Below are 52,377 nucleotides of genomic sequence, written 5' to 3' on the forward strand. Positions count from 1 at the left end.
GTGGTGGTGTCGTCGGCGGGATCGGGCATCGGCAGGCCGGCGATCCTGGCGTAGGAAACCGCCGGCAGCGTCAGATACGCCGCCGCAAGCGCGCCGCAGATCGGCGAGGCCACCATTTCGCGCAGCTTGTAGCGATGCCGCGACAGCGCGCGCAGAACGCCGCCGGCGAGCCCCGCCGCCACGACCGGTCCCTTGATGCCGAGCAGGTCGAAAAGATCGTTCATCATGGCCTCCAGCCGCAAAGTTTCTGGCCCTTTTCGTTGTGAGCCAGGATCGCCGCCACCGACGCGTCGGAAAGGGCCGCCGCCTCTGCCCTTGTCGGCCGGATGGGATGCCCGGCCGCGCAGAACGATCCGCCTGATGTGGTGCAGCCGGCCAGCAGCAGCGAGAGCGCTATGATTTTGACCATCTGGCCAGCCTCCCTCTGTTGTCGTCCGGCGCCCGGCCGGCGACGGCATCGTCGATCTTCTGGGCTTCGGTGCGCGCCGCGGCGTCGGCGGCATACTGCCTGGCCTTCTGGCTGGCCTTGCCCTTGGCATAAGCTGTCCAGACACCGGCAAGCGCGGCGCCCATTGCCAGAAGATACGGCCAGGCCTGGCCAAGCAGCGCGAGGGTGATTGTTCCCACCTCATGTCTCCTTGGCCGGCGGCGCGACCATGCCGCGCGGCCCGTCACGCACCGCGTTGATGATGATCTTCAGCAGTGCCAGGCTCCCGCTGATCTGAAGCGCGGTGCGGTCGCTCACGCCGAGCAGCGTCCAGTCGAAGCCGGCGAGCGCGCCGCCGCAGATGATGGCGATCAGCGTGTTGAGGAGATTGTGCAGCGCATTGGTGTTGAACCATCTCATCGAAACAGGCTCCCCAAAAGAGCGGCGACCTGATGCCGGAAAGCCGCGAGTGCTCCGGCCAGGAGAACGAGGATGCCGGCCGCGGCAGCCGCCTTACCGCCAGGCGCCGGCGGCACGGGCTGGATCGACGACGCCCCATTGGGCAATGTTTCGACCCTGGGTGGCGGCGCCGCGGTCACCGGTGCCGCGGGGCGCTGCGCCGACATCAGCAGGGCCTGAACCCGCACCGACCTGACCCGATCCGACCAGCCGCGCCCGAATGTCGCCCATGTCGGCAGCCGCTTGAGGAACGCCAGCCGCGCATCGCAAAGCGCATCGATGGTCACACCGGCCGGCTTTGCCTTGGCCGCCGCGACGGTGACCGGTCCGATCCGCCCGTCCTGCGCAACGCCGACGGCCGCCTGCAAATATTTGGCTGCCCGGCCAGGCCCGCTGTTGACGGCGAAATCGAACACCGCGTGGTCGACGCCATCGGGCAATTCGGCGCCGAGCACAGCGTCCCAGTAGAAGCGGCGATAGACGGTGGCGACCTGCGCGTCGCTGATCGCACGCAGATCCGCCTTCGTCGCGTCGGCCTTCACATAGCGGCGGAAGCTGGCAAGCGTCACGCCCTTCATGGTGGCGCCGCCGGGATCAGCCGGATTGTCCGACCACCCGCCTTCCGATTTGAGAACAAGCGCAAGCGCCCGCGCGAAGTTGCGGTCCATGGTGTTTCCTTTCTGCCCTTCCGGGCAGTTGTTCAGTTTCGGGTTTGGATTTGGTTGGCGTTGTCCGGCTTGATCGCCTTGCCGCGAATCGGTTTGCGGCTGTAGAACGGTCATGCTTCGGGGGTGCTGGGATGAGAAACTACGTCGGCGCGGTCCAACGTTTTGCCTTCGAGCGTCTAGCGGCAGCGATAGACCGACGATGGAACAACGACCCGCTTGGCTCCCGCATTCGAGCTTCCAAGGAAGAATACTTGCGGCTTTTCGAGATAGCGCGGCGAGTGGAGTATCCGGAGATTGACCGGCTGGAGGCCGACACCGGCTTCGCTATCGACCGCGAATGGCTCGACAATCTGGCCCTGCATACGCAGATCACCATCAAGAAGAGCACCTTGGCTTACCCGCACGGCCGAGTGCTCTACAGCCTTTTACGACGCGAGCTTGCGAGTAACCCGCGACCGTTCACCACCATTGTCGAGACCGGCACAGCGCGCGGCTTCTCGTCACTCTGCATGGCAAAGGCTTTGCAGGACGCTAGCGCTGCCGGCCACATCATCACTCTGGACGTGCTGTCGCATAACCATCGGTTCTACTGGAACTGCATCGACGATCACGGCGGGCGCAAGACGCGCGCGGAACTCCTCAAGCCGTGGCAATCTTTGTCAGATCGGATCGTGTTCCTTCAGGGCGATTCCCTTGTCCAATTGCCGAAAGTCGGAGTGAACAGAATCCACTTCGCCTTCATCGACGCGCAGCACACAACGAAAAATGTCTTACTCGAATATCGGGCTGTTTCTGAGCTGCAACTAGCGGGAGACGTAATCGTTTTCGACGACGTCACACCAGGGCAGTTTGACGGCGTCGTGGAAGCGATAGAGCAGATCGAGAGGCAGGGACAATATGGTATGCGTCGGCTCGTGGCATCAGACACGCGGGCTTATGCTTGGGGCACAAGGCGCCGATGAGCCATCGCATGCATCAATTGCGCGACGATGCCATCGGTCTAAGCTGAACAGCCTTGTGGAAGCGCCCAAAGAGCAGAATCCAGACCAAGATTTGAATTGCCATAAACCCGACTAACGGCTGACGTGCTTGGGCCAGCATATTTTCCAAGGCATTCCGGTGTGCATAGACACCAATGACACTGCCGAGAATGATCCAGAAGAAGAACCACATTCCCCTACTCTGGAGCGAAGCGCGGTGCAGCATTACAAGCGTAAGCCCGTAGAGAAGTCCGAAGATGATCACGATGGGGACGCCCCCCATCGCCCACGCTTGCCCCCACAAGCTGCCGGCGAGGCCATAACTGGCCTGCGAGAATATCTGGGTCTGCAACACAGTATTGAACCCGGTACTGTCGAAGCCGAACGCTGACGGCTGAATCAGGAGTTGCGCCAAGGTGTCGCGAACCGTGTTCCACCATGGGTAGGTTGTGTTCGTTCTGATTAGCCCCTCGATGTTTTCATGGGTGCCGAACGCTTCCCAGGAGGCGACCATAGCCATCGGATCGGAGCCGCTGGTCAGCATCACGCCGAATGGCAGGTCTCGCTTGTAGGCCAGATAGAAAGGCTTCATGAAGAAGACGACAGCGAGGGTCGCTGCCCCTATGCACCACATTCGCCAATTGAAGGCGGCCCTCGTTACCGGCCACTCCCACATGAGAACGACAGAGAACGCCATAGCCAGAATGACAGGAACGGTTCGATCGCCAGCAATGGCATTAAGGGCCACCATCACGATCAAAATGGTCTGCGTGATGCGCCCACCTCGCCCCCAGAATCTATCGAAATAGATGGATGTCAGAAGCCCGATGCCGCTCACCCACCGCCACACGACAGAGATAAGCCCTCCGACAGCGCCATAGATGTCAGCGCGCTCCATCGCAAACCACTGGAGGCCCGCACGGTTTGTCATCCATGCGTAGCACGCCAGAGAGATGATCAGCGCGCATCGGATGAACCACGTCACCCGTATTAGATGCAGTTGGTGCCTGGGGGGAGCCGTGTCGGCATCTGAGGACAAGAGAAGAAGCGCCAAACCGAATCCTAGCCAAGCAGCGGCCATCACGCCGATTGCTCCCGACGAAGCCGGCTCAAGATAGGGCACCAACCCTCTGGCATTTATTGGCCGGGTGTAGCCGATCAGCGCTGGCACAGAATAGGCAAGCAGGCCTATATATCCAATCGCGATGACGGACACCCGATTGTGCCGGGCTACAAGTATAAGGGTGGTCATTGCCACCATTGCCCACAGAACGAAGACCATATCTCTCGTTCGACTATTTGGATCGAAAATGCAACTTAGCCGATTCGGTATCACATAACGACAAGGCCTACAGCTCAAAATCGCCAGCCCAGCCGATTGCCGCGCTGACCACCCACATGCCTACTGTATAGGCCTCCAGCACCACGCGCTCGCCGGGATCGAGAATGAGATATTTTCCTGCACCGCCGCCCTTGATCGTGTCCGTCCCGCTGGGCTCGATGTTCATGACATGGGTTGCGTGTACTCCGGCAAAGCCGATCCGAAGGCCAGGCACGGCAGGCGGCAGCGTATGTGTCCACGTCGCGCCGGCGCCGTTGTTGTGGCAGAGTGCCCGGTTGTGAAGCCCAGACAGCGTTGTGTTGACGGTCAGATTGATCGGCACACCCAACGTCCCCTGTAGACCGGGATTGTTGCCGCCAATAAACCTGGTCACGATGCCGGCCGTGATGGAACTGCCGGTGCCATCACCAACCCATTCCGACATGTCGAAACCATCGACCAGCATTTCGTCTATCGCGCCGCCGGTGGTTACCCGAAAGGCAACGCCAATGGAGGTCGGGTTCTTCAGGGCGATGTCCCTGAGACTGGCTTTGCGCAGCCGTTGGCCCACGGATAGGTTGAACCGGATGCCATGCGACTGGATGTTTCCCCTGATGCCGGAAAGGCTAACGCTCGCCGGTGTCACTACGTTCGCAACGACAATGGCGTCGGTCGAGCAGTTCATCAACGTGCCCGGGCCGATCGCAAGTGGCGTCTGGTAGGGCGCGGCGATTACGGCTGTGGCACCTGACGTTCCGCCCGTGATCGTCTCGCCAGCCCGAAAGATGCCGGCCGAACCGCGCACATAGATGCGCCGGGCCGCGCTGTTTGCCGTTTTGGCAATCGCAGAGGTGCCTCCAGTGATTGTTTCAGCGGCCTGAAACGTTCCGCTCATCGGCAAGACCCTCAGCACGTTGGCAAAGAAGTCGACCAAGATGCCCGTCGCGCCGGATGAACCGCCTGTCACCGTCTCACCGAGTTCATACTCGACGGTTGAGCCGGCGATGACGATTTCAAAATGTTGGAACCGCAGGGTTCCGGTGGAGCCAGAGGTGCCGCCGCTGACCGTTTCGCCAATCGCAAACGATCCAACTTGCGAGCTGAGGGCGAACTGATATTCGCCGTTTGGCTCCAATTGCAGGGCTGTGTTGTAGCGATCGATGTACCAGTTATCGAGCCGGCCCGACTGAATCTGAACGCCGAAGACGTTACCGGCAGAACTACCGGAGAGCCGGTTGCCGATTGCCTTGACATTCGAAATGACGATCTCGCTGTTGGCGTCAGTCGCAGCTACGCCAATCAGACAGTCATTCGCCACCACGTTAGTTATGATCCCTCGCGGATCTCGCGCACCGGTCATCTCCACCCAGACACCGGCGGAGGGGCTGTCGAGATGTGCATCGGCGAAAACCCCGTCGACCAACACGTCGGTGGTGTTTAGATTCCCCGTATAGGTCAACACGACACCGTCGCGTTTGCACTTCGCCGACCGGATGTTGCGCACGATCGGCTTGCGGACGCCGGCCACGTAAACCGTGTCGCCAAACTCGCCGCCGGTTGGCGTGACGATGTTATAGCCGTCAATGTCCTCAATCGTCGGGCTGTCGACACAGAGCGCCATCACACCGGCAAGGCCGAGATTACGGACTTTCACGCCGCGGATTGTCGGCCGCTTCCGGCGTGCACCAGTGGAGAGGCCGACGCGAATACCGATAGAAGCCTGGTAGCCGGCATGTGATCCACCATCAATCGTGAGGTCCCCGTCTATCAGGACGTCATCGGCAGCGATATCGATGACGGGATGGTGGCCGGTAACGGCACCGACTGGCGCGCGCAGGATCAGGGCAGAGCCGCCCAGGCATTCGACGCGCTTCTTCGCTGTCGAGATCGTATGGTTGCCGTCGGTCTGGTAGGAGCCGTCAATCAGCACATGCGGATAGCTGCCCGCGAGCAGTGCACTGATAGCAGCCGTGGCATTTGTACCGTTACCACGCGCCCCGAGCATTGATGCCGTCACCGGGGTCGAGGCGAGCGTATAGCCTGTCTTCGTCATGCCATCGCTCAGCATGATCACCAAATCCCCGACATTCGTTCCATTCTTGCGGTACACAGCGCCACTGCCTGCCACCTGAGAGCTGTCGTAGAAGGCGGTGCGGATGTATGTGGGTGCTATCGGTGGGGAAAATGCCTCCGCCGTCGCCTTGGTCGCGAATTGCGGATCGAGCACGGTTGTCATGGCGCCCGTCGCTACGTCCGCAGCGGCCTGGGCCTGGTCGATGATGCCTTGCGCGGCTGCCTGGATATCCCCGACTGTGTCGTCGGACTGGTAGAACGACAGCACAATGTCGTCGGTGCCGATCACAGGGTTCAGCGTCGGCGGCTGGTCATAAGCCGGCAGGTGTGAAATCATTCGTTGAAGCTCATGGAATGATTCCCGTCGCACGGCCTTGTGGGAGAGGACGATGGACAGACCAGCCATGGCATCCGTGTTCAGGATGCGACATGCACCGGCCACGGTTTCCGGGGTGCGCAGCACCGGCCAGGGTCAGGCCGATCCGGTCATCCGCGTGCGTTCGCTGGGCGAAGCCATCCGTTTCGTCGCCAACGCCTACCCCCAATACGACATCGGCGCCGTCGCCATCAGCTGTGGGGATGTTTCGATCGGCAGCCTAGGCTCCCTGGAAGTCAAGGCGCTGTGGCGCGAATATGGCGAACGGCTGACGCAGGAATAGACGTTCGCCCGCAGCCTTTCTGGAGCGGAAATGCCGCTCGCGCGTTTCAACCCCAGCCACGGGAGCAATCGCCATGAATGTCGCCAACCTGCAACTCGAAGGCCTGTTGATGGCCGTCGCCTCGATCAACCGCCTCCTGGTTCAAAAGGGGGTGCTGACGGCAGAGGAAATCGACCTGGCCCTGCGCAAGACCGAGGCCGGCGAAACCAACCAGGAGCGGTCCGAAGGCATGTCCGCGTCCAGCCGCGACGCCGTCAACTTCCCGATCCGGCTGCTGGAACTCGCCAACCAGTGCCAGCCGGAGGCGGAGATGCCGTCCTTTTCGAAGCTGGCCCGCATGGTCGGCAAGATCAAGGAACCCTACAACGACCAGCTGTGAGCGGTGCCGGCGGGCCGGCGTGCGTCCGCAGTGGCCCGCTGCCCTCGCCTCAAGCCCTGCCCGGCCATCCCGAATTGAGCGAAAGCACCTTGCCCGGTCCATGCACGGCCGCAAACAGCAGTCCGGCCATGAACGAGAAATGGTCGATGAAGAAGCCGAACTCGGCCTGGTTGCCGGCCCAGTGGCTGGGTCCGTGGAAGGCAAAAGCGAGGAACAGCACGTAGGCGGCGGCGACAAGGGCCGCCTGCGAGAAGAAGGCGCCGGTCAGGAAGCACAGCACCAACGCGACTTCCAGGATCGCCGCGCACCAGGCCAGGAACAGCGGAAACGGAAAGCCGGCGGCGGCGATATAGCCGGCGGTGGCCGCCATGCCCATGAATTTGAAGGTCACGGCCATCAGGAAGACGCCGGCGAAGATCAGCCGGGCGATGAGAAGGGCCGCGGTCTGCCACGGCGATTGAATGATTTGCGACGACATGCTCGTTCTCCAGCTTTGCGGGTTGCTCGCTCCTAGGACGCACGGCGGGCGCCAAGTCCGACACGCCAGGCCAACTTTTCTCGACAGGGCGCTTGCCGCGGGTCGAAGCAGGCCTCGAAGCCTCGCACCCACCGAACGATTTTCGGTTTGCCGGCTGACGGTATAGTGTTGCTCGCTCAAAGGGGGAAACGGACATGGCCAAGGCATTGACCATCGACGCACCGCAGCATCCGGCGATGAGCACCGCCTACGAACAGCAATGCAGGGATATGCTGGCTCCGCATCTCGACGCCCTGCTCCGCAAGGTCGAGGCCGCCGGCTGGGACCGCGGACAGGCCTCCTCGGCGCTCATGTATCTCGCCGCGATGCGGCTGAAGCCGGCCTGACGACGCGCCGGCCCGAACGGCTCTCCCGCGCCTCGCGCGATTGAAACTTGTTGGTAATCACGGACGTGATATTGTTAGCCGGGGCTAATGCAGCGGTGTGCCGGTGCAGCGATTTTGGGTGGGCTGAAATTTGCGAACAAGCGTCAGGTTTGGGGCGATATCTCGTGGCGTGCGGTCGGCGACGCTGGAATGCAGCGGCTGCGGCGGCGCTGGCCAGGTCTTCCAATGCCCGCGCTGGACGAGTTCCAACGGCCATTGCTGCCCTGCCGGCACCCACCGGCGCGGCTGCCCCGGCCTCAGCGCGGCATGCTCCGAATGTGACGGCGACCACGCTGCCGACGCCGACCCCATGCGGCCATCGGCCTGATACAGGCCGGTTCCGGACTGGCCGTGTCGCCGGGTGGAACCGGCGGCGCCGATCTGTGTTATGTCGTGTTGATCGCGGGCGCCGAAGGTTGCGCGTTTCCCCGACAACAGAAAGCGAGGCCTGAGATGGCTGACGACAAGTCGAAGACGAAACAGGACCGCAAGCTGGTCTCGAGCGAAGAGCCCTACGAGGTTGCCGCCTTTGCCCGCAAGTACGGCATTCCGCCAAGCGAGGCACAGACCATCATCAAGCGCTACGGACCCTCGCGCAAGAAGCTCGACGCCCATATGGCGGCCCGCGGCTAGCCGAAACCATTTCGCCTGGGCGGCGTTGAAGATGCTGCGGGCCGTGTCAACCGGGCCTGGTGGTACGGTGAACAGGATGTCTTTTTCCCGGTTTCTCATCCTGGCCAACGAAACGGCAGACGAGCATCTGTCCCACCCGGCCCGCAGCGCCACGTATTGAGGGAGGGCGTCATGTCCGACACCATACGCAGGACCGGCAGTTGCCTGTGCGGTGGCGTGCAGTTCGAGGTTCACGGCGCGCCGTTGCGCGTCGGCTTGTGCCATTGCAAGGATTGCCGCAAGGCCGGCGGTTCGGTCTATTCGGCCTTTGCCATCTGGCCGCGCGAGGCTTTCGAGACCACCGGCCTCGTCAGCTCCTATGGCACGCGCAGCTTTTGCCCGACATGCGGCGGCCGCGTCGCCTGGGTCGACGACAACGAAGCCGAGGTGGCGATCGGCAGCCTCGACATTGCGCCGACCGATCTGGTGCCCGAATATGAATTGTGGACCTCCAGGCGCGAGACCTGGCTGCACGCTTGGCCCGGCGCCGAACAGTTCGAGCATGACCGCCCAACGGCGCACAACGCCGAAGCGCCAACACCGAGATCGCTGTCTGACATCGACGCCGAGATTTGATCTCTGGGCAAGGGAACCCTGCCCTGCCGCCGACGTTACCGGATGCCTCTCACGCATGTCGCCCGGCGACTTGCGGCAATCATGGAGACGACCGTTGAACGACAAGATGTTTCCCCGCCCCGTCAGGCTGAAATTCGCGCCTGAGCGCGAGCGCATCATCCGCAGCGCCTGGGAAGGCCTGGAATGCCTCGGCGACTGGCCGGCTGGCCAGGGACGGCGCTACCGGGCAGCGTTGCGCAGCTGCCGCGATGCGCTGGACGGCTGGACGCCGCCGGAAAAAGCGATGCGGGCGGTGATCGACGCCGCGCGCGAAGCAAAACTCCTGCAGTAATTGGAAAACAGGCTATGTCCGAGCTCATTTTGCCCACGCCGATGCGGATCAAGCCGCACGGGTCGGACACGATCCGCGACGTCACCACGCTCAGGGATGCCAGCGAAATCCTGATCGATTGGCCGCAGGCCAAGCGCGGCCCGTTCTACCAGGCGGCGCGCGAGAAGGTCGAAGCCGCATTGGAAACCCAGACAGGCGCCGCCGAGGCGCAGGAAGCCTTCGCGGCGCTCTGCAGCCACGCCGGCGTCTTGGTGCGATAGCGGTTTCCATAAACGGAAACAGGCGGGGCATCATGCCTCGCCTGCTTTGTCATTTCGTTGGAAGCTCGCCCTGGACAATCGGTTGAGAGGTTTCGAAGCCAAAACTCTTCGGCGCCAGAAGAATCAAGGCAATCACGATGGCTATCGAGGCAAGCAACGTGGCCGTGGTCGCAATATCTCTCACGATAATCTCTTCGAATTTCAAGTCGTGAGAGAAACGCTTCTGAGATAACGAGGTTCCATTAGCTTGCGCGATAATACCAGCCAGCGGCGTTTATTGCTTCGGTGGCTGGGGCGGCACTTCACCCGGCTTGATCACCGGCGTCTTGCCTTCGTCGGGGGCCGGCGCCGCCATGCCCTGGTCGCCCGTCGGGGGCGGTTTCAGCACGCCGCCGCAATCGTTAAGCTTCGCGGTCAAATTGCCGTCCTGCTGTCCAGGCTGCTGTTTTGCCCCTTGTCCGGTCTGAGCCCTGCATTTGTCGGCCTGCGGCGCCTGGCTGTCGTTCTGCTGCTGTGCCGCGGCCGGCACTGCCAGCGCCAGCATAAGGCCGAATGGCATGATGGCGAGAGTTCTCATCACTGCCTCCTTCTTTCTTTCACGGCCGCCCGCGGCGACCTTCCCTTCACAGGGACAACGCCTGTCGACGAAAAAGGTTGGCCGCCTCGCCGGGCGGCATTGCAACCAAATCCGTTTGCCGGCCGTTGCGCGTGCCGGAGGCGGTGATGTTCGACGGTTTTCAAAGCGCGGAAATCGACACCGGCGATGCCAACATATTCTGCCTGCGTGCCGGCGGCGGGCCGCCATTGCTGTTGCTGCACGGCTTTCCTCAGACGCATCTGATGTGGCGCGACATCGCGCCCGCCCTGGCCAGCCGGTTCAGCGTTGTCTGTGCTGACCTGCGCGGCTATGGCCGCAGTTCCTGTCCGGCATCCATTCCGGACCACGCACCTTATGCCAAGCGTGCCATGGCCGCCGATATGACGAGGCTGATGGAAAAGCTGGGATTCAGCAGCTTCATGGTCGCCGGCCATGATCGCGGCGGGCGTGTCGCCTACCGCATGGCGCTCGACCATCCGGGCAGCATCGACAGGCTCGCCGTCCTCGACATCGTGCCGACCGCCGATGCATGGGACCGGGCCGACGCCAGGCTGGCGCTGGGCTATTGGCCATGGTCGCTGCTGGCGCAGCCCGAGCCATTGCCGGAAAAGATCCTGTCCGGCACTGCCGAGGCGATCGTCGACAATGCGCTCGACGGCTGGGGCTCGTCGTCATCGGCGTTTCCAGCCGAAGTACGTCAGGCCTATGTCGATGCCTTGCGCGCGCCTGCCCACATCCATGCCATCTGCGAGGAATACCGGGCGGCAGCCACGCTCGACCGCGAGCATGACCATGCCGACAAGGCAGCCGGCCGGCGCATCCGCTGCCCGCTGCTGGCGCTATGGAGCGGTCAGGGCGCGTTGGCGGATTGGTACGCCGGCGAAGGCGGGCCGCTGGCGCTGTGGCGCGGCTGGGCCGACGACGTGCGCGGCCAGCCGATGCCGGGCGGACACTTCTTTCCCGAGGAGAACCCGCCGCGGACGGCCGATCTGCTGGCCGGCTTCTTCAGTGAGACCGGTCACGGCATCTCCCCGCGATCGGAATTACCTTCGCCTTCCCTTTGATGGGGTCGAGGCCGCCTCCTTCTGCACCTTGGCCTGACTGCCTTCATCACCGGCGGCAAGGCCGGGTCCGCGTTCGAACCGGTGCAGGAAGCCGGCAACGACCAGTACGATCAGCGTGCCGAACCCGGCCACCTGCCAAAGACCAAGGCCGCAGGCTACGCCGATCGCGCCCGCCAGCCACATGCCGGCGCCGGTCGTCAGCCCATGCACCTCGCCGCGCGAAAACATGATCGAGCCGGCGGCGAGGAAGGCGACGCCGGCGGTCACCGCCTCGACCACCCGGATCGGATCGACCTTGACGGCTTCCCGCGCGAACATCGGCGCATGCACGATCTCGATCGTCAGGATGCCGAAGGTGGCGGCGGCGACGCAGACGAGAATATGCGTGCGAAGCCCGGCCGGGCGGTTACGCCATTCGCGCTCGAAACCGATGACCGCGCCGTAGAGCGTCGCCAGCAACAGCCTTGCCGCGATGACCGGAAACGAGGTGTAGGTGGGATGGCCGAATTCCTCGACGAGCTGTTCCATGATGTCCCCTCCGAAAGCTTGACGCCACAACGCGGCCGCCGGGTCACGGTTCCTGAATCCATCGCCGGATGCGGCAAGGGTGCGGCCGTTTTGAAATTGCATCTGTCGGGGTGTTGATGGAACGACCCTCAAGCGCTCAGGACGTTTCGGTTTCAGGCAGGTCGGCGCCCAACTGCGGAACGATGATCGAATCCAGCGGCGCCGTCAGCGACCAGCTGAGATGGCCCGGGCTGCGATCCAGCACCGCCAGGCCGTTCAGCGATTGCGGCGCGACCCGTTGCAGGACGACGGTGCCGAAACCCTTGCGCGTGCTTTCGTCCCGACGCTCTCCCTCACGCACCGGCATCGTCTCGTCCCAGAGCAGATGGATTTCCAGCTTGTCCGAAGCGCCTTCGACGATCCGCCAGGTGATCTCGAGCCGCCCGGCCTCGCTCGCCAGCGCGCCATATTTGGAAGAGTTGGTGCCGAGTTCATGAAACGCCATGCCGAGATTTTGCACGGCATTCGGCTGCAAGGTCAAAAGCGGTCCCGACAGCGATACCCGCGCCTCGTGACCGAACGGCTTGAGCTGCTCCTGGGCAAGGTCGAAGAGGCTGGCGCCGGCCCATTCCGAGTTCACCAGCAGATCGTGCGACCGCGACAGCGCCATGATGCGGGAACGGATCAACTCCTCGAATTCACGCGGATCGGTCGAGCGTTTACTGGTCTCTCGGATCATCGAGAGGATCACCGCGAACTGGTTCTTGACGCGATGGTTCACCTCGCGGAGCAAAAGCCTGATCCGGCGCTCGCTCTCCTTGCTGGCGGTGATGTCGCGGGCGATCTTCGAGGCGCCGATGATCTCGCCGGACGTGTTCCTGATCGGTGAAATGGTCAGCGACACGGCGATGAGCCCGCCATCCTTGCGCCGGCGGATCGTCTCGTAGCTGGCCAGCAGCTCGCCCCTGCGAACCCGGCTGATGATGTCGGTCTCTTCATCCTTGAGATGATCGGGGATGAGCATGAGCACGGAGCGGCCGACGGCCTCTTCGGCGGTGTAGCCGAACATGCGTTGCGCCGCCGCGTTCCAACTGGTGATGATGCTGTTCAGATCCTTGCTGACGATGGCGTCGAAGGATGAATCGACAATCGCCGCCAACCGCGCGTGGGCAGTGATTTCGAGCAGGCTGTCGATGCTTGCCAATTCTGTCATTGCCCCGTCTTGGCCCCACTTGGCCGCGTCCGGCCAGAGTCCGGGCCTGCGTGTAGATTTCCCCTTGAGCCAGCAATGCCTGACCGGGCATTTTGGTTGCAGTCGGTGCGCAACATTCCGCATTTGCGGTCGCCGACAGGCATTTCACGATGGCGCCCGGTCGTTCGTTCCGGCAAGGCCCCGGCGGCCGTAAATGCCGATCCCGTCGAGCCGCGGCAAGCCGGGTGACCGGTTCGCCTTGTCGGTCTCATCGGCCTGCTTCTTCGGAGCCGGGGTCGTCGGGCGGAGCAACAGGCACTGGCTCGGCCGAAGCCTCCCTTTGCGGACAGTCCTCATAGCTGTGGTCGCGCCCGCCGCAGAAAGAACAGCACATGGCCTCGCGATCCCCGTTTCCGGGCCGCCATTGCGGGGTTTCGTAGGGCTTCCTGCCATCCATCCCCAGCAATGCGCGACGGACCATTTGGTTGCGCCCGCCACAGACGGCCAGCCGGCGGTTGCGGAACCACCCGCCGGGATGCGAGTTTCGCCCGATATGTCCATTCGAGGAACAGCCATGCCAATGCGCCGAATTGCCTTGATGATGGCAGCGATCCTGCTTGCCGCGACCGGCCTCGCCGAAGCCAGGCCCGACACCCGCACGATGAGTTGCGACCAACTCCGGCAACTGCTCCAAAGCCGCCATGCCGTGGTGCTGACCACCGGCCCCAACACCTATGACCGCTATGTCAGGCAGTTCGGCAACGAATGCGACTGGCCGGAGGTGCCGATGTCGGCCTATGTCCCGACCCGTGACGGCAGCTGCCCGGTCTACCGCTGCGAGGAACCTGTCACCAACTTTCCGGACTGACACCGCGCTTCCAATCGGCTTTGCCGCCGCAGTGCGTTGATCCCGGCGCGCGAACCGGCTAGGGGTGGGGCGCAACGTGCATTTTCCCGCTTCGTCTAATGGTAGGACAGCGCCCTTTGAAGGCGTGAATCGAGGTTCGAGCCCTTGAGCGGGAACCAGCAACCAAGCGCTTGGCTGGTTCGGAGCCGCGCGCAGACTGGCCAGCCGACTTCAGCACATTAGCGCGCGCTTGTATTTCACTCGAAGCAGGATCATCATCCAGGCCGTCAGTGGCTTGAAGGGGTACAGCGCATGGAACTGAGTTGCTTTGACGGGGGCGTCCTTGCGTCGACGATGTCCCTGAACGTCACGGCGGTTTTCATGATATTGGCCGCATTTGCCGCATTTCGGCTGGTTGCAATGTCAGGCGAAGGTTCTGTCGACCAACTCCAGACGGCTTAGCCGGCAGAGAACCTCCCGTGCAGGAGAACGGCATATGGCCGCGAGAAAGGTGATAGCCGTCAAGGACTGGTCTTGCGGCATGAGCGACGAGCTTGGCCGCGTCGTGCTGACCATCAACCCGACCGAGGGTGAGCCCATCCTGGTTTTGATGACAATTTTCCAGGCGGCAAGGATGGCCGGGGAATTGCGAGCGCCGAAACTCGTCTCCATACCCCGGTGATGCCACGCCCCTGGTAAGGCGGATCAAGCTCGCCGGGGCAGCCCCAACGCCCTCCCCGGCGAGCCCTGTTGCTCCGTTACGATGAACAATGGAGCAATTACTGCTTTACGGATCCGGGCGCCATCAAGTTGCATCCGGCTCCTGAAACCATTTCGCGGACCCCGCGTTGACCACCGGGCCGACACAGGAGACATCTCATGACCGTCAACTGCCGCATATCGATCGACAACCGGCCGGAGGCCACGGACGCGGTTTTTCAGGCGGTTCCGCGGATCGGCGAAAGCGTTGCGCTGTCGATCGATGGAACCACGCAGGATCTGCGGGTATCGCGTGTCGTGCACGTCACCAATGGCAGCCTGGAAGGTGCCGCGATCGTCGTCGAAGTGACGACCAACATCCTCTGAATCGAGAGTTATGGTCCGCTGGGCCGGCCGGCACCGCGTTGCGGCGACCGGCAGCCTGAAAGGACTCGAGCGGCTCACGCGCGGTGACCCGCTACTCCTTGCCGCTTTCGGAAATGCCGTTGCCGCCGGCGGTTGGCAGGATGCCGAAGTCTTGCGACTTCGCCCCTTGCTCCGCCGTCAGGAAGCCGTCCGAGGCAAGCCCGCGCCGCAGCAATTCCCTGACCGCGGCCGAACGGCTCGGCATACGCTTGTCGAAGCGCCAGTTTTCCAGCGCAGCCAGCTCGTCTGACGTCAGCATGATCTGCAACCGTTCCGGGCGTTCCAGTTCAGTCATCGCGCTCCCTCGCTCAGGATCCCGATACCTCGAATGAGTATTCAACTCGCTTACCTAATAGTTAGGAAAGCGCTCCTAGTGCGTCAAGACCTCGCGATGAGTGAACTGCTTCTCATGCGCATGATGAGCCTGATGGTATTCGGCGTAAGGCGCATACTTGCATAACTATGCTAACTAGCTGATTTGTTTAGATATTATTTAATTCGTGACTTGCCAAGACGAAGCCTCTGCCGCATTGTGCAACCTGAACAGAAAACCGTTCCCTTTGGGAGGTTTCGATGCGGTATGATTACTCGGCGCGACTGCGCGATGACGTCCGTTCAGCGGTCCAGATCGCCTTCAGGAAGACCGGCATCGTCAGTATCACGGCGGTGGCGGAACATGTAAGGGTCAGGAACCTGGCCGAAAACATCGCTCTCGAGGACGTCGAATACCTTGTCTTCCAGGCAGCCCAGCTGATTGGCGCCGCAATTGAATTCGACGGGCTCACCAATTTCGACGGCGTGGCTGGTCTGTTCGTGGATGGCCTCGGCGGTGACGAGGGCGAGCACGTGATCGCCCAACGCGACAGGCCTGGTCCGGCCACCCTGCAGTAGGGCTGTTCCGGCCGAACGCGCATTTGTCCCGTACCGGTCAGCTAGTGCATTCACCCAGAGCCGGTCGTGTCACAGAGCCTGGTGCCGCGTCCGCGGTCACCGGCAACAGAGCGACTAGGACAATGGCGGGATGCGCATGGACGGTCTCCCATTTTCTACTTAGCCCATCATAGGGCCGATTCGATTTGCCAAGAATTTCTTGCATACGGAAAATGTAAGGGCTGTTGATCGCTAGAATCCATACATAACATGCGGGCTGATTTTGAGGTGCACTTAGAGCGCTACTCAATTCCAAATCGATAAACTACCTTGCCGCCGTTTTGCGGTTTTTTGGCTTTTGTAACCTTGCCATCCTTGAAGATCAGATATTTTCTCGGATGATCGTTCATCGAAAACTCGTAGGATATCATCGCAGTAGCATATCCTTTGAATCTCCTGATCTCGGCACTGAAGACGGGCTCGTCAAAAACCTTTTCGATGCCATTTTTCGTGGTAGTCAGAATTGTCAGGCCTGCTGCGTGATTGCCGGTAATCCCGTGATCCCTGCCATCTTTGCCGACACACCGAACACCCTTCATGTCGAATAGGTAGTCGTCGTCGCCATCTCCGTCGATGTCCTCGATCGTGAGAAAATTATCCTGGAAAGACGCGTCCTCGTTGGTGTCGCATAGCTGCATTGCTGCGAGAAAGGGATATACGGGCTGGGGTAGGTGCATCAACGGAGACGGTCCAAGCGAATCGGCCGGTGCGGCAGCACCCGCCACAAACTTCTTGAGCTTTGCGCGCAGTTCATCTCCCGTCCCGGAATTGTCGCCGGTCAACCTCTGGAGGTACATGCTCACCGCCGTGAGGGCCATTCCTTCGATGGATACGTCAACGGGCTTATCCGGCACTTTGATACAGTTCGCCGATTTGCCGGATGCATCACCGGCCATGTATTGGACCCGGAACTGATTATCGGGTGTCATGGCATAAACAGCCCACGCGTCCCGGGCACCGTAGAGCAAGAAGCTTGCAGACGTGTTGGAGTGGACGCCGGAAAGATCAGGCTTCCACTCTGTCATGCCATCTCGCAAGGTCAGCTGAGTTAAATTGCTGAGCGACGGGAAAACACGAACTGCAATCGCCCTAGGAAATTCGGGCGCCGGTGCTTTGCATGTGGATTTTTCGAAATCAAAATTGGGTTCGACCGTTAAAGGGGCGTTATCAGTGATAATCTTTGGTGCGTTCTCATCTTCCTTGTTCTTCGTAAACATCTGCGCCAGACGAGAGCGGATCGCAAATTCGTTTCCGCTATCATCGTTCGCCAGCATTTCCGCGTATTGCTTGAGGATCGTGGGAGGCATGTCGTTCACCAAGGCAATCTCGGGGGAGGACGGCAACACCTCACAGGTCTTCGTATCCGGATCGCCAAGCATATATTGAACCACAAAGCCTATGGGTTTCCCGCCTTTCTCCGTCACACCAAAGACAGCCCAACCATCCGCCACCGCCATCGCTTTGGCGGCCAACAGACGGTACCTTTCCATATTCTGGAATGACCTCTCAAAGCCGCCCTTCGGGTCGAACAGAACTAGCGTGTCTGTACCGTCAATCCTTGGGTAAACTCTGGCTTGCAGGCTGTTTTTGAAGCCGGATGCCTTAGATACGCAGGAGGATTGCGGAAAGCTGGCATTTTCGGTCGCGTTGGTTTGGGCAATCGATAGACATGGCAACGACAATAGAACGGCCGCAGCAGCCCAAAATCTCTTCATTTTTATCCCCCAAGTCAGTAAACATTCAGAATCATGAAAGCGTGCATGTCAACGGCTCCACTTCAAAATTCCTGCGATTGACTGGTGCTGCGGACAATTGGGGTGCCCCAACCTAGCGGATTGATTCCAACGTTTGGTGGCTGCGCCTGACGGCGGCGAAGATTTAGTCTGGATCGGGCCCGCCAGACGAAGAGTCGCGGTTCCTGATTGTGCTCTTTGATGAAGCGATGGCGGACCTCGCCACAGCTAGGCGCCCTCCTCAAAAGGCCGCCCTGCTGTTTCTGTACCCCCTGGTGATGACCAGAGCCGTTCCGTCAGGCGGAGCCGGCGATTTGCGAGGCGAAGTCGCGATAGGGGCGCAGCGGGCGGCCCAGAAGCGTGGTCAGGCGCTCGACGTCGCCGGCCTCGGGCAGCATGCCGTCGGTCAGGAACCGTTCGCCCATCAAGCGCATGTCGTAGGCCATCCAGGCAGGCAGGAACTGCTTGAGATTCTGCTCGAAACCTTCGGTGTTGTCGCCGCCGTAGCTGATCGGCCGGGCGAGCACGTCGGACCAGATGGCCGCGATATCCGTCCCGGTCAGTGTCTGCGGACCGACGAGGTTGATCCGCTCGAGCGCAAGCGGCTCCGCGGACCGTTCGCGGCGCAGCAGCTCGAGAGCGGCGATCTCGGCGATATCACGCACATCGACCATGGCGAGGCCTTTGGCGCCGATCGGCATTGTGTAGGTGCCGTAGCCGGTGATGACGTCTTCGATCATCAGGTCGTTCTGGATGAAATAGGCCGGGCGCAGGATCGTAGCCTGGAAGCCCATCTGCTCGATCATTCGCTCGACGCCGAACTTGCCGGCGAAATGCGGCACGTTCACATACACGTCGGCATGGATCACCGAGAGATAGACGATCCGCTCGATGCCCGCCGATCGGGCGACGTTCAGCGCGACCAAAGCCTGGGTGAATTCGTCCGGCACCACGGCGTTCAAGAGGAACAGGGTGGAAACGCCGGACATGGCTTTGCGCAGTGAATCGACATCGAGAAAGTCGCCTTGCGCGACCGATACGCCTGCCGGGAAGCTGGCTTTCGACGGATCGCGGACGAGAGCACGGACGTCGGCGCCGCGCTTGACGAGGTGCTCGACGACTTGGCGGCCAACATTGCCTGTGGCGCCGGTAACGAGGATGGTCATGGAATTTCTCCTGTTGGGTTGCTTGACAGCCCCAATATGTGTGGCTCACAAACACTCAAACAGACCGAAATTTTAGACGCACCGTCTCACTGGTGGAACACCTATGGATATTCTGGCCCTCACCGATTTCAACCTCGTTGCCCGCCATGGCGGTTTCGGCAAGGCGGCACGGGCCACCGGCCGGCCCAAGGCAACCCTGTCGCGGCGCGTTGGAGACTTGGAGAGCAGCCTTGACCTGCGCCTGTTTGAACGGGGTGCGCGCAACCTGAAGCTGACCAAGGAAGGACGGGCGCTTTTCGAGCGGACGGGGGCGTTGCTTGCCGAACTGGACGAGACGGCCGCGGCGATCGCCTCGGGCGGTCAAAGACCCAAGGGGAGACTGCGGATCAGCGCGCCCCTGCTTTTTTCTCAGACCGCGATGGGGAGGATCGCCGCGGGATTTGCCCTCAAATTTCCGGAGGTGAGGCTGGAGGTCACGACGGAGGACCGGGCTGTGGACATGATCGAGGAAGGCTACGACCTGGTGATCCGGGTCAACCCGGATCCCGACGAAAGCTTGGTCGGACGGGCGTTTCTCCGCGACCGGCTGGTCGTCGTGGCGAGCCCTCACCTTCCTCGCACCGGTGGACCGGCCCCTGCCGTTGCGCGCGGGAAGGCGAACGGCAAACATGGCACGTGAAGACCGAGGGTGGCCGGTCGACGATCAAAATCGAGCCGGTCCTCGCTTTGGGAACGCTCATTATGGTGCGCGATGCGGTGCGGGCGGGGGTCGGTGCGGCACGTCTTCCCATTTCGTTGGTGGCCCACGATTTGGCTGACGGCACGTTGGTGAATTGGGGGGACATCGACGCCCCTGAGATCGCTCTTTGGACGCTCTACCCCTCCCGGCGGCTGCTCAGCCCGCGCGTGTCGGCGTTCCTGGATTTTCTGAAACAGGCCTTCCCGAACGGGACGCCGGACGAACTGGCCGCCTATATCGGCAGGTGATGCCCGACCGCTTTCGCCGGCAAGAACTTTTATTTTTGGCGGAAGGAGTTTGCGGTGGAACAAGTTGGGGCGACGGCAATTACCTTGTCGCCCTACAAGAGGAGGACGTCGTGAAAGACTTGCGCAGTCTCCTTGCCGAACTGTCAGCCAACTGGCTCAAGCGCCGCAAGGCGCAGGCGCCCACGACCGTGAACACGGTCAAACCCCGCCCTGCCCACCAGGCGACGCGGCAACGCGCCGCCCACAAACCCAAAACACCGCCCACCCGCGACGTCGCCTCGAACATGTGAGCCCCGCGGACAATGTGGGGCCCAATGCCGCTGGGGGTATCGGCAATCTATCACGCCAGATTGATTGGTAGCGACGAAACCTTGAGCGGCCATAAGCGTTTATTGCTTCAGCCCAATTGAGGTGGTTCCAATGCAAACGGCATGGTTCTCCAAACCTGTGGCGGTTTCGGTCGGCGTCACCGGTTCCATCCATCATCTGTCCAACACACAGCAGGCCATTGATTTGCTCACCACACATTGGCGTGACGCAGGCAGCCCGAAGCATCGGTCCGCACTGCGCGCCTGCCAGCGGGCGACGAGCGGCGATGTTGCCCCCGACGTCGCCAGGGCGGCGCTCGTCGAAGCAGCGCGCGAAGCCCACATCCTGATCGAATAGCCACATCCTTATCGAATAGCCACATCGTGATCGAATAGGCGTATCGATTGAACCTGCTGACGCTATAATCGCTGCGCCCCCTCCGGAGAACGCCTGCCATGACCCTGAAAACACGCAAGCTCGGCAGCCAGGGGCTGCAGGTCTCGGCTATCGGCCTCGGCTGCATGGGCATGAGCCAGTCCTATGGCCCGGCCGACGAGGCCGAATCCATCGCCACGCTGCACCGTGCCATCGACCTCGGCTGCACCTTCCTCGACACCGCCGAAGTCTATGGCCCTTACGACAACGAAGCCCTGCTCGGCCGGGCATTGAAGGGCAAGCGCGACCAGGTGACGATCGCCACGAAATTTGGCTTCCGCATCGAAAACGGCAAGCAGACCGGAACCGACAGCCGGCCCGAACACATTCGAGAGGCGGTGGAAGCCTCGCTCGGCCGCCTCGGAACCGACCGTATCGACCTGCTCTACCAGCACCGCGTCGACCCGGCGGTGCCGATGGAGGATGTCGCGGGCGCCGTCGGCGAACTCGTCGCGCAAGGCAAGGTGCGCTTCTTCGGCCTGTCGGAAGCGGGTGCAGCCAACATCCGCCGGGCGCATGCCGTGCATGCGGTGTCGGCGTTGCAGAGCGAGTATTCGCTGTGGGAGCGCAATCTGGAGCCGGAGATCATCCCGCTGCTTGGCGAACTCGGCATCGGCCTGGTGCCGTTCTCGCCGCTCGGCCGAGGGTTTCTCACCGGCCAGGTCAAGCGTGCGGAAGACTATCCCGACGGCGATTATCGCCGCAACGACCCGCGCTACCAGGGCGAAAACTACGACGCCAATGTCGAGGCGGCCGCCAAGGTGAGCGACATCGCCGCTGCCCGCGGCGTCAAGCCCGGCCAGGTCGCGCTGGCCTGGCTGCTGGCGAAGGGCGACGGCTTTGGCATCGACATCGTGCCGATCCCCGGCACCAAGCGCAGAAAATACCTGGAAGAGAACGTCGCCGGCGCCGCGATCAAACTCGATGCCGCCGAGATGGCCGCGCTCGACGAAGCGCTCGCGCCGGGAAAAATCTCCGGCCCGCGCTACACCGAGCGGGGCATGGCGATGGTCGACCGGTAGGGGGCGCCTGCTTCAGCGTCCGCGATAATCTCGCCAAGGTCGTTCCGAATAGTGATGCTAACGAAAGCCCAGATGCTTCCGATAGCAGTGGGTTTCCACGGTGAACCTGCCGGCGACATCATCCGGCAGCCAAAGTGCGTCTTCGAAGCTGCGGCTCAAGCGCCACCCTTCGCGGGCATAAAATCTCTGCGCGCGGACATTTCCCGCCGTGCAGAAAAGCTCGGCCTCCGCCACGCCCTGTTCGCACAAGAGATGCTCGGCATAAGACAGCAGATCGCGGGCGGTTCCGCTTCCCCGTGCTTGCGGGCTTACATAGAGTTTGACCAGCTCCGCCCGTTTATCGAGACGAAGCCAAGCAATCCATCGGCAGCCGCCACATGGAAGGCATCGGTGGATTGCTCCAGCCACAGCGCAAAATGCGCCGGCGTTCGGTACGCCAGGATTTCGGCTGGAACCAGATGCGCATGGGCATCATGCCAGCCCTGATGCCACAGTTGCACGATCGCCGACCGGTCGGCTTCCTGGGCTGGGCGAATTTCGAGCATTTCTCACCGCCGACGGGTAACTAATCCGTAAGGCCGCGCGGAGGGTCGCCTTGTTCCATGGGCCTTCAGCCGATTTCGGTCAACCCGCCGCTGCCGCGGTAACCTTCTTGGACGCGGCCCGCTGTCGCCGCATGCGCCGTTTGGCGACAAGCTTGAGCGCGACCGGCGGCTCGTTTGACAGCGCGCCCAGCACGGCGTCGACCATGCCATGCGCCACGAAATCCGCGTTCATGTCACGCGCCAGTTTGCCCGCCGTCTCCTTGTCCTCGCTGTCGGCCTCCGACCAGAACACGATTCCCACCCGAAGTGCGGCCTTCGCACGCTTCAGCCGGCGGACCAGAAAGCGGGCGTGCTTGATGGAATCCCGGTTCAGGAATCCGACCACGACGGTGTCGACGGTTTCGAGCTCAAGGCGGCGAATGCCGGCGGGTTCCATATCGGCAAAGCTGGCTTTCGACACCGTCGCGCCCTGGACCTCCAGCACCTGCGCCAGCATCGCGGCAGCGGCGTCGTCGAGCTCGCCACGCCCCCCGGCGCAAAGTACGGACATATCCGTGCCGTCGGGCAGTTCGGTCTCGTCCTCCCCGCCGGGATCGTCATCGTCGCTCGCCTCTGCGGCCACGGGCGGCCCCTCCTCCTCGCCTGCCTCCTCCTGCGCGCTGTCGTCGAGATTGGCGACCAGCATCAGGGCACTGGCCGCCACCTGCCGCCTTTGCAAATCGCCCATGACGCCGCGCACACGGTCCTGTTCGCCCAGCAGAAGCGCCGGAATGGCAACCTTGTCATAGAATTCGACCAGATATTTCTCCTCCAGCATCTCCTCGGCATGATCGGTGGCTTCTTCCGGATCGCCGGCCAGCAGCCGCTGGTACAGGCGCGCATGGGGTTCGAGCACGGGCTCGTTGCCGAACAGCACGTCCAGGAATTCAAACTGCGGCACGTGCCTGCCCAGCACCACCAGGCAGACAGTGAGCGGCGTCGACAGGATCAGCCCGAGCGGCCCCCAGAGCCACGTCCAGAAAATCGCCGCGACGATGATCGCCAGCGGCGACAGTCCCGTTCGCGAACCGTAGAGCCAGGGTTCGATGACATTGCCGGTGATCAGTTCCATCACCACGAACAGGGCGGCGGTCCACAGCACGAGCGACCAGCCCGGTGCCACGGCCAGCGCCAGGAACAGCGGCAAAAGCATGCCTATGATCGGGCCGATATAGGGAACGAAACGCAGCGCCAGGGCCAGCAGCCCCCACAGCAGCGCATTGGGAATACCGAGGGCCCAGAGCCCGATCGCGATCGGTATGGCGTAGACGATGTTGACGACCAATTGCATCAAGAGATAGCGGCCCACCCGCTTGGCGGCATCCTGAAGCGCCTCGGTGGTGCGGTGGAGGTCGCCGTAGCCGACAAGCCGGATGAAGCGGTCGCGCAGATCCTCCCGCTCGAGCAGCATGAAGATGACGACGACAATGATCAGCCCTGCCGACCCAAGCGGGCTGATCAGCGGCCCGACGACATTCTGCAGGACCTGAAGCGGCCTTTCGTGCGCGACGATCTCGACCGGCACCGGCTCGCGCGGCGCCTTTTCCGGGGCGGCGGCCGGCAGCGAGGGGTCTTGCCTGTCGATCTCCTGGCCGACCCGCTCGACCACCTTGCTCAGTCTGGCAAGGATCCCGCCGCCGACCCCGGTTTCCTTGAGCGAGCGGATCTTGGTCAGGATGTTGGTCTGGTAGACCGGGATGTTCTGCGCCAGTTCGCTGACCTGCGTGGCGACGATGAAGGAGAACAGGCCAAGCGCCGCGAAGGCGCCGAGCACGCTGGCGATGACGGCGGCAATCCGGGGAATGCCGACCTTTTTTAGCGCTGCGACAAGCGGCGCCAGTGCGAAGGTCAGCAGCAGCGCGATGGCGATCGGCAGGAAAACCTCGCGCCCGAAATACAGTGCCGCCACTGTCGTGACGATGGCCGCCACATTGGGCAAAGAGGTTCGCGGATGGGGCGCGGCCGCTGAAAGGGCGTCCCCCAGCCCATCAGCCGGAGACGCCGTGCCGTTTCGACGATTGGCCACGTGATGCCTCCCTGCCAAATGCCATGATCGGGCATATAGAGCGGACGTGCAACTTTAGCCAACGATGAAATACGCCTCGCTCACAGGCAATGATCCGGCCCGCACCGGCCGCTCCCGAAGGGCTAAATGGAAGTCAGGCTCGCCCGATCGGATCAGCGCGCCGCATGCCTGGCCAGCGCGTGCTCGATCAGCACGTCGATGGTCTGGCTGTAGCCGATGCCTGAGGCGGCAAGCGCCTTGGCATACATCGAGATGTCGGTGAAGCCGGGAATGGTGTTGACCTCGTTGACAAGCAGGCTGCCGTCGGCGCGCAGGAAGAAATCGACGCGCGCCATGGCTTCGCAGCCAAGCGCCTGGAACGCCTGCCGCGCCATATCCCTGGCCTTTTCGGCCACATCGGCCGGGACATCGGCGGGCACCTTGACCAGCGCGCCGTCGGCATCGAGATATTTGGCCTCATAGGTGTAGAAGCCGTGCTTGCCGGCCGGAATGATCTCGCCGGGCAGCGACACCGTCAGCGACCCGTCGGCGCGCTCCAGCACCGAGAACTCGATCTCGCGGCCCTCGACGAATTCCTCGATCAACACTTTGCCATCGTAGCGGAAAGCCGTGTCGATGGCCTGCTCGAAGCCGTCCCTGTCATTCACCTTGCTGACCCCGAAGGACGAGCCCTGGCGCGCCGGCTTGGCGAAGAAAGGCAGGCCGAGCGTCCCGGCAATCTCCTGGAAGGAATGTTTGCCGTTTCGATGCACGGTGACGGAGCGGGCAACCGCCAGTCCCGCCTCGCGCATCAGCCGCTTGGCGACGTCCTTGTCCATGGCGGCGGCCGAGGCGAGAATGCCGCAGCCGACATAGGCGACATCGGCGACCTCGGCATAGCCCTGCACCGAGCCGTCCTCGCCGAACGGCCCGTGCAGCACCGGGAACACGACGTCGATGGGGGGCAGCTCAGGCTGCGTACCATCCCGCGACACCGCAACCAGCCGGCCCTTGCCGCCGGGCAACAAAGCAACCTCCGGGCCGTCTTCGGGGGCCGGCGCCCCTGCCGCCTCATCGCCGATCGCCGCGGCGCGATCGAGTTGTTGCAGCAGCCACCTGCCGCCTCGCGAAATGGCGATCGGCACGATATCGTAGCGCGTGCGGTCGATCGCCTTCAGCACATTGGCGGCCGAAAGGCGCGACACGTCGTGCTCGGCCGAACGCCCGCCATAGAGGATGGCCACTCTTGTCTTGTCGGTCATCGAAATCCCTCGACTGTCAAAAAATCAAATGGCGACGGCAATGCCGCGATTGGCAAAGAAGCGGTCGAAATCGGCCGGTGACAACACTGCGTCTGCCTGTGTGGCGGGCTCATGGCCGGACGGGTTGTGAAAGCGGAAACCTTCGTCGGATGCCGCGGTGATCAGCACCAGATGGCCGCCCTTCGAGGGCGGCTCGCGCTCGGGCCAGCGGATCGAGCTGCTGACCGACGCGATGAAGAAGCGCGTCCGCTGCATGATCGCCGGAATGTCTGATGTGGCGACATTGGTCATCACCTCGGCGCGCAGGCCGAAAGCTTCCTTCACGAAGCTGACGAAGGGCGCGTAGATCAGCCCCTTGATCGATCCCTCATTGACGACATAGCCGCCATATAAGGTGCAGCGCCTGGCAAGTTCGATCGTCGGCACGATCTCGCCGCGGCTGGCCAGGATCATCTTAAGGCAGGCCATGCCGCAGATGTTGGCGGCCCAGATTGCGTATTCATCGAGGGTCTCCGCCCCGGATCGCCTCCACAGCGGATCGCGCCTGAGCGCAACATCCGCGCCGTCGGCGAGCACGTCCAGCGTCATGTCAGGCGTTTCCCACTGGCTGAAAAACGGCACGGTTTCAGGCGGCGGGCTCATGCGGTCTCCTCGGTCGGCTGGTTCCATCTCGTATACGAGGATACGAGATGGATGAAAAGCCGTGACATTCAGTGGCGCGACCCAGAAGATGTCATCTTCCGTTTCGGTCAACCATCGTTGACATCCGGGGTTAGCGGAAGCCTCTCCCGCCTTCGTCATCCACAGGCGGAGCAGGAGCGAAGCTCCGTCGCGGAGACCCGAGGATGACGAACGTGGTGAATGCTGCGCGCCGCCTACTCGGCCTTCGCCCAGCCGAAAACCAGCCACGCATATTTCGATTTTTCGTAGGGTTCGACAGTGTAGGTCATCTGCATGTCGCCGTCCTTGGCGTAGATATCCAGCCGGGGCGCCGTATCCAGCTCGAGCCACGCCGAACTCTTGCTGAACGACCAGGTTCCGCACCAGACGCAAGGCCCCGACGTCGGATCCCCGGGCTGGTGAAAATTGTAGCGGCCGTCCGCCGTGATCTCCAGATAATCGAACGCCCCGTAAAACGCGGTCACCGTCTGCTGGAACTCACTGGCGGCCGCTTCCTGTTCCGGTGTCGGCGTATCCTTCATATCGCGCGGCGGCCGGATGGCTCCGCCGTTGAGTTTCCATTTGCCGACAAAATCCTTCTCGGTCGGCAGATATTCCTCCTGGGCCTGCGCCGATGAAATATAAGCAAAGGATGATATACTTGTGAGGCCAACGGCCCCGATCGCAAATAGAAGCGTGGCGGCACAGATCGCCCTTGCTGGGTTTTGCATAAAAAAATATCTCCACGGGGGGGTAAGGGGAGTTTTATTGAAAATTTGTGGCGGACGTTGCTTCGGGACCGATTCCCACCCGCCATTTGCACGGTTAGCATCGGGGCCACCGATCTGGCAACGCAAGGCAGCCTCTCTCCAGCATCGCCCATGCGTCCGCGATCCCGGCCGGCTGAATATCGGCAGCTTAGAAGGTGATCTTCACCGAAGCGGCGCTGCGGCTATGCGGGCCGTGATGGACGGCCTCGATGTTGTTGCCGTCCGGATCGAGCAGGAAGGCGGCGTAATAGCCGGGGTGATAGGGCCGTTCGCCCGGCGCGCCATTGTCCGTGCCGCCGGCCGCCAGCCCGGCCTTGTAGAAGCCGTCGACCATGGCGTGGTCCCTTGCCTGGAAAGCCAGGTGATGGCGGCCGGTGAGTTTTCCCTGTGCGGCCCGGCTGTCGGCAGTGGAGACAAACAGCTCGTCGGCCCAGAAAAAGTCGGCGCCGCTACCTCCGATCGGGACATCGAGCGCCTGCAGGACCGCCTCGTAGAAACGCCGGCTGGCCGGGAGGTTTCTGACCACCAGTTGGATGTGGTCGATGAGCCGGCCGCGATGCAATTCCTGGGTTTCCATGAAAACGCCTCCTCGTGTGGGTTCGAATTTAGGTTGGGATAGGGCGTCGTCAATGCGGATATTTCCCAGCAGACAAAGGGCCCGCCGGGAGGGGATCCGGCGGGCCTTTGGAAAGCATGTCTAGCCTTCAGGGGTCTGAGGGGGGATCAGACCTGGTAAGAACCTTTGTTGGCCGCGGAGGTTCCACCCGAACAAAAAAATTGCCGATGGCCCGTCCGCGGAATTCAAGCAGTGGAGGCGATTTCTTCGCGAGACCACTCACAGTTTGGAACTTTCCGCTCGCAACCGGGTTTGGTGGCGCGGTGGGAGGAATTGCGATTGGATTGTTTTCAGAGGCTCGAAGCGCTGGTCGACAGCGCCGGTGTCGACGATATCGAGGAAGCAACCGCTCTGCTGCGCCGGTTCAAGGGCAGGTCGCGCGAGGTCGCGGCAGCCATCGACGAATTCATGCTCGATTTCATGACCTTGGTCTTCGTCGTCGAAAACGGCGAAGAAGGTTTCGAAAGGCCGGTCCGCAAGCTCGCTCGCACCAGGCTTTCAAAGCTTGAGCGGCTGGTGACTGTAACGGCGGAGGAAAAGCCGGCTTCCAGCGCCGGCCTATCCCTTCAGGATGGCGGCTAGCCTTGGAATGCCTTCGCTCACCGCGCGCCGGTCGGCGAGCGTGAAGGACAGCCGCAGCGTGTTGCGCCCGGTGCCATCGGCATAAAAGGCGTTGCCCGGCACGAAGGCGACCCGCGCTTCCTTCACCGACCGAGCCAGAAGCTCGGTGGCGTCGGCCCCTTCCGGCAGTGTCACCCAGACGAACATGCCGCCTTCCGGGCGGCTCCAGGTCACGCCTTCGGGCATGTGGGCTTCCAGTGCCGAGAGCAGCCCGTCGCGGCGCTCGCGATAGGCGTCGATGAGTTTTTCCACGTGGCCTTCGAACACGGCTTCGGCGACGCGATGCATCACCACCTGGTTGATCGACGGGCTGTGCAGGTCCGAAGCCTGCTTCATCAGCACCAGCTTCTCGACAATGTGGCGCGCCGCGCACACCCAGCCGACCCGCATGCCCGGCGACAGGATCTTCGAGAACGAGCCGCAATAGAGCGTGCGCGCCTTGTCGATGCCGCCGGACCGGGCACAATCGAGCGCCAGGATCGGCGGCTCGCCCTCGCCGTCATAGCGCAGCGCGCGGTAAGCGGCATCCTCGAGGACGGCGATGTCGAGTTCGCCGGCAAGGTCGAGCACCGCCTCGCGCTGCTCACGGTTCAGCGTGTTGCCGGTCGGGTTGGCGAAATCCGGCACCAGATAGGCGAATTTGGCCTTGCCGCCATTGGCGGCCGCCGCCGCGCGATAGGCATCGGGCGTCATGTTGCCGCCGGCCGGGGTCAGCCGGTCGTAGCGCGGCTCATAGGCGTTGAAAGCCTGCAGCGCGCCGAGATAGGTCGGCCACGTCACCAGCGCGGTGTCGCCCGGCGACAGGAACAGCTTGCCGAGATAATCCAGCGCCTGCTGCGAGCCGGAGGTGATGAAGATGTTGGCCTCGTCGCAGGCGACGCCGAGCTTGCCCATCTGCCCGGCGAGCCAGCGCCGCAACGGCAGATAGCCTTCCGAGACCTGGTACTGCAGCGCAGCGCCCGCCTCGGCGCCACCCAGCACATCGGCATAGGCGTCGCGGATCGCCTCGGCTGGGAACAGCGCCGGATCGGGAATACCGCCGGCAAACGAGATGATGTCCGGCTGGTCGAGCAGCTTCAGCAGCTCGCGGATTTCGGACGCTTTCATGCGCGACGAGCGCGAAGCCAACAGGTTCATAAGGGTCACGGCACGCCTCCCCGGACGCTGCAATATAGGTCAACTTGACTGACCTATATCCCCTCTTGGCCGCGAATTGAAGTGTGCCTGAACGGTTTCCCGAATGCGCCAGCGCTGGCGCACTGCTCGAACGCCGCGAGCAGTTCCACAAAAGTGTTGCAGCGTTTTCCGACCGCCTAAAGGCTCTTCTTGTAGCCGAGATGGCTGCCGGTGAAGCCGAGGCTTTCGTAAAAACGATGCGCGTCCGCCCGCCCCTTGTCGGTGGTCAGTTGGACGAGGCTGCAGCCGCGCGCCCGGCACGCGTCGATCGCCCATTCGATCATCTGCCTGCCGATGCCGTCCGAGCGCCTGTGGCCGGCGACCCGAACCGCCTCGATCTGGCCGCGCCACGCGCCCTTGCGCGAGAGCCCGGCAAGGAAAGATATCTGCAAGGTGCCGACCACCTCGCCGCCATCCACGGCCACCGCCAGCAGTTGATTGGGATCGGCGTCGATGGCGTTCAAGGCATCGACATAACCTTGCGCCAGTGGCAAGGAAGCGTCCTCGCGGCCGGCGCCAAGCGGGTCGTCGGCCAGCATGGCCACGATATCAGGCAGGTCGGAGGCTTGCGCACGGCGGAAGGTGATCATGGTGTCGAGATATCGCGAGGCGGCGGCAGCGGCAAGATTTGAATACGCTCCCACTAGGCGCGGGCTAAACTTCGCCCTCATAAACCCGCTGCGCCTGCGTCAGCGCCTCATCGAGCCGCGCGCCCTCGGCATATCCAGCCAGGTTCCGCGGCCGCTCCATGTCAGGCAGCAGCCTCGGACACGGCTCGGCGGCGCCGACCACCATCCGCACCGGGATGACGCCGGCCCAAACCGGATGCCCGTAATCCTCCTCGTCGTCGCCGACGCCCTTGGCGCGCACCTTCGCCGATGCCTCTTCAATACGCATGCCGATCACCGTCGTCGCCTTGGCCTCCTGCGCCGAGATCGGCCTCAGGGTCTCGCTCCGGCCGGGATAGAAACGGTCGACGACGCCGGCCAGCGCCTTCAGTTTCTCCTGCGGCTCGTCGACGATTCGCGCCGTGCCGAAACACATCGCCGAGCGATAGTTGGCCGAATGGTTGAAGCCCGAGCGCGCCAGCACCAGCCCGTCGAGATGCGACACCGTGAGACAGGCCGGCGTGCCGCCGCGCAGATTGCGCAGCATGCGGCTGGCCGACGAGCCGTGCCAGTACAGCATGTCGTCCTCGCGCCAGTGGATGGTCGGCGTGCAATAGGGCTGGCCGTCGAACGTATAGGCGACATGGCACAGCAGCCCGGCATCCAGCACCGCGAAGACTGCCGCATGGTCATAGCTGCCGCGCTCGTGCAGGCGCTTGACGCGGTTGCGGCTGGTGGTCGGAAAACTGGCTGGCGTGTCGTTCACGGCTTGCATCCTTGGTTGTCGTCTGCCAACCATGCGCCATGACATTGGTCGATAAAAGAACCAATCCTATGAAGAAAAACCGGACCAATTTTCCGGATTGGTCGGCGCTGATCCCGGTCCTGCCGGGCGACGGCCCGCGCAGCCGCGAGCTCTATGCGGCGCTCAGGCGGCTGATCGAGACCGGCGCGCTGGCCGCCGGGGCGAAACTGCCGACCACCCGGGATCTCGCACAGCGCTTCGGCCTGTCGCGTTCGGCGGCGGTTGCCTGTTTCGAAATGCTGATCTCGGAGGGGTTTGCGGTCGCCAAGGTCGGCGCCGGCACCTTCGTCGCGCCTGATGTGCCGCATCTGCCGCTGACGCTGATCAAGCCGCGTCCAGCGGAGATCGAGGTCGCGGCGTCGCTACCTTGCGGCCTTGGCGTTGCGGTCTCCGATCCGCGCACGCTTGATATGTTTCGCATCCTTCTGTCGCGCCACCTCACCCGCCCCGGACCGGAGCATTTCCGCTATGGCGATCCGCGCGGCGGCCTGCCGCTGCGCACGGCAATTGCCACCTATCTCAGGACCGCACGCGGCGTGCGCTGCGACGCCGGCCAGATCGTGCTGACGTCGGGCACGCAGCAGGGGCTCGATCTCCTGGTGCGTGCAGCACTTCGTCCCGGCGATGCCGTCTGGATCGAAAACCCCTGCTATCCCATGGCGCACGCCGTGCTGGCCGGCAGCGGGGCCACGGTTTTTGGCGTACCCGTCGACGCGGAAGGGCTCGATCCCGAGATCGGCGAAAGCCTGTGCTCCAAGGCGCGCGCGGCCTATGTCACGCCCTCGCATCAATATCCGCTCGGCGTGACGATGACGATGCGCCGCCGTCTCGCTTTGCTCGACTGGGCGCGGCGCAACGATGCCTGGATCATCGAGGACGACTACGACAGCGAGTTCCGCTATGCCGGCCCGCCGCTGACTTCGCTGCAGGGCATGGACGGCTCGGGCCGTGTCGCCTATCTCGGCACCTTCTCGAAAATCCTCTTCCCCGGCCTGCGCATCGGCTATGTCGTGGTGCCCGAAGCGCTGCTCGATGCCGTGATGGCGGTCAGGGCGCGCTCCGACCGCTTCCCCTCGACGCTGGCCGAAGGCGCGCTGACCGACCTGTTGAACGAGGGCCATTTCGCCGCGCATCTCAGGCGCGTGCGCCGCCGGGTGCAAGCCGCGCGCGACGTGCTGGTCGCCGGCCTCGAGACGCATTGCGGCGATGCCCTCGAAGTAATCGTGCCCGAACAGGGGCTGCACTTGATGGCGACGCTGAAGCACGCCGGGCCGGACACGGCGATCGTCGAGGCGGCGAAGGCGGCAGGTGTCGGCGCCAGGGCCTTGTCCTCGATGTTCATCGGCGGGGCGTCCCGGCAAGGCCTGGTGCTGGGTTTTTCCGGGTTTTCGGACGAGGAACTGATGGCCGCGACGGTACGACTGGGTGGGGTGATGGGCCGCAGTCCCGGCCGCCAAACTACCTGATCCTGCTCAAACAATCCTAGGGCGAAGCAGGAGCGCAGCTCCGTCTCGGAGGCCCTCGGATGACGAAGTCCTCAATCCCCATCGGCGGGCTGGGCCTTGCCGCACTGCGCCAGCACCTTGCCGATGGCCGCGCTTGAACCCTTCAGCGGAAAGCTGATCTCGCCATATTTGGCTGAACCGACCGACACATCGCCCTTGCCGCGCAACAGGTCGAGCAGCGGATCGGCTTTCGCCAGGTTGACCACGAAGTAGTTGTACATGGCCTCCAGCTGCAGCGCCTTAGTTACCGTCTTGCCGTCGGCCTTGAACGCGAACGAACCGCTGATGCCAGGCTCGAATTGCTGGCCGTTGGCGCCGAGATCGTAGCTCAGCACCGGCGTGTCGAAACAGGTCAGCATCAGATACGCATCGCCTTTCGGCCCGCCGCAGACCGAGGCCGTCAGCACGCTGCCGCCCTCGTCTTCCTCCATCCTGGCGCTCCAGCCGCCGCACGACGCGGCAAACGCCGGTTGCGCGGCCTGCAGGACCGCTACCGCACCGGCGACGACGAGATGTGCAACTCTCATGGCTCCCCCCAATTGACTGCCTCCAGGGCATTTGCAGCGCCCGTCGCCAGCATATAGGAAAAAGCGATCCGATGGCATTGCCCCTTGCGGCAGCCGGTCCTGTTTCGCGGAGAGTTGGATTGAGAGCCTGCGTTCGCCTGTGTCTGTCCTTTGTCGCCCTGTTGGCCTTGCCGCTCACCGCTCATGCCGAGTGGAAGCCGGTCGAGAAGATCGAGCCCTACGCGATCTCGGGCCAGTCCGGCGCCGAACTCTACCGCTCGATCGGCGAGAAAGGGCCAAAGCTCGGCATTGCCCGCGCCATCGCCTACACCAATTTCAAGCTGACCTGGGGGCTAAGGGATTACAAGCCCAGCGGCAAGGACTGCGTGCTGACGGCCGGGCGGCCGAAGCTGATCGTCACCTACACTTTGCCGAAACCCTCCCGCTCCCTGCCGCCGGCCGTCCAGAAGAACTGGGACACCTTCATCGCCGGCGTCGCCGCCCATGAGAAGGTGCATGGCGCCAGCATGGTCCAGATGGTCCACGACATCCAAGCCGCGACGGACGGCCTGACCGTCGCCGACGATCCCAAATGCAGCAAGACCAGGGCCGAGGTGGTCAAGCGGCTCGACGCGATCTCGAAGGCGCGGGTGCAGGCAAGCCGCGACTTCGACCGTAGCGAATTCGGCAATGGCGGGAATTTGCAGAAACTGGTTTTTTCGCTCGTGACCGGCCCCTGAAGCTACCTGACACGGATCAGGAGGCGGGCACTGATGACTTACCAGGCGCAGCAATTGAAGCTGCCGATCTCCCCCCTTGCGAGGGAGATGGCCGGCAGGCCAGAGGAGGATCTGACAGAACTCGGCCCCTTCCAGCTACTGCGGTATGGGCGCGAGGTGCGAGCCCTCACCGCGTTTCCGCGTTCGCTCTCAGCTCGGCCCGCTTCTCGTCCGACACCACGGCCAGATCCAGCACCTTCTGCAATTCGGCCGCATGGCGGAAGGACGGTTCGGCCTGCACGCCCGTGCGCACCGCGTCAGTGAAACGCTGGTAGTTGGTCTCCACCGTGCCGGGGTCGAGCTCTTCCCATATGGCGTTCTCGACATTCTCCCCCACGCATGCCTTGAGCGTCGAACCGTCGAGATTGTGCACCACTTCGATGCCGCCCTTCTCGCCATAGATGCGCAGACGCAGTTCGTTGAGATGGCCTGTTGCCCAGCGGCTGGCATGCACCACGCCGAAGGCGCCGTTGGAAAAATCCAGCGTCATGGCGAAGCTGTCATTGGCGTCGAGTCCGTAGTCGCCGATGCGGTTGCCGGGCGCCTTGTCGAAGGCGCGCAGCCGGCAGAAGACATGGTCGATGTCGACGGCTGCGCCATAGCTGGCGAAATCGAGGATGTGGATGCCGACATCGCCGAGCACGCCATTGGAACCGTGGCCGCGCGACAGCCGCCACAGCCATTTCGGATCGGTGCGCCAGTCGCCCCAGAATTTCGACACCAGCCAGCTCTGCAGATAGGACGCCTCGACATGCCTGACGGTGCCGATCTCGCCCGCTTGCACCATCTGGCGCGCTTTCTGCAGCGCGGCCACATTGCGATAGGTGAGGTTCACCATGTTGACGATGCCGGCAGCCTCGGCGGCATCGGCCATCTCGGTCGCCTTGCCGAAGTTTTCGGCCAGCGGCTTTTCGCACAGCACCGGCTTGCCGGCGGCGATCAGCGCCATCGTGGTCGGGTGGTGGATGCGGTCGGGCGTGACATTGGCCACCGCGTCGAACTCGCCCCATGCCAGCGCCTCCTCCAGCGCGGTAAAGCGGTTGGGAATGTCAAAGCTGTCGGCGAACTCGCCAACCCGCGCCGGATCGACATCGACTGCGCCGACAATGTCGACGCCCTCGATGGCGCTGAAGCGCCGGGCATGTTCCTGCGCCATCCAGCCGGTGCCGAGTATCAAAAGCCGCATTATTTGCTCCTTGGGGTGAGATGCCGGAATCCCCTCCCGGCCGACGCCCTCAAATAGCGCGTATAATGCCGCCGTCGACCCGGATGTTCTGGCCGGTGATGTAGCCGGCGCCCTCCGACGCCAGGAAGGCGATGGTCGCGGCGACCTCTTCCGAAGTGCCGTAGCGCTGCATCGGCACGCTGTCGCGGCGTTCTTCGGTGGCCGGCAGGCTGTCGATCCAGCCGGGCAGCACATTGTTCATGCGCACATTGTCGGCGGCATAGGTGTTGGCGAAGATCTTGGTGTAGGCGGCAACGCCGGCTCGGAACACGGCGGACGTCGGGAACATCGGGCTCGGCTCGACCACCCAGGCCGTCGAGATGTTGATGATGGCCCCACCCTTCTGCTTGACCATCTGGGGCGCCACGATGCGCACCGGCCGGATGACGTTGAGGAGGTAGACGTCCATGCCGGTGTGCCATTGCTCGTCGGTGATCTCGAGGATCGGCGCACGCGGCCCGTGGCCGCCGCTGTTGACCAGCACGTCGATACGGCCATAGCGCTCCAGCGTCAGGTCGACGAGGCGCTGCAGATCGTCGTTCGACTGGTTGGAGCCGGTGACGCCGAGCCCGCCAAGCTCCTTGGCCAGCGCCTCGCCCTTGCCCGAAGAGGAAAGAATGGCAATCTTGAAGCCGTCCGCCGCCAGCCGCTTGGCCGCCGCCGCCCCCATGCCGCTGCCGCCGGCCACCACCACAGCTACTTTTTCTACACTCATCGGATTTTCCTCTCAGGGTTTGCGGGCACCGCAAGCGGTGTTTTCGGGAGTTGAGCGTCGATATAGCTGGTTTTCCCCGTCGGTTCGAACCAGAATGCCTGAAATCAACCTGTAGAAAAACTACTGCATGCCCGAAACCTTCCTCAGCTTGCCGCCGTTGAATGCGCTGCGCGCCTTCGAAGCCTCGGCGCGTCATCTCAACTTCCGCATCGCGGCCGAAGAGCTCAACGTCACGCAAGGGGCGGTCGCCCAGCACATTCGCGGGCTGGAGGCCGATCTCGGCACGAAGCTGTTCGAGCGGCTGCCGCGCGGCCTGGCGCTGACCGACGAGGGCCGCGCCTATGTCCCCAACATCCGCCGCGCCTTCGACCTGATCTCGGAGGCGACGCTGCTGCTTCGTCCCGAGCCGGCGCGGCTGACGATCAGCGTGACGCCGAGTTTCGCCACCAAATGGCTTATCCCGAGGCTGCACGACTTCGTCGCGCACAACCCGCTGGTCGACCTGCGCGTGCTGGCCAGCGAAAGCCTGTCGAGCTTCCAGGCCGACGGCGTCGACATCGCGGTCAGGCAGGGCCGCCCACCCTTCGGCGCCGGGCTGGTCGTCGACCTGTTGTTTCCCCAGCAGATCGTCGCCGTGTGCAGCCCGGCCCTGCTGCCGGCCGGCGCGATCGAGATCGCGGCCTCCGAAATCCAGCACCACGTGCTGCTGCACGATGCCCACAATCTGTGGCCGGAATTCATGGAAAAGGCGATCGGCCTGAAGATGACGACCGAACTCAAACGCATGCGCTTCAACCAGACCGGCCTCGCCATCGACGCGGCCGTCGCCGGCCAGGGCATTGCGCTGGCCAGCCGCTTTCTCGTCGCCGCCGAACTCGCCGCCGGCCGTCTGGTTCAGCCCGTCAGCGGCGAAATGCGCGGCACGCAGGATTTTTATGTCGTGATGCCGAGAAAACAGCGCCACCCCGAGCCGACGCAGGCCGTGCGGCAATGGCTGCTCGATGCAGGAGAAAGGCCAATCTAGATCGGCCTAGATCGGCAGCAAGGCGTCGGGTTTCACATTGGCAATCGAGGCGTAGGTGTGCGTTTCCCGAACCCCGGGCAGCGGCAGGATGACCCGCTGCAGGAAATCCTGGAACATCGCCATGTCGGCGATGCGCGCCTTGACCAGATAGTCGAAGCCGCCGACCACCATGTGGCACTCGATGATCTCGGGCGCCCGCAATACGGCCTCGGCGAAGCGGTCGAAGACATGCGGCGCCGTGTGGTCGAGCCGCACTTCGATGAAGACGAGCTGCGCCTGTCCGATTTTGGCCGGATCGAGCACGGCGCGCACCGCGCGGATAAACCCGTCGGCGAACAGCCGCTTGACGCGCTGCGCCGCCCCGGTCGGCGACAGGCCGACCCGCCGGGCCAGATCGAGCGTCGTGCGGCGGCCGTCCTCCTGCAACAAACGCAGCAGCGAGCGGTCGATACGGTCGAGATCGTCCATTTCAGGATTCACGCTTTCTGAGCCGAACACGCGTGATAATCACGCCAAAATAACAAAAACAGCATATTTCATCACGCCGATAGATCGCAATACCGTTGTCGTGCAACCGACAACGAAAGCGGATTCCATGACATCAGCGATATCCACCTCCCGCAGCGCCCAGGCCAAGGGTGACACGCCCGTACTCATCCTGAGCGAGGCCGAGGTGAAAACCTGCATCGACCTGCACGAGCTTCTCGACGTGCTCGCCGGCGGCTTCAAGGCGCTGTCCGGCGGCAAGGTGGTCAATCCGGGACGGCCGCAGCTCGATATTCCGCAGGTCGGCTATTCGCTGGCGATGTCGGCATGGATGGCAGGCATGCATCTGACGGTGAAGATCGTCAACGTCTTCGAGGGCAACGTCGCCAAAGGCATCCCCAGCCACCTCGCCACCATCCATCTGTTCGACCCTGAGACGGGCATGCCGGTCTGCGTCATGGACGGCACCTATATCACCGCAGTGCGCACCTCCGGCTCGGCCGTGCTCTCGGTGCGTGAACTCGCCCGCCGCGACGCCAAGGTCGCGACGGTGATCGGCGCCGGCGTGCAGGCCGGCCAGCATCTGCATCTTTTGCCGCTGGTGCGCGACTTCGCCGAAATCCGCGTCGTCTCGAAGGAATTCGCCGATGCGCAGGCGCTCGCCGCGCAATATCCCGGCGTCGTTGCCGTCGCCGATATAGAGGCCGCGGTGCGCTCGTCCGACGTCGTCTGCCTGGCAACGCATTCCTATGCGCCGGTGATCTCGGCCGACTGGGTGCGGTCCGGCAGCCACGTCTCGTCGGTAGGCGTCGCCCCGCCGGGCGGCGAGTTGCCGGTCGAGCTTGTCGGGCGGGCCAGCCTGTTCGTCGAGACCAGGGATGCCTTTGCCCCGACGCCGGTCGGTTCCTGCGAACTGGCGGGCATTGATCCGCAAACCGGAACCGAGCTTGGCGAAATGCTGCTCGGACTGCGGCCGGGACGGGTCAGCGCCGATCAGGTCACCGTCTACAAGGCCATGGGCGTCGCCATGGAAGACATGGTGGCCGCGGACCTTGCCTACCGCAAGGCGGTTCGGCGGGGAATGGGACGTGTGGTTGCGCTGTAGCGGAGCCCCTCGATTGTTGAAGCCAGCGCCGCCCGTCGATAGGATCGTCCTTCTCCCCGTTCACGGCAGAGCTATCGCACATGGAATTCCTGAGATGTCTGCCCGGCACGCACCCCCACCCCTAACCCCTCCCCGCAAGGGGGAGGGAGACTTCCGTTGGCGCCGACCTGCGCAAATCCCCTGTCTTTTCGGCGCCAAAGAAGAATTAGAGGCACGCGGCAGCGTTCCCTCCCCCTTGTGGGGAGGGTTAGGGTGGGGGTCCATCTTCGCAAGAATCCTTATGCGATGGCCCTGCCGTTCACGGGGAGAAGATGGCGGCGCCAGATGAGGGGGCGGCGTAATGTCGGGAAATTAGGGCCCGCCCCTACCCCTCCACCGTCTCCAGCACACTCAGCAGCGTGCCTTCCATGTCAGGCTCGTCGCCGGAGCAGACGCACAGCATCTCGGCGTCGCCCTCGCCCACCGAGAGATAGGCGTGGCCCATGGTGGAATCGATGTAGACGCTTTCGCCCTGTTTCAGCCGCACCGGCGCGTACTGGTCGGTGTGCAGTTCGATCTCGCCCTTGAGCACGATCAAAAACTCCTCGCCGGCATGCCTGGTCAGCGGACCGAATTCCTGCGGCGTGCGGGCGCGTGCATAGGCGTGGATCGGTACCATGCGCTTGCGCACCAGGTCTGTGGCCAAATAGCGGTAGTCGTAGTTGCGGGTCAGCTGGCGCAGCGTGTTGGACGGCGAGGTCACCGAACGACGGGTGCGCGCGGACGGCTGCTTGCGGTCGCCGCTGAGCAGTTCGGTGACATGGATGCCCAGCCCCTCGCAGATCTGCAGCAGCTTGTCGTAACTCAACGACATCTGGTCGTTCTCGACCTTGGACAGCGTCGACACTGCGACGCCGGTCAGCGTGCTGACCTCCTGCAAGGTCCAGCCATGCGTCTTCCTCAAGCCGCGCAGACAATCACCGAGGTTCGGTTGCTCCGACATCGTCAGCTCCGTTGCGCGGCCCATCGAGCCGCCAGTCTACCCTAGGTAGTCCAACTCTCTGCTGCTATCAACAACGCTAACAATTTTCTTATACGCTAAATATTGACTGGATAAGAAATTATTTCTACCCCTAGGAGATGCAGTCCAAGTCCCCCCAGAAAATCGTCGTCATCGGCGGCGGCATTGCCGGCCTTTCGCTGGCGGCGGCCGTGCAATCCTGGGCTGAGGTCACCGTGCTCGAGCGCGAGCCGCATCTCGGCTACCACGCCAGCGGCCGCTCGGCGGCGCTGTTTTCAGAAACCTATGGCAATGCGCTGGTGCGGGCGCTGTCGCTGGCCAGCCGGCAGGCGATCATAGATGGCGGATTCGCCGCCCACCGACGCGGCGCGCTGCATGTCGGCGGCGTCGAGGACAGTGCAGCCGTCGACCGCATGGCGGCCGAGATGCAGGCGCTCGTGCCGAGCGTACGGCGCCTGTCGGCTGCCGAAGTCACCGCGCTGGTGCCGGTCATCGCCACGGCAACCACTTGCGGCGGCGTCCATGAACCCGGCGCGCTCGATGTCGACACGGGAAAGATGCTTGCCGCTTCAGCCTCGGCGCTCAAGGCGGGCGGCGGCGTCATCCGCACCGGCGAGGAAGTGCTGGAGATTTCCCGCGTCCCAAACGGCTTCAGCGTCGCGACCAATGCCGGCGCCTACCAGGCCGATATCGTCGTCAACGCCACCGGCGCCTGGGTCGATGTCGTCGCCGGGCTGGCCGGTCTCTCCGGCCTTGGCTTCCGGCCCAAGCGCCGCACCGCCTTCCTGTTCGATCCGCCCGCCGGCACGAACATCAGCGCCTGGCCGCTGGTGGTCGATCTGCACGAACAATTCTACTTCAAGCCCGATGCCGGCAGGCTGATCGGCTCGCTCGCCGACGAAACCGATTCCGCGCCTTGCGACGCGTATCCCGAAGACATCGACGTCGCCATCGCCGTCGACCGCATCGAACAGGCGACATCGCTGCGCATCGGCCGTCCGTCGACACCGTGGGCGGGCCTGCGCACCTTTTCGCCCGACCGCACGCCGGTCGTCGGTTTCGACCCGCGCCTGCCCGGCTTCTTCTGGCTCGGCGGCCAGGGCGGCTACGGCTTCCAGGTGTCGCTGACGCTGGCGCGGCTGGGCTCGGCACTGCTTCGCGGCCAGTCATTGCCGGACGATCTCGCGGCTCGCGGTGTCACCACAGCCGCGCTGGCGCCCGACCGTTTCATCACCCCGGCGGCAACGCCATGAACTTCACCGGCCTGTCCTTCCCTCAACCCGTAAAGTGTCATCAGGAGCGTTTGCGATGAAATCCACCGTTCTGCGCGCAGTGCTTACCTCGTCGCTGCTGGCCTCATCCGTCCTTCTCGGCGGGCAGGCCTATGCCAAAACCCTGGTCTATTGCTCGGAAGCCAATCCCGAGACCTTCAACCCGGCGATCGGCACGGCGGACTCCACCATGGATGCCGCCGCCAAGACGATCTTCAACCGGCTGGTCGAGTTCAAGCCTGGCACGACCGAGGTCGGGCCGGCGCTGGCCGAAAGCTGGGAGGTCTCAGCCGACGGCAAGATCTACACCTTCCATCTCAGGCACGGCGTGAAATTCCAGTCGAACGACCACTTTACACCGTCGCGCGAGTTCAATGCCGACGACGTGCTGTACACCTTCAACCGCCAGCGCGACGCCAGCAATCCCTACCACAAGCTCGGCGGCGGCGCTTACGAGTACTTCAATGCGCTGGGCATGGGCACACTGATCGACAAGATAGACAAGGTCGACGATTACACCGTGCGCTTCACGCTGACGGCTGCCAACGTCACCTTCCTGCCCGGCATCGCGCTCGACTATCTCTCCATCCTGTCCCTGGAGCAGACCGAAAAGATGGTCGCCGCCGGCACGCCGGAACTGATCGATAGCGAACCCGTCGGCACCGGCCCGTTCGTGCTGCAGGCCTATGTCCCCGACAGCCAGATCCGCTACGCCGCCAACAAGGATTATTGGCGCGGCCCGCCGAAGATCGACACTCTGGTCTTCGCCGTCACGCCCGAGCCGACCACGCGCGTCGAGCGCCTCAAGGCCAATGAGTGCCAGGTCGCCGCCCCGCCCCCGCCAAGCGCGGTCGCCGATTTGCGCACCGATCTCGACATCACCGTGCTCGACCTCAAGGGCCAGAACATCGGCATTCTCGGCTTCAATGTCGAACACCAGCCGCTCGGCGATGTGCGCGTGCGCATGGCACTGGCCAAGGCCGTCGACCGCAAGGCGATCGTCGACGCCGTCTATGCCGGCGCCGGCGCGGTCGCCGGCAGCGTCGTGCCGCCGGCGCAGATAGGCGCCGTCACCGACGCCGGCATCGACTATGATCCGGATGGCGCGAAGACACTGCTGAAGGAAGCCGGCCACGAAAGCGACTTGAAAATCAGCCTGTGGGCGATGCCGGTGTCGCGGCCCTACAATCCCAACGCCAAGCGCATGGCCGAGATGATCCAGGCCGAATGGGCGAAGGTCGGCGTCAAGGCCGAGATCGTCAGCTTCGAGTGGGGCGAATATCTCAAGCGCACTGCCGGCGGCGAACAGGACGCCTACCTGCTCGGCGGCAGCAGCGACAATGGCGACCCCGACAACATGCTGAGCTATCTGCTCTCCTGCGACGGCGTGAAGGGCGGCTCCAACCGCTCGCGCTGGTGCGATCCAGCCTTCGAGAAGCTGCTGCAGGACGGCCGCGTCGCCGCCGATCCGAAACAGCGCGCCGACATCTACGCCAGGGCGCAGGCGATCCTGAAGGTCGAGGTGCCGGTGGCGCCGATCGCCCATTCGGTGGTGGCGATCCCGATCCGCAAGAGCGTGCTCAACTACGTGCTCGACCCCTTCGGCCGGCAGAACTTTGCCGCTGTCGATATGGCGGAGTGAAGCTTGGCGACCCTGCCCTCGGGCTCGACCCGAGGGCGCACCGACATCTATGAAACCAGCAATTTAGCGGCGAAAGCAGAATCCATGCGTGAAGACCTAACGCCCTCCTCAAGACCTATCTCACCGATGGCGCGGTGGGCGCCTCGCTCGCCTACTCCACAGGCGCCGCACCAGCTGCCCTCACCGCCGGCCTCGCCGACCGGGAACATGGCGTTGCCGTCTCGCTCGACCGCCTGTTCAAGATCGGCAGCTGCACCAAGACCTTCGTTGCCGCGGCGCTGGTCAAGCTCGCCCAGGAGGGCAGGCTCGACCTCGGCGCGCCGATCGTCGGCTGGTTTCCCGACCTGCCGGGCGCCAAGGACATTTCAGTGCGCCAGCTGATCAACCACCGCAGCGGCCTGCCGGAGTTCGAATATTACATTCCGATGGATCCGAGCCGGCAATGGACGCCGCAGCAGCTGGTCGACATCGCCTTCGCCTCCGACAAGCAGAAGGCGCCGGGCGGAGCCGCCGTCTACAACAACACCGGCTATGTGCTGGCCGGCATGGTGATCGAGGCGGTCTCAGGCCAGTCGCTCGGCGGTTACGTCAGAAGCGCGGTGCTGCAGCCGCTCGGCCTCAAGAATACCTGGTCGCCGGCCACCGAAGCCTTTCCGGAAAAATCGATGGTGCGCGGCTATTACCACCGGCCGCCGCCGGCGGCGAATGCGCCCGCCGACATCGCTTCGGGCGGCGAGATGTGGCGCATGGACGGCGTGCTCCCCTACTCCGACGAATTGCAGGATTCTTCCGATTCCTTCCCGTTCAGCGCCGCTTATGGCTGCGGCGACATGGTGTCGACGCCGTCGGATATGGTGGCCTTCATGCGCGGCCTCTTTTCCGGAAAGCTGCTGTCGCCGCCGTTGTTCGCCGAGATGTTCGAACACCGCGTGCCAGCGAGTTTTCCGGGCACCCGCATGCGCGAAACCGGCGCCGGCATGTTCCAGAGCACCTACGCCAACCGCGCCTTTTACGGCCACCAGGGCAGCATCCCCGGCTACGTCGCCGTCATGTTGCATGACCCGATCTCAGAACTGACCATCGCCATGACCAGCAATGTCGGTTCCGGTAACCGACTGTCCTTCCAGGCCAGCGGTCTGCATCCGGTGGTCGATGAGGCGATCCAGATCATTCTGGAAAACTAGCCGCGAAAGATCGCCACGGCGGCAGCGACGATCGCCGCGTTGTCCTTCGCCACAGTTCCGTCGGCGAGCGTCTTGCCGTCTTCCAGACCGACCCGTGTCGACCAGCGCTGGCGATGCGCAAGCTTGACGAAGGGCCAGACAGTTGCATCTACGCCATGCAGCAGGATCGGCCGCCGTACCCCGGCGCGCTCGAGCACGGCGGCGATGCCATGCGCTTCGTCGAGTGCAGCGGACAGGTCCGGGATGTCGATCTCGATCAGAATGCGCAGCACCTGGTCGCGGCCGGGAAGCGCTACGAAGCGCTCGGCATCGGCGACGACGGCAAGCCCCGCCTCGATGCCTACACCACGCTGGCGCAGCAACTCCATCACGGCGGGCGCATCCGGTTCGGACAAGTTGACCGAAGCATAGTCAGGCAGGTCTCGCCAGCCGGCGATCGCCGCGCGGGTCCGCTCGACGTCGTTCTCGATCCAGGCGCCGGTCGACACGCCAACCAGTGTTCCCGGGCAGGTCCGGCGCACCGCCAGCACCGTGGCGTCGACGGCTGCCAGGCTTTCGCGTCCGTCGGTGCCGCGCGGATGGATATGCAGTTCGGCCACTCCAGCGGCGACGCAGGCTGCCGCATCGCTGGCCATTGCCTCGGCAGTCAGCGGCAGCTTCGGGTGGAAATCGCGCGGACGCGCGCCGTTGATGCAGGCCTGGACGATCATCGATGTCACCTTGCGCAAGGGGCCGCAGTGTAGCTGTGCGGCGTTGAAACTGCCAATCTCCCCCCTCGTAGGGGAGATCGGCAGCTTCAACGCCGCGCGCCTGCTCACAACATTCGGCGGCATTTGAATAAAAGCCGCTTGTGGATATTTACCCGGCGTTCCCTCGTCTCCGGCAAGCTCTTTTCAGGGCGGGATCATGGAGGGACCATTGACCAGCGATTTTTCAGCCGCCCGCATCCACCTCGAACGCGCCTATCATTATCTGCAGGGCAATGACGAGACGAGCCGTGCCGCCTGTGACGCGCTCGATCTGTTGATCGAAGCGGTGACGGAGGCGCAGCACAGGCGACCCGAGGCTGGAGTGCTGGAGTTCCCGCAATCGACGGCGCGGCGAACCGGATAGAAAGTGTCGAGTTTCAGGCCAGTCCGGCCTGGCCTGAAACTCGCCGCACCCGGATCACGATGCCTTGCGGGCCGTCGCTCCCTTGGTTGCGCGCGCGACAATTCGCTCGAGCGGCTCCGGCCGGTGCAGCAAAAATCCCTGGCCGAAGGCGACCCCCATGTCGCTCAACATGGCCAGCGTGTCCTGCCGTTCGATCTTCTCACCGACCACGTCGCAGCCGAGGCTACGGGCAATGCTGGTGATGGCCAGCACGATCTCGCGGTCGAAGCGGCTTTGCGTGATGTGCTCGATGAAGGAACCGTCGATCTTGATCGTGTCGACGGGGAACCGCCGGAGATATTCGAACGAGCTCATGCCGGCTCCGAAATCATCGAGGCCGACCCGGCAACGCCGCTCGCGCGCCTTGCGCACGAACTGTTCGGCGGCATCGAAATTGGTGACGGCGGCGGTTTCGGTGATCTCGAAGCCGATGCCCGAATGCGGCGCCCCGGTTTCTTCTATGACGCTGTCGACGAAGTCCCAAAGCTGCGGATCGCTCAGCGTCTGCGCCGACAGATTGAAGCCAAGCGTCAGCGCCCCCGAACGCAAGGCGGCACCATGCCGCGACAGCGCGGTGCGGATGATCCAGCGGTCGAGCCGCGACGCGATGCCGAACCGCTCGGCCACCGGAATGAACTCGCCGGGTGGCACCAGCCGGCCGTTGCGTGCGGCGAGCCTGGCCAAGACTTCGACATGGCGGCTTTCCTGCCAGGGGCGGCCCAGAAGATGGATTTCCTGGCCAAACAGCTTCAGCCTGCCGTCATCCATGGCATCGACCGTATCGGCGACGATGCGCGCCGCGTTGAGGCCACCCGAACCCGATGCCGTATCGGTGGAGAAGACGGCAAATCGGTTTCGCCCGGCGGCCTTGGCCGCGTAGCAGGCGTCGTCGGCACAGGCCAGCGCGTCGGCCACCGTCGTGTCGGCGTCATCGACGAAAGCGATACCGATCGAGGCCGCCAGCTTGCGCGACGTGGCCGTCGATCCAAGTTCGGCATCGCGAACCGCGGCAAGTACCGCGTCGGCCAGCCGCCCGGCCTGCGCCGCATCGCAATTGGGCATCAGCAGCGCGAACTCGTCACCGCCCAGGCGCGCGGCATGCGCCGTCGCGGGAAGGCAGCCCAGAATGCCTTGCGCAACGCTTTTCAGTGCCAGGTCGCCGGCCGCGTGGCCGGCAAAATCGTTGAGCGCCTTGAAGTAGTCGAGATCGACATAGAACACGGAAAGCGGCAGCAACTGCGCGGCCGCGATATGATCGGCCAGCAGCCGGTCGAACGCGGCGCGGTTCAAGAGACCGGTGAGCGCGTCATGGCGGGCCGCATAGGCAAGCTCCTGCTCGCGCTGCTTGTCTTCGGTGATATCGCGCACCGTGCCCAGGATCTGCCCCGCCAGCCGGCGGTCCCGGATTTGCGGGTCGGCGATGAAACGCAGCAGGGATTCTATGTGCCGGACCTCTCCGTCGCGCCGCACGATGCGGTATTGCACGGCGGTGACCTTGTCCGTTTCGAGCGGCACCAGATGCGCGCGCGACGCGGCCTCCTTGTCGTCCGGATGCAGATAGCCGAACCAGTGGTCGCGCTCGACTTCGGCGGTGTCGGAGACGAGCCCGAAAATCTCCCTGGTGCGTTCGTCCCAATAACTTTTGCCGCCCGCGAGGTCGTGGTGCCAGATGCCGGTGCCGCTGGCGGCGAGCGCCAGGCGAAACCGCACATTGACCTGCTCGAGTTCGGCCTCGGCGGCCTTCTGCTTGGAGATGTCGGTCTCCCATCAGCCTGAGCGGCTTTCCCATCGCGTCGCGCTCGACGACGCCGCCGCGATCGAGCACCCATACCCAATGTCCCTGCTTGTGCTTCAGCCGCAATTCGGTCTCGATGGCGTCGGTCAGGCCGGCAATGTGGCGGTCGCCGCTGGCCAGCGCCCGCTCGCGGTCGTCGGGATGGGTCAGTTGCAGCCAAAGGTCGCTGGTGTTGGCCAGTTCGCTCTCATCGTAGCCTAGCATCCGCGCCCAGGTCGCGGAATAAAAGCAGTCGCCGGTCACAAGATCCCAGTCCCAGACGCCAAGATGCGCGCGCTCCAGGGCTTTTGCCCAGAACGTTCCATTGCGACTTTTCTTACCCTGACGCGCCATCGTCTGCTTCGCCTGCTCCACCGCGGCGCAATCTGCGGCAAAACCAGAGAAGAAACAGTTACCGCGCGGGCGGAGTGTCGACGTCTGATTGGGAGCCCCTGTTCATCAAGGCCGTACCGAACTACTCCAGGCAGCCGTCAATTTCCCCAGGTCGACGACACGACATTGCCCGCCGTCACGCCGGACAGTCTTTCGCGCTTCTCGAGCCTCGGCTTTTCATAGGTCTTCTTCATTGCCATCGCCTTCTCCCGTGGCCATCCGATTTCCAGGGTCTAGCTGAGGCGGGGCAGCCATGCTTGGGCTCAGCGGAACGGGTTCCGGCCCAGGCGGCCCTGCCCGGCGCCGAACCCGCCTTTTCGATTGGCCGGCAGGAACCGGAGTTTTGTGTCTGGCGGATCGTCCTACTGCTGCCCAGGTCAGCGGCGCAAGCCGGTGACCCCTGGATCATCGGCGGCGCCGATGATCCCATGCACGACAACAACAAGGACCTCCCCATGACCAAGCAAGAAGACAACAAGGCCGTCGTCGTCAGATGGTTCACCCACTTCTGGGGTGAACGTTGCGATCTGTCCGTCGTCGACGAGATCGCGGCACCCGACATGCTGCTGAAATATTCGCTGCACGAGCCGCGCCGCGGCCGCGACGACATCAAGGCCTTCATGACCGACTTCCGCGCCGCCTTCCCGGACCTCAACTTCTGGGCCACCGCCGACCTGATTGCCGAGGGCGACTATGTCGTCGGCCAGTGGGAGGGCGGCGGCACGCATACCGGCCCAGCCTTCGGCGACTTCCTCGTCGGTTCGCTGCCGGCCGCCACCGGCCGCACCATGCGCTTCACCGGCACCACGGTGCTGAAGGTGGTTGACGGCAGGATCGTCGAGGAAATCGGCCTCGATGACGGCGTCGCCGCCCTCACCCAGCTCGGTCTGATCAAGACCGCCTGAGGCGATCAGGCAAAACGATCGTCGGGCCAGGCGGCGTCAATGCCGCCTGGCCTCATTGCTTATTGGCTCGGCGCCATTGCGTGCTCGCATGACACTTTCGGATTCATGTCGGCGAACGTGCCTGTCGGGTTCCCTTTCCAGGCCCAGACATGCAGCTCGTAGAATTCACCCAGGCCATAGCGGTTGGGGGCGTTGTTGAAGTTGAACAGCTGGCCGTCCAACGATGCCGGTCCTTTCGAAGTGATGTACTCGACCGCCACCAGCTTCAGCGTGCCATCGGCCATCGGCTCGTACATCACAGCTTCGGGACGGGCGATGTCGATCTTGTCGTCCTTCAGATACTGGCCGTTGACATAGTGGATGCCCATGGCGCCGCCGGTGATGCCGCTGGCACAAGGAATAGGCGCATAGCCCTCTGATACCGCTGCCTTGACGTCGACAAACCGGCTGTTGACAGCCCGCACCTTGTCGGCCAGCGGGTTGGGGCCGGAGGCAGCTTCAGCCGGCTCCTGATGCGCCTGCGCGAGGGTGGTGCAGATTGCCAGCATGGTCCCCGCCATAAGAAGTCCGCTGCGAAAGTTTGATATCATCTTCATTCCATTCTTCTTGAAAAAGCACAGCTGGCCGGCCGCCGAAAATACGGAGGCCCGGCAGGCAAGCGCTGTGGCTGTTGTTGCTTGGAGATCCCGAAATTGATGTAACGGCTACCGAAAAGGATCATCCCTTCGGCAGATACGGGATCGTTCCGGCCAGATCGGTGTTGTCGATCATCTGGAAACGGCTGTCGCTGCCGTCCTGACGGGCCGAGACGAAGGGCGCGTAGGCAGGATCGGTGGTGAAGGCGCGCGCCGCCGCTTCCGACGGGAACGCCATCAGCGCGATCAGCGTGGTATCGAGCGGCTTGCCTTCAAGCGTTTTCACATTGCCGCTGCGCGACAGATATCTGCCGCCATGCTTGTGGACGAGATCGTGCACCGAGGCGGCGTAAGCCGGCACCCACTGCGGGTCGTTTATCTTGATGTCTGCGATAACGTAGGCGGTCATGGTGGTCTCCTGGTTGCGGTGCACAGGCGTATCCCGTGCAACCGGCCAAAAGGCTCGCATGGCAGGACCCTCGCCAACCAGTCCGCGATCTGTACCGGGGCAGTACAGTTTCCGTACTGGCCGCTTCATTCATGAAGGCCTAATATTCGGTCAGGTTTGAGGGAGAGGCACCAATCATGAGCCAGCACGGATACAAACAATTCTGCCCGCTATCGATGGCCGCTGAGGTGCTGTGCACCCGCTGGACCATGGTGCTGATGCGTGAACTGGTGGCCGGCTCGACCCGCTTCAACGATCTTCGCCGCGGCGTCCCCAAAATGTCGCCGACCCTTCTGTCGCAACGGCTGAAGGAACTTGAGATCGCCGGGATCGTCGAGCGCAAGGAAGTGCCGGGCGAAAAAGGCATCTTCGAATATCGGCTGACGGAAGCCGGCCGGGATTTGCGTCCTGTCGTCGAGGCAATGGGCTTCTGGGGGCAGAAATGGGTCGAGTCCCGGCTGTCGCTGAAGAACCTCGATCCGTCGTTGCTGATGTGGGACATGCGGCGCAATCTGAACCCGTCGCCGCTGCCCGAGGGACGTACGGTGATACAATTCCTGTATCAGGACCTGCCGGCATCCAAACGCTCGTGGTGGCTGATCGTCGAGAAGCACGGCGAGGTCGATCTGTGCTGGTACGATCCGGGTTTCGATGTCGATCTCTACGTCTCGACCGACCTGCACACCATGACGGCGATCTGGATGGGAGTGCTGACCGTCGAGAAGGCCGGCGCCAGGGTTGCCCTGACCGGCGACCAGGCCATCGGCAGGAAGATGCAGACCTGGCTCGGCCTCAGCCCGTTCGCGGTGGAGCCCAAACGCGCGGCTTAGGAGAATCGGTGCATGTTAGGCGCGCCTGCGGCCCCTGTCATTTGCAAGGTGATAGGGTTGCACGAGGACTTCGGCGGGAATTTTCCATTCCTTGTTCAGTTTGAAGACCATATCCAGGGTGAGTGCGCGCTTTTTGTTCAACACCTCGGTCGCCCGGGGTGATGATCCGATCACCTCGGCCAGCGCCTTCCGCGACAGGTTGAACAGTTCCATGTGCGAATGAATGGCTTCAACGGGATCCGGTGCTTCAATCGGGTAGTGCTTATCCTCATAAGCCTCGATCAGGGTTGCGAGAACGTCGAACCGGTCACCATCGAGAGAGCCGACCTCCGGCTCATTTTCAAAATATTTAGTGATTTCGGCGATCGCCCAATCGTAATCGGCTTCGGTTTTAATGGGTCGAATGTTTTCCATCACACCTTCTCCGGATCAATCTTGTCATACTCTTTGTGCGTGCCGACGAATTTGATCAGAACGCGGTGAAACTTGTAGGCGACGTGGACAATCAAACGATACTTGTTGCCGCTAATGTCGAAAATGATGCGATTGTCACCGACGAAATCGACTGTCGCTCCAAACGCATCCTTGACGTCAGCCGGGGTCTTCCAATCAGCATTCCCGACAGCCACATACCAAGCCGTCAAAGGAGCTTCGGCCTGATTGTGTTTTGCCCAAAAATCCTTCAGCGCCTTCTTGGCAATTATCTGCATGACCTGATATAGCAAATTCCCAAATTGGGAACAAGAGGTTTTTCCCAAATTGGGAAAGGCAAGTGAGGTTCTCCAGGCACTTGTCAGGAAACGGGTGGCGGGGCCGGCTTGTGGTGGCTTCAATGCGGTCATGTTCATCACCCTGGCCAAGAATCTGAAGTCCGCGCCGCTGCAAATCACCGACGATCCGCGCTGGGCGCGCATCGTCGCGCGCGACAAATCCGCCGACGGCGCATTCTGGTATTCGGTGGCGACGACGGGCGTCTATTGCCGGCCTTCCTGTCCGTCTCGGCGCGCCAATCCGAAAAATGTGCAGTTGCACGACACGCTGGACCAGGCCAGGGCGACCGGTTTTCGCCCGTGCCGGCGCTGCGATCCACATGGCCCGTCGCTCGAGGCCGGCAACGCGGCGATGGTCGCCGCTGCCTGCCGCAGGATCGAGCAGAGCGAGGAAGAACCCTCGCTCGCTGAATTGGCTGATGCCGCCGGCCGCAGCGCCGGTTATTTCCACCGCATCTTCAAGGCGGTCACCGGATTGACGCCGAAGGACTATGCCGCCGCGCACCGCGCCGCCAGGGTCCGCCAGGGCCTGGAAGACGGCACCAGCGTGACGGCTGCGATCTACGATGCCGGTTTCAATTCGAGCGGGCGTTTTTACGAGAAATCCACTGGCATGCTCGGCATGACGCCGACGCGCTATCGCGCCGGTGGCGCCGACGAAGAGATCCGCTTCGCCGTTGGCGAGACCTCGCTCGGCACCATCCTGGTCGCGTCCAGCCAGAAGGGCGTCGCCTCGATCCTGCTCGGAGACGATCCCGACGCGCTGGTGCGCGACCTGCAGGATCGTTTCCCCAGGGCACGGCTGATCGGTGGCGACCGCGACTACGAGGCGCTGGTCGCCCGCGTCGTCGGTTTCGTCGAGGCTCCGGCGCTCGGCCTCGACCTGCCGCTCGACGTCCGCGGCACGGCGTTCCAGCAGCGCGTCTGGCAGGCCTTGCGCGCCATCCCCGCCGGCCAAACGGTTTCCTATGCCGAGATCGCGCATCGCATAGGCGCACCTAAGGCGACCCGCGCCATCGCCGCCGCCTGCGCCGCCAACAATCTTGCCGTCGCCATTCCCTGCCACCGCGTCATCCGCAAGGACGGCGCACTTTCCGGCTACGCCTGGGGCGCGGAGCGCAAGCGCGCGCTGCTCGACCGCGAGGCAGCGTCCGACAATGCCAACCGGTCGGTGCGGGCCTGACGAGGACCGGCAATGCGCGCGATGGCAAGGTCTCCCACCACCGATGCGAACATCCAGACCCAAGCTGCCGGCAGCCGCCGCGCCCCTGACGCGAAATCACGGGTGATGACCGCCATCGGCCAGATGGTCGATGATGGCAAAGCCGAATGGAGCCGCACCGCAACCGGCGAGGTTGAGTTGCGCCTGTCATCAGGCGAAGTGTTCATGCTGGGCGAAATTTCCGTCACCCGTGTCGCATGACATCCTCAGGCGAAGTGCCAATGATCGAAATCGGCGCTCTACGGCGCCGTAGAGCACCTGCCTTGGAGATTCGAATTTGAAAGCAAGCATCGGAGTGAGCGCCAATCAGCACGTGGCTAGGGTTCAGGCACAGACAAAGGAGTGAAGGCAATGAACCTCGTACAAACCAATATTCCGGCGACAGCCACCAAGCTCGCCGCCCTCGATATCATAACCTACGCCATCGGCGAATCCCCGATCGGTAAAATCCTGGCGGCACGCAGCGCTATCGGCGTCTGCGCCATCCTGATCGGCTCGGACGCCGACACACTGGAGCGGGATCTTGGCCATCGCTTCCCGGGCAAGCTACTGGTCGAAGACGGGGCCACCTTGCGCGACGATCTCGCGGCAATCGCGCGCTTCATCGAAACGCCTGGCGTCGGCCTCGACCTGCCGCTCGACCTACGCCGCGGCACGCCATTCCAGCAGCGCGTGTGGGAGGCGCTCCGAGGCATCCCGTGCGGCGCCACCATCACCTACGCCGCGCTGGCCCAGCGCCTCGGCCAGCCGGACGGCGCCCGTGCCGTGGCGACGGCCTGTGCAGCCAACGCGATTGCGCTGGGCATTCCCTGCCACCGTGTTGTCCGCGCCGACGGCACGCTGTCGGGCTACCGCTGGGGCGTCGAGCGCAAGCGCGCTCTGATCGACAAGGAGGCTACGATATGAATGCCCATGCCAGGGTTGCCGCATCGGCGGTTGAAGCTGCTCGGACGCGTGTCGCGGGTTACGACTGGCCCGCCCTTGCCGCCGAACTCGACGGCTTCGGCTGCGCGGTGATTGAAAAGCTGCTGTCGCCCGAAGAGTGCCGGCAGATCGCGGGCCTCTATCCCGAGGAG

General features: G+C 63.4%; 67 protein-coding genes, 1 tRNA gene and 3 pseudogenes (1 of these 71 only partly in view). 34 read left to right on the top strand and 37 right to left on the bottom strand.

The window, feature by feature from the left end; genetic code table 11:
- From EN955_RS13415 to EN955_RS13435, 5 genes are all read right to left on the bottom strand, one after another.
- Nucleotides 1-224, bottom strand: a 224-nt coding sequence (locus EN955_RS13415) for a hypothetical protein (protein WP_127223426.1), incomplete at its 3' end; no start/stop codon positions are given.
- A complete protein-coding gene (locus tag EN955_RS13420) occupies nt 224-409 on the bottom strand; it encodes a hypothetical protein (protein ID WP_013530788.1) in 186 nt (61 codons plus the stop codon). The genes EN955_RS13415 and EN955_RS13420, both read right to left, overlap by 1 nt.
- Nucleotides 394-627: a hypothetical protein gene (locus EN955_RS13425; RefSeq protein ID WP_024501592.1), complete on the bottom strand. Its 234-nt coding sequence runs from the start codon at nt 625-627 to the stop codon at nt 394-396. Before EN955_RS13425 ends, EN955_RS13420 begins: the two co-directional genes overlap by 16 nt.
- A 1-nt stretch (nt 628) precedes the next feature.
- Nucleotides 629-847: a hypothetical protein gene (locus tag EN955_RS13430; RefSeq protein WP_024501593.1), complete on the bottom strand. Its 219-nt coding sequence runs from the start codon at nt 845-847 to the stop codon at nt 629-631.
- A complete protein-coding gene (locus tag EN955_RS13435; RefSeq protein WP_024501594.1) occupies nt 844-1,554 on the bottom strand; it encodes a glycosyl hydrolase 108 family protein in 711 nt (236 codons plus the stop codon). Before EN955_RS13435 ends, EN955_RS13430 begins: the two co-directional genes overlap by 4 nt.
- A 131-nt stretch (nt 1,555-1,685) precedes the next feature.
- Between EN955_RS13435 and EN955_RS13440 the strand changes: the two genes are divergently transcribed.
- Nucleotides 1,686-2,516 carry a class I SAM-dependent methyltransferase gene (locus tag EN955_RS13440; protein ID WP_024501595.1) on the top strand — a complete coding sequence of 277 codons (831 nt, stop codon included), beginning with the start codon at nt 1,686-1,688 and terminating at the stop codon, nt 2,514-2,516.
- Nucleotides 2,517-2,529: 13 nt separating this feature from the next.
- On the opposite strand, the gene EN955_RS13445 is transcribed toward EN955_RS13440, so the two are convergent.
- Both EN955_RS13445 and EN955_RS13450 read right to left on the bottom strand, forming a co-directional pair.
- Nucleotides 2,530-3,816, bottom strand: coding sequence for a hypothetical protein (locus tag EN955_RS13445; RefSeq protein WP_024501596.1), 1,287 nt, complete (start codon nt 3,814-3,816; stop codon nt 2,530-2,532).
- A gap of 67 nt (nt 3,817-3,883) precedes the next feature.
- Nucleotides 3,884-6,265 carry a hypothetical protein gene (locus EN955_RS13450; RefSeq protein ID WP_024501597.1) on the bottom strand — a complete coding sequence of 794 codons (2,382 nt, stop codon included), beginning with the start codon at nt 6,263-6,265 and terminating at the stop codon, nt 3,884-3,886.
- Nucleotides 6,266-6,317: 52 nt separating this feature from the next.
- On the opposite strand from EN955_RS13450, the gene EN955_RS13455 reads away from it, so the two are divergent.
- Complete coding sequence (locus EN955_RS13455; RefSeq protein WP_024501598.1) at nt 6,318-6,587, top strand: hypothetical protein; 270 nt, start codon at nt 6,318-6,320, stop codon at nt 6,585-6,587.
- Nucleotides 6,588-6,660: 73 nt separating this feature from the next.
- Nucleotides 6,661-6,966, top strand: a complete 306-nt coding sequence (locus EN955_RS13460; RefSeq protein WP_023813813.1) for a hypothetical protein — start codon at nt 6,661-6,663, stop codon at nt 6,964-6,966.
- 49 nt (nt 6,967-7,015) lie between these two features.
- Here EN955_RS13460 and EN955_RS13465 read toward each other — a convergent pair whose 3' ends face one another.
- Nucleotides 7,016-7,444, bottom strand: a complete 429-nt coding sequence (locus tag EN955_RS13465; protein ID WP_024501599.1) for a DoxX family protein — start codon at nt 7,442-7,444, stop codon at nt 7,016-7,018.
- Between the two features lie 194 nt (nt 7,445-7,638).
- Here EN955_RS13465 and EN955_RS13470 point away from each other — a divergent pair, with 194 nt between their 5' ends.
- The 5 genes from EN955_RS13470 (at nt 7,639) to EN955_RS13490 (ending at nt 9,708) form a co-directional block, all read left to right on the top strand.
- Nucleotides 7,639-7,830 (top strand): hypothetical protein, encoded by a 192-nt coding sequence (locus tag EN955_RS13470; RefSeq protein WP_024501600.1) that lies wholly within the window; start codon nt 7,639-7,641, stop codon nt 7,828-7,830.
- Nucleotides 7,831-8,322: 492 nt separating this feature from the next.
- Nucleotides 8,323-8,502 (top strand): DUF3606 domain-containing protein, encoded by a 180-nt coding sequence (locus EN955_RS13475; RefSeq protein WP_024501602.1) that lies wholly within the window; start codon nt 8,323-8,325, stop codon nt 8,500-8,502.
- Nucleotides 8,503-8,673: 171 nt separating this feature from the next.
- Nucleotides 8,674-9,117, top strand: coding sequence for a GFA family protein (locus EN955_RS13480; protein ID WP_024501603.1), 444 nt, complete (start codon nt 8,674-8,676; stop codon nt 9,115-9,117).
- 94 nt (nt 9,118-9,211) lie between these two features.
- On the top strand, nt 9,212-9,448 hold the full coding sequence (locus EN955_RS13485; RefSeq protein WP_024501604.1) for a DUF982 domain-containing protein: 237 nt from the start codon (nt 9,212-9,214) through the stop codon (nt 9,446-9,448).
- Between the two features lie 14 nt (nt 9,449-9,462).
- The gene (locus EN955_RS13490; protein ID WP_024501605.1) at nt 9,463-9,708 is read left to right on the top strand and encodes a DUF982 domain-containing protein; all 246 of its coding nucleotides are present in this window, start codon (nt 9,463-9,465) and stop codon (nt 9,706-9,708) included.
- 49 nt (nt 9,709-9,757) lie between these two features.
- On the opposite strand, the gene EN955_RS35870 is transcribed toward EN955_RS13490, so the two are convergent.
- Both EN955_RS35870 and EN955_RS13495 read right to left on the bottom strand, forming a co-directional pair.
- On the bottom strand, nt 9,758-9,892 hold the full coding sequence (locus EN955_RS35870; RefSeq protein WP_255337188.1) for a hypothetical protein: 135 nt from the start codon (nt 9,890-9,892) through the stop codon (nt 9,758-9,760).
- A 90-nt stretch (nt 9,893-9,982) separates the two neighbouring features.
- On the bottom strand, nt 9,983-10,285 hold the full coding sequence (locus EN955_RS13495) for a hypothetical protein (protein ID WP_024501606.1): 303 nt from the start codon (nt 10,283-10,285) through the stop codon (nt 9,983-9,985).
- A 146-nt stretch (nt 10,286-10,431) separates the two neighbouring features.
- Between EN955_RS13495 and EN955_RS13500 the strand changes: the two genes are divergently transcribed.
- Entirely contained in the window at nt 10,432-11,370 is a 939-nt protein-coding gene (locus EN955_RS13500; protein ID WP_024501607.1) for an alpha/beta hydrolase, read from the top strand.
- Here EN955_RS13500 and EN955_RS13505 read toward each other — a convergent pair.
- Nucleotides 11,350-11,898 carry an MgtC/SapB family protein gene (locus EN955_RS13505; protein WP_024501608.1) on the bottom strand — a complete coding sequence of 183 codons (549 nt, stop codon included), beginning with the start codon at nt 11,896-11,898 and terminating at the stop codon, nt 11,350-11,352. The genes EN955_RS13500 and EN955_RS13505 overlap by 21 nt on opposite strands.
- 136 nt (nt 11,899-12,034) lie before the next feature.
- On the bottom strand, nt 12,035-13,090 hold the full coding sequence (locus EN955_RS13510; protein WP_024501609.1) for a PAS domain S-box protein: 1,056 nt from the start codon (nt 13,088-13,090) through the stop codon (nt 12,035-12,037).
- A gap of 553 nt (nt 13,091-13,643) precedes the next feature.
- Between EN955_RS13510 and EN955_RS13520 the strand changes: the two genes are divergently transcribed.
- From EN955_RS13520 to EN955_RS13535, 4 genes are all read left to right on the top strand, one after another.
- A complete protein-coding gene (locus EN955_RS13520; protein WP_024501610.1) occupies nt 13,644-13,937 on the top strand; it encodes a hypothetical protein in 294 nt (97 codons plus the stop codon).
- An 84-nt stretch (nt 13,938-14,021) separates the two neighbouring features.
- Nucleotides 14,022-14,095 (top strand) — tRNA-Gln (locus EN955_RS13525).
- 317 nt (nt 14,096-14,412) lie between these two features.
- A complete protein-coding gene (locus EN955_RS13530; protein ID WP_013530769.1) occupies nt 14,413-14,598 on the top strand; it encodes a hypothetical protein in 186 nt (61 codons plus the stop codon).
- Between the two features lie 197 nt (nt 14,599-14,795).
- Entirely contained in the window at nt 14,796-15,002 is a 207-nt protein-coding gene (locus EN955_RS13535) for a hypothetical protein (protein ID WP_013530768.1), read from the top strand.
- Nucleotides 15,003-15,093: 91 nt separating this feature from the next.
- On the opposite strand, the gene EN955_RS13540 is transcribed toward EN955_RS13535, so the two are convergent.
- Nucleotides 15,094-15,336, bottom strand: coding sequence for a hypothetical protein (locus EN955_RS13540; RefSeq protein WP_013530767.1), 243 nt, complete (start codon nt 15,334-15,336; stop codon nt 15,094-15,096).
- 278 nt (nt 15,337-15,614) lie between these two features.
- Here EN955_RS13540 and EN955_RS13545 point away from each other — a divergent pair, with 278 nt between their 5' ends.
- Complete coding sequence (locus tag EN955_RS13545; protein WP_024501611.1) at nt 15,615-15,932, top strand: hypothetical protein; 318 nt, start codon at nt 15,615-15,617, stop codon at nt 15,930-15,932.
- 281 nt (nt 15,933-16,213) lie between these two features.
- Here EN955_RS13545 and EN955_RS13550 read toward each other — a convergent pair whose 3' ends face one another.
- Nucleotides 16,214-17,686, bottom strand: coding sequence for a hypothetical protein (locus EN955_RS13550; protein ID WP_024501612.1), 1,473 nt, complete (start codon nt 17,684-17,686; stop codon nt 16,214-16,216).
- 314 nt (nt 17,687-18,000) lie between these two features.
- Complete coding sequence (locus EN955_RS13555; RefSeq protein WP_024501613.1) at nt 18,001-18,870, bottom strand: NmrA/HSCARG family protein; 870 nt, start codon at nt 18,868-18,870, stop codon at nt 18,001-18,003.
- Nucleotides 18,871-18,973: 103 nt separating this feature from the next.
- Between EN955_RS13555 and EN955_RS13560 the strand changes: the two are divergent.
- From EN955_RS13560 to EN955_RS13575, 4 genes and pseudogenes are all read left to right on the top strand, one after another.
- Nucleotides 18,974-19,857, top strand: a pseudogene (locus EN955_RS13560) (LysR substrate-binding domain-containing protein).
- A 110-nt stretch (nt 19,858-19,967) separates the two neighbouring features.
- Nucleotides 19,968-20,147: a hypothetical protein gene (locus tag EN955_RS34775; protein ID WP_024501614.1), complete on the top strand. Its 180-nt coding sequence runs from the start codon at nt 19,968-19,970 to the stop codon at nt 20,145-20,147.
- 130 nt (nt 20,148-20,277) lie between these two features.
- A complete protein-coding gene (locus EN955_RS13570; RefSeq protein ID WP_013530762.1) occupies nt 20,278-20,523 on the top strand; it encodes a DUF982 domain-containing protein in 246 nt (81 codons plus the stop codon).
- A gap of 98 nt (nt 20,524-20,621) precedes the next feature.
- On the top strand, nt 20,622-21,623 hold the full coding sequence (locus EN955_RS13575; RefSeq protein WP_024501615.1) for an aldo/keto reductase: 1,002 nt from the start codon (nt 20,622-20,624) through the stop codon (nt 21,621-21,623).
- A gap of 57 nt (nt 21,624-21,680) precedes the next feature.
- Here the strand turns inward: EN955_RS13575 and EN955_RS13580 are convergent, their stop codons facing one another.
- On the bottom strand, nt 21,681-22,031 hold the full coding sequence (locus tag EN955_RS13580; RefSeq protein WP_245265285.1) for a GNAT family N-acetyltransferase: 351 nt from the start codon (nt 22,029-22,031) through the stop codon (nt 21,681-21,683).
- Between EN955_RS13580 and EN955_RS35350 the strand changes: the two genes are divergently transcribed.
- Nucleotides 22,001-22,192, top strand: coding sequence for a hypothetical protein (locus EN955_RS35350; protein WP_245265293.1), 192 nt, complete (start codon nt 22,001-22,003; stop codon nt 22,190-22,192). The two genes, EN955_RS13580 and EN955_RS35350, sit on opposite strands and share 31 nt — an antisense overlap.
- Nucleotides 22,193-22,247: 55 nt before the next feature.
- On the opposite strand, the gene EN955_RS13585 is transcribed toward EN955_RS35350, so the two are convergent.
- The 5 genes from EN955_RS13585 to EN955_RS13605 all read right to left on the bottom strand — a co-directional run bounded on the left by EN955_RS13585 (nt 22,248) and on the right by EN955_RS13605 (nt 27,481).
- Nucleotides 22,248-24,233: an AI-2E family transporter gene (locus tag EN955_RS13585; RefSeq protein ID WP_024501616.1), complete on the bottom strand. Its 1,986-nt coding sequence runs from the start codon at nt 24,231-24,233 to the stop codon at nt 22,248-22,250.
- Nucleotides 24,234-24,385: 152 nt separating this feature from the next.
- Entirely contained in the window at nt 24,386-25,474 is a 1,089-nt protein-coding gene (locus EN955_RS13590; protein ID WP_024501617.1) for a D-alanine--D-alanine ligase family protein, read from the bottom strand.
- A 24-nt stretch (nt 25,475-25,498) separates the two neighbouring features.
- The gene (locus tag EN955_RS13595; protein WP_024501618.1) at nt 25,499-26,116 is read right to left on the bottom strand and encodes a C39 family peptidase; all 618 of its coding nucleotides are present in this window, start codon (nt 26,114-26,116) and stop codon (nt 25,499-25,501) included.
- A 233-nt stretch (nt 26,117-26,349) separates the two neighbouring features.
- Nucleotides 26,350-26,865, bottom strand: a complete 516-nt coding sequence (locus tag EN955_RS13600) for a hypothetical protein (protein WP_024501619.1) — start codon at nt 26,863-26,865, stop codon at nt 26,350-26,352.
- Between the two features lie 187 nt (nt 26,866-27,052).
- Nucleotides 27,053-27,481 carry a VOC family protein gene (locus EN955_RS13605; RefSeq protein ID WP_024501620.1) on the bottom strand — a complete coding sequence of 143 codons (429 nt, stop codon included), beginning with the start codon at nt 27,479-27,481 and terminating at the stop codon, nt 27,053-27,055.
- A gap of 318 nt (nt 27,482-27,799) precedes the next feature.
- Between EN955_RS13605 and EN955_RS13610 the strand changes: the two genes are divergently transcribed.
- On the top strand, nt 27,800-28,102 hold the full coding sequence (locus tag EN955_RS13610) for a hypothetical protein (RefSeq protein WP_224621166.1): 303 nt from the start codon (nt 27,800-27,802) through the stop codon (nt 28,100-28,102).
- On the opposite strand, the gene EN955_RS13615 is transcribed toward EN955_RS13610, so the two are convergent.
- The 3 genes from EN955_RS13615 to EN955_RS13625 all read right to left on the bottom strand — a co-directional run bounded on the left by EN955_RS13615 (nt 28,079) and on the right by EN955_RS13625 (nt 30,724).
- Nucleotides 28,079-29,278, bottom strand: a complete 1,200-nt coding sequence (locus EN955_RS13615; RefSeq protein WP_032898604.1) for a PLP-dependent aminotransferase family protein — start codon at nt 29,276-29,278, stop codon at nt 28,079-28,081. The two genes, EN955_RS13610 and EN955_RS13615, sit on opposite strands and share 24 nt — an antisense overlap.
- A 176-nt stretch (nt 29,279-29,454) precedes the next feature.
- A complete protein-coding gene (locus EN955_RS13620; protein ID WP_024501623.1) occupies nt 29,455-29,907 on the bottom strand; it encodes a GNAT family N-acetyltransferase in 453 nt (150 codons plus the stop codon).
- A gap of 64 nt (nt 29,908-29,971) precedes the next feature.
- Nucleotides 29,972-30,724, bottom strand: coding sequence for a pyridoxamine 5'-phosphate oxidase family protein (locus tag EN955_RS13625; RefSeq protein ID WP_024501624.1), 753 nt, complete (start codon nt 30,722-30,724; stop codon nt 29,972-29,974).
- A gap of 35 nt (nt 30,725-30,759) precedes the next feature.
- Here EN955_RS13625 and EN955_RS13630 point away from each other — a divergent pair, with 35 nt between their 5' ends.
- Nucleotides 30,760-32,196, top strand: coding sequence for a PLP-dependent aminotransferase family protein (locus EN955_RS13630; protein ID WP_024501625.1), 1,437 nt, complete (start codon nt 30,760-30,762; stop codon nt 32,194-32,196).
- A gap of 71 nt (nt 32,197-32,267) precedes the next feature.
- Here the strand turns inward: EN955_RS13630 and EN955_RS13635 are convergent, their stop codons facing one another.
- Nucleotides 32,268-32,762 carry a hypothetical protein gene (locus EN955_RS13635; RefSeq protein WP_024501626.1) on the bottom strand — a complete coding sequence of 165 codons (495 nt, stop codon included), beginning with the start codon at nt 32,760-32,762 and terminating at the stop codon, nt 32,268-32,270.
- Between the two features lie 119 nt (nt 32,763-32,881).
- Here EN955_RS13635 and EN955_RS13640 point away from each other — a divergent pair, with 119 nt between their 5' ends.
- Entirely contained in the window at nt 32,882-33,481 is a 600-nt protein-coding gene (locus tag EN955_RS13640) for a DUF922 domain-containing Zn-dependent protease (RefSeq protein ID WP_024501627.1), read from the top strand.
- A gap of 166 nt (nt 33,482-33,647) precedes the next feature.
- On the opposite strand, the gene EN955_RS13645 is transcribed toward EN955_RS13640, so the two are convergent.
- Together EN955_RS13645 and EN955_RS13650 are read right to left on the bottom strand one after the other, a co-directional pair.
- Entirely contained in the window at nt 33,648-34,706 is a 1,059-nt protein-coding gene (locus EN955_RS13645) for a Gfo/Idh/MocA family oxidoreductase (protein ID WP_024501628.1), read from the bottom strand.
- A gap of 49 nt (nt 34,707-34,755) precedes the next feature.
- Nucleotides 34,756-35,460, bottom strand: a complete 705-nt coding sequence (locus EN955_RS13650; protein ID WP_024501629.1) for an SDR family oxidoreductase — start codon at nt 35,458-35,460, stop codon at nt 34,756-34,758.
- 127 nt (nt 35,461-35,587) lie between these two features.
- Between EN955_RS13650 and gcvA the strand changes: the two genes are divergently transcribed.
- Nucleotides 35,588-36,484: a transcriptional regulator GcvA gene (gene gcvA / locus EN955_RS13655; RefSeq protein ID WP_024501630.1), complete on the top strand. Its 897-nt coding sequence runs from the start codon at nt 35,588-35,590 to the stop codon at nt 36,482-36,484.
- 6 nt (nt 36,485-36,490) lie between these two features.
- Here gcvA and EN955_RS13660 read toward each other — a convergent pair whose 3' ends face one another.
- Nucleotides 36,491-36,952, bottom strand: a complete 462-nt coding sequence (locus tag EN955_RS13660; protein ID WP_024501631.1) for an Lrp/AsnC ligand binding domain-containing protein — start codon at nt 36,950-36,952, stop codon at nt 36,491-36,493.
- A gap of 127 nt (nt 36,953-37,079) precedes the next feature.
- Here EN955_RS13660 and EN955_RS13665 point away from each other — a divergent pair, with 127 nt between their 5' ends.
- On the top strand, nt 37,080-38,075 hold the full coding sequence (locus EN955_RS13665) for an ornithine cyclodeaminase family protein (RefSeq protein ID WP_024501632.1): 996 nt from the start codon (nt 37,080-37,082) through the stop codon (nt 38,073-38,075).
- Nucleotides 38,076-38,439: 364 nt separating this feature from the next.
- Here the strand turns inward: EN955_RS13665 and EN955_RS13670 are convergent, their stop codons facing one another.
- On the bottom strand, nt 38,440-39,057 hold the full coding sequence (locus EN955_RS13670; protein ID WP_024501633.1) for an XRE family transcriptional regulator: 618 nt from the start codon (nt 39,055-39,057) through the stop codon (nt 38,440-38,442).
- A 137-nt stretch (nt 39,058-39,194) separates the two neighbouring features.
- Between EN955_RS13670 and EN955_RS13675 the strand changes: the two genes are divergently transcribed.
- From EN955_RS13675 to EN955_RS13685, 3 genes and pseudogenes are all read left to right on the top strand, one after another.
- Nucleotides 39,195-40,328, top strand: a complete 1,134-nt coding sequence (locus tag EN955_RS13675; RefSeq protein WP_024501634.1) for an FAD-binding oxidoreductase — start codon at nt 39,195-39,197, stop codon at nt 40,326-40,328.
- Nucleotides 40,329-40,383: 55 nt separating this feature from the next.
- On the top strand, nt 40,384-41,988 hold the full coding sequence (locus EN955_RS13680) for an ABC transporter substrate-binding protein (protein WP_024501635.1): 1,605 nt from the start codon (nt 40,384-40,386) through the stop codon (nt 41,986-41,988).
- 122 nt (nt 41,989-42,110) lie between these two features.
- Nucleotides 42,111-43,172, top strand: a pseudogene (locus EN955_RS13685) (serine hydrolase domain-containing protein); the annotation flags it as partial.
- On the opposite strand, the gene EN955_RS13690 reads toward EN955_RS13685, so the two are convergent.
- Nucleotides 43,169-43,882 carry a 3-keto-5-aminohexanoate cleavage protein gene (locus EN955_RS13690; protein WP_024501637.1) on the bottom strand — a complete coding sequence of 238 codons (714 nt, stop codon included), beginning with the start codon at nt 43,880-43,882 and terminating at the stop codon, nt 43,169-43,171. The pseudogene EN955_RS13685 and the gene EN955_RS13690 sit on opposite strands and share 4 nt — an antisense overlap.
- Nucleotides 43,883-44,090: 208 nt before the next feature.
- Between EN955_RS13690 and EN955_RS13695 the strand changes: the two genes are divergently transcribed.
- On the top strand, nt 44,091-44,285 hold the full coding sequence (locus EN955_RS13695; RefSeq protein ID WP_024501638.1) for a hypothetical protein: 195 nt from the start codon (nt 44,091-44,093) through the stop codon (nt 44,283-44,285).
- A 54-nt stretch (nt 44,286-44,339) separates the two neighbouring features.
- On the opposite strand, the gene EN955_RS13700 is transcribed toward EN955_RS13695, so the two are convergent.
- From EN955_RS13700 to EN955_RS13705, 3 genes and pseudogenes are all read right to left on the bottom strand, one after another.
- Entirely contained in the window at nt 44,340-46,034 is a 1,695-nt protein-coding gene (locus tag EN955_RS13700; protein WP_245265286.1) for an EAL domain-containing protein, read from the bottom strand.
- A 112-nt stretch (nt 46,035-46,146) separates the two neighbouring features.
- A pseudogene (locus tag EN955_RS35355) lies at nt 46,147-46,452 on the bottom strand (PAS domain-containing protein); the annotation flags it as partial.
- 137 nt (nt 46,453-46,589) lie between these two features.
- Complete coding sequence (locus tag EN955_RS13705; protein WP_013530742.1) at nt 46,590-46,691, bottom strand: hypothetical protein; 102 nt, start codon at nt 46,689-46,691, stop codon at nt 46,590-46,592.
- 255 nt (nt 46,692-46,946) lie between these two features.
- Here EN955_RS13705 and EN955_RS13710 point away from each other — a divergent pair, with 255 nt between their 5' ends.
- Nucleotides 46,947-47,396 (top strand): ester cyclase, encoded by a 450-nt coding sequence (locus EN955_RS13710; protein ID WP_024501639.1) that lies wholly within the window; start codon nt 46,947-46,949, stop codon nt 47,394-47,396.
- 59 nt (nt 47,397-47,455) lie between these two features.
- Here the strand turns inward: EN955_RS13710 and EN955_RS13715 are convergent, their stop codons facing one another.
- Together EN955_RS13715 and EN955_RS13720 are read right to left on the bottom strand one after the other, a co-directional pair.
- Entirely contained in the window at nt 47,456-47,992 is a 537-nt protein-coding gene (locus EN955_RS13715; protein WP_196815378.1) for a hypothetical protein, read from the bottom strand.
- Nucleotides 47,993-48,113: 121 nt separating this feature from the next.
- On the bottom strand, nt 48,114-48,440 hold the full coding sequence (locus EN955_RS13720; protein ID WP_013530739.1) for a DUF1330 domain-containing protein: 327 nt from the start codon (nt 48,438-48,440) through the stop codon (nt 48,114-48,116).
- Nucleotides 48,441-48,616: 176 nt separating this feature from the next.
- Between EN955_RS13720 and EN955_RS13725 the strand changes: the two genes are divergently transcribed.
- A complete protein-coding gene (locus EN955_RS13725) occupies nt 48,617-49,309 on the top strand; it encodes a helix-turn-helix domain-containing protein (protein ID WP_024501641.1) in 693 nt (230 codons plus the stop codon).
- 15 nt (nt 49,310-49,324) lie between these two features.
- Here the strand turns inward: EN955_RS13725 and EN955_RS13730 are convergent, their stop codons facing one another.
- Together EN955_RS13730 and EN955_RS13735 are read right to left on the bottom strand one after the other, a co-directional pair.
- Nucleotides 49,325-49,723, bottom strand: coding sequence for a type II toxin-antitoxin system HigA family antitoxin (locus EN955_RS13730; RefSeq protein WP_024501642.1), 399 nt, complete (start codon nt 49,721-49,723; stop codon nt 49,325-49,327).
- Nucleotides 49,723-50,019 (bottom strand): type II toxin-antitoxin system HigB family toxin, encoded by a 297-nt coding sequence (locus EN955_RS13735; protein ID WP_013530736.1) that lies wholly within the window; start codon nt 50,017-50,019, stop codon nt 49,723-49,725. The genes EN955_RS13730 and EN955_RS13735 overlap by 1 nt, the downstream gene beginning before the upstream one ends.
- Before the next feature lie 130 nt (nt 50,020-50,149).
- Here EN955_RS13735 and ada point away from each other — a divergent pair, with 130 nt between their 5' ends.
- The 4 genes from ada to EN955_RS13755 form a co-directional block, all read left to right on the top strand.
- A complete protein-coding gene (gene ada, locus EN955_RS13740) occupies nt 50,150-51,262 on the top strand; it encodes a bifunctional DNA-binding transcriptional regulator/O6-methylguanine-DNA methyltransferase Ada (RefSeq protein WP_032898657.1) in 1,113 nt (370 codons plus the stop codon).
- A 12-nt stretch (nt 51,263-51,274) separates the two neighbouring features.
- Nucleotides 51,275-51,502, top strand: coding sequence for a hypothetical protein (locus EN955_RS13745; RefSeq protein WP_024501644.1), 228 nt, complete (start codon nt 51,275-51,277; stop codon nt 51,500-51,502).
- A 150-nt stretch (nt 51,503-51,652) separates the two neighbouring features.
- Nucleotides 51,653-52,207: a methylated-DNA--[protein]-cysteine S-methyltransferase gene (locus EN955_RS13750; RefSeq protein ID WP_024501645.1), complete on the top strand. Its 555-nt coding sequence runs from the start codon at nt 51,653-51,655 to the stop codon at nt 52,205-52,207.
- Nucleotides 52,204-52,377 carry the beginning of a 2OG-Fe(II) oxygenase gene (locus tag EN955_RS13755; RefSeq protein WP_024501646.1) on the top strand. 570 nt of this gene lie beyond the right edge of the window, so 174 of the gene's 744 nt are visible here — the first part of the coding sequence; its start codon is at nt 52,204-52,206; its stop codon lies beyond the right edge, outside the window. Before EN955_RS13750 ends, EN955_RS13755 begins: the two co-directional genes overlap by 4 nt.

The organism is Mesorhizobium sp. M7A.F.Ca.CA.001.04.2.1, assembly GCF_003998485.1.
Lineage (GTDB): Bacteria > Pseudomonadota > Alphaproteobacteria > Rhizobiales > Rhizobiaceae > Mesorhizobium > Mesorhizobium ciceri.

What these genes read in the sequence shown, in the direction of transcription:
- EN955_RS13420 (WP_013530788.1), bottom strand. Translation starts at nt 409, where the DNA reads ATGGTCAAAATCATAGCGCTCTCGCTGCTGCTGGCCGGCTGCACCACA.
- EN955_RS13430 (WP_024501593.1), bottom strand. Translation starts at nt 847, where the DNA reads ATGAGATGGTTCAACACCAATGCGCTGCACAATCTCCTCAACACGCTG.
- EN955_RS13435 (WP_024501594.1), bottom strand. Translation starts at nt 1,554, where the DNA reads ATGGACCGCAACTTCGCGCGGGCGCTTGCGCTTGTTCTCAAATCGGAA.
- EN955_RS13440 (WP_024501595.1), top strand. Translation starts at nt 1,686, where the DNA reads ATGAGAAACTACGTCGGCGCGGTCCAACGTTTTGCCTTCGAGCGTCTA.
- EN955_RS13445 (WP_024501596.1), bottom strand. Translation starts at nt 3,816, where the DNA reads ATGGTCTTCGTTCTGTGGGCAATGGTGGCAATGACCACCCTTATACTT.
- EN955_RS13450 (WP_024501597.1), bottom strand. Translation starts at nt 6,265, where the DNA reads ATGATTTCACACCTGCCGGCTTATGACCAGCCGCCGACGCTGAACCCT.
- EN955_RS13455 (WP_024501598.1), top strand. Translation starts at nt 6,318, where the DNA reads ATGGACAGACCAGCCATGGCATCCGTGTTCAGGATGCGACATGCACCG.
- EN955_RS13460 (WP_023813813.1), top strand. Translation starts at nt 6,661, where the DNA reads ATGAATGTCGCCAACCTGCAACTCGAAGGCCTGTTGATGGCCGTCGCC.
- EN955_RS13465 (WP_024501599.1), bottom strand. Translation starts at nt 7,444, where the DNA reads ATGTCGTCGCAAATCATTCAATCGCCGTGGCAGACCGCGGCCCTTCTC.
- EN955_RS13470 (WP_024501600.1), top strand. Translation starts at nt 7,639, where the DNA reads ATGGCCAAGGCATTGACCATCGACGCACCGCAGCATCCGGCGATGAGC.
- EN955_RS13475 (WP_024501602.1), top strand. Translation starts at nt 8,323, where the DNA reads ATGGCTGACGACAAGTCGAAGACGAAACAGGACCGCAAGCTGGTCTCG.
- EN955_RS13480 (WP_024501603.1), top strand. Translation starts at nt 8,674, where the DNA reads ATGTCCGACACCATACGCAGGACCGGCAGTTGCCTGTGCGGTGGCGTG.
- EN955_RS13490 (WP_024501605.1), top strand. Translation starts at nt 9,463, where the DNA reads ATGTCCGAGCTCATTTTGCCCACGCCGATGCGGATCAAGCCGCACGGG.
- EN955_RS13495 (WP_024501606.1), bottom strand. Translation starts at nt 10,285, where the DNA reads ATGAGAACTCTCGCCATCATGCCATTCGGCCTTATGCTGGCGCTGGCA.
- EN955_RS13500 (WP_024501607.1), top strand. Translation starts at nt 10,432, where the DNA reads ATGTTCGACGGTTTTCAAAGCGCGGAAATCGACACCGGCGATGCCAAC.
- EN955_RS13505 (WP_024501608.1), bottom strand. Translation starts at nt 11,898, where the DNA reads ATGGAACAGCTCGTCGAGGAATTCGGCCATCCCACCTACACCTCGTTT.
- EN955_RS13510 (WP_024501609.1), bottom strand. Translation starts at nt 13,090, where the DNA reads ATGACAGAATTGGCAAGCATCGACAGCCTGCTCGAAATCACTGCCCAC.
- EN955_RS13520 (WP_024501610.1), top strand. Translation starts at nt 13,644, where the DNA reads ATGCCAATGCGCCGAATTGCCTTGATGATGGCAGCGATCCTGCTTGCC.
- EN955_RS13530 (WP_013530769.1), top strand. Translation starts at nt 14,413, where the DNA reads ATGGCCGCGAGAAAGGTGATAGCCGTCAAGGACTGGTCTTGCGGCATG.
- EN955_RS13535 (WP_013530768.1), top strand. Translation starts at nt 14,796, where the DNA reads ATGACCGTCAACTGCCGCATATCGATCGACAACCGGCCGGAGGCCACG.
- EN955_RS13540 (WP_013530767.1), bottom strand. Translation starts at nt 15,336, where the DNA reads ATGACTGAACTGGAACGCCCGGAACGGTTGCAGATCATGCTGACGTCA.
- EN955_RS13545 (WP_024501611.1), top strand. Translation starts at nt 15,615, where the DNA reads ATGCGGTATGATTACTCGGCGCGACTGCGCGATGACGTCCGTTCAGCG.
- EN955_RS13550 (WP_024501612.1), bottom strand. Translation starts at nt 17,686, where the DNA reads ATGAAGAGATTTTGGGCTGCTGCGGCCGTTCTATTGTCGTTGCCATGT.
- EN955_RS13555 (WP_024501613.1), bottom strand. Translation starts at nt 18,870, where the DNA reads ATGACCATCCTCGTTACCGGCGCCACAGGCAATGTTGGCCGCCAAGTC.
- EN955_RS13570 (WP_013530762.1), top strand. Translation starts at nt 20,278, where the DNA reads ATGCAAACGGCATGGTTCTCCAAACCTGTGGCGGTTTCGGTCGGCGTC.
- EN955_RS13575 (WP_024501615.1), top strand. Translation starts at nt 20,622, where the DNA reads ATGACCCTGAAAACACGCAAGCTCGGCAGCCAGGGGCTGCAGGTCTCG.
- EN955_RS35350 (WP_245265293.1), top strand. Translation starts at nt 22,001, where the DNA reads ATGGAAGGCATCGGTGGATTGCTCCAGCCACAGCGCAAAATGCGCCGG.
- EN955_RS13590 (WP_024501617.1), bottom strand. Translation starts at nt 25,474, where the DNA reads ATGACCGACAAGACAAGAGTGGCCATCCTCTATGGCGGGCGTTCGGCC.
- EN955_RS13595 (WP_024501618.1), bottom strand. Translation starts at nt 26,116, where the DNA reads ATGAGCCCGCCGCCTGAAACCGTGCCGTTTTTCAGCCAGTGGGAAACG.
- EN955_RS13600 (WP_024501619.1), bottom strand. Translation starts at nt 26,865, where the DNA reads ATGCAAAACCCAGCAAGGGCGATCTGTGCCGCCACGCTTCTATTTGCG.
- EN955_RS13605 (WP_024501620.1), bottom strand. Translation starts at nt 27,481, where the DNA reads ATGGAAACCCAGGAATTGCATCGCGGCCGGCTCATCGACCACATCCAA.
- EN955_RS13615 (WP_032898604.1), bottom strand. Translation starts at nt 29,278, where the DNA reads ATGAACCTGTTGGCTTCGCGCTCGTCGCGCATGAAAGCGTCCGAAATC.
- EN955_RS13620 (WP_024501623.1), bottom strand. Translation starts at nt 29,907, where the DNA reads ATGATCACCTTCCGCCGTGCGCAAGCCTCCGACCTGCCTGATATCGTG.
- EN955_RS13625 (WP_024501624.1), bottom strand. Translation starts at nt 30,724, where the DNA reads ATGGTTGGCAGACGACAACCAAGGATGCAAGCCGTGAACGACACGCCA.
- EN955_RS13630 (WP_024501625.1), top strand. Translation starts at nt 30,760, where the DNA reads ATGAAGAAAAACCGGACCAATTTTCCGGATTGGTCGGCGCTGATCCCG.
- EN955_RS13635 (WP_024501626.1), bottom strand. Translation starts at nt 32,762, where the DNA reads ATGAGAGTTGCACATCTCGTCGTCGCCGGTGCGGTAGCGGTCCTGCAG.
- EN955_RS13645 (WP_024501628.1), bottom strand. Translation starts at nt 34,706, where the DNA reads ATGCGGCTTTTGATACTCGGCACCGGCTGGATGGCGCAGGAACATGCC.
- EN955_RS13650 (WP_024501629.1), bottom strand. Translation starts at nt 35,460, where the DNA reads ATGAGTGTAGAAAAAGTAGCTGTGGTGGTGGCCGGCGGCAGCGGCATG.
- gcvA (WP_024501630.1), top strand. Translation starts at nt 35,588, where the DNA reads ATGCCCGAAACCTTCCTCAGCTTGCCGCCGTTGAATGCGCTGCGCGCC.
- EN955_RS13660 (WP_024501631.1), bottom strand. Translation starts at nt 36,952, where the DNA reads ATGGACGATCTCGACCGTATCGACCGCTCGCTGCTGCGTTTGTTGCAG.
- EN955_RS13665 (WP_024501632.1), top strand. Translation starts at nt 37,080, where the DNA reads ATGACATCAGCGATATCCACCTCCCGCAGCGCCCAGGCCAAGGGTGAC.
- EN955_RS13670 (WP_024501633.1), bottom strand. Translation starts at nt 39,057, where the DNA reads ATGTCGGAGCAACCGAACCTCGGTGATTGTCTGCGCGGCTTGAGGAAG.
- EN955_RS13675 (WP_024501634.1), top strand. Translation starts at nt 39,195, where the DNA reads ATGCAGTCCAAGTCCCCCCAGAAAATCGTCGTCATCGGCGGCGGCATT.
- EN955_RS13680 (WP_024501635.1), top strand. Translation starts at nt 40,384, where the DNA reads ATGAAATCCACCGTTCTGCGCGCAGTGCTTACCTCGTCGCTGCTGGCC.
- EN955_RS13690 (WP_024501637.1), bottom strand. Translation starts at nt 43,882, where the DNA reads ATGATCGTCCAGGCCTGCATCAACGGCGCGCGTCCGCGCGATTTCCAC.
- EN955_RS13705 (WP_013530742.1), bottom strand. Translation starts at nt 46,691, where the DNA reads ATGGCAATGAAGAAGACCTATGAAAAGCCGAGGCTCGAGAAGCGCGAA.
- EN955_RS13710 (WP_024501639.1), top strand. Translation starts at nt 46,947, where the DNA reads ATGACCAAGCAAGAAGACAACAAGGCCGTCGTCGTCAGATGGTTCACC.
- EN955_RS13715 (WP_196815378.1), bottom strand. Translation starts at nt 47,992, where the DNA reads ATGAAGATGATATCAAACTTTCGCAGCGGACTTCTTATGGCGGGGACC.
- EN955_RS13720 (WP_013530739.1), bottom strand. Translation starts at nt 48,440, where the DNA reads ATGACCGCCTACGTTATCGCAGACATCAAGATAAACGACCCGCAGTGG.
- EN955_RS13725 (WP_024501641.1), top strand. Translation starts at nt 48,617, where the DNA reads ATGAGCCAGCACGGATACAAACAATTCTGCCCGCTATCGATGGCCGCT.
- EN955_RS13730 (WP_024501642.1), bottom strand. Translation starts at nt 49,723, where the DNA reads ATGGAAAACATTCGACCCATTAAAACCGAAGCCGATTACGATTGGGCG.
- EN955_RS13735 (WP_013530736.1), bottom strand. Translation starts at nt 50,019, where the DNA reads ATGCAGATAATTGCCAAGAAGGCGCTGAAGGATTTTTGGGCAAAACAC.
- ada (WP_032898657.1), top strand. Translation starts at nt 50,150, where the DNA reads ATGTTCATCACCCTGGCCAAGAATCTGAAGTCCGCGCCGCTGCAAATC.
- EN955_RS13745 (WP_024501644.1), top strand. Translation starts at nt 51,275, where the DNA reads ATGCGCGCGATGGCAAGGTCTCCCACCACCGATGCGAACATCCAGACC.
- EN955_RS13750 (WP_024501645.1), top strand. Translation starts at nt 51,653, where the DNA reads ATGAACCTCGTACAAACCAATATTCCGGCGACAGCCACCAAGCTCGCC.